The organism is Acidovorax sp. Leaf160 (assembly GCF_001424265.1).
Lineage (GTDB): Bacteria > Pseudomonadota > Gammaproteobacteria > Burkholderiales > Burkholderiaceae_C > Paracidovorax.
Map to the genome: position 1 here is coordinate 169,870 of NZ_LMOV01000028.1, position 56,428 is coordinate 226,297.

General features: G+C 70.2%; 50 protein-coding genes and 2 pseudogenes (2 of these 52 running past the window's edge). 12 read left to right on the plus strand and 40 right to left on the minus strand.

Translation table 11 applies throughout. The features are described from left to right. The 15 genes and pseudogenes from ASF94_RS19135 to ASF94_RS19205 all read right to left on the minus strand — a co-directional run. Positions 1–684, minus strand: partial view of a methyl-accepting chemotaxis protein gene (locus tag ASF94_RS19135; protein ID WP_056670290.1) — the start only. It extends 897 nt beyond the left edge of the window; 684 of the gene's 1,581 nt are visible here — the first part of the coding sequence; the start codon lies at positions 682–684; its stop codon lies beyond the left edge, outside the window. Between the two features lie 193 nt (positions 685–877). After that, a complete protein-coding gene (locus ASF94_RS19140) occupies positions 878–1,873 on the minus strand; it encodes a tripartite tricarboxylate transporter substrate binding protein (RefSeq protein WP_056670292.1) in 996 nt (331 codons plus the stop codon). A gap of 42 nt (positions 1,874–1,915) precedes the next feature. Then, positions 1,916–2,719, minus strand: coding sequence for a class II aldolase/adducin family protein (locus ASF94_RS19145; RefSeq protein ID WP_056670295.1), 804 nt, complete (start codon positions 2,717–2,719; stop codon positions 1,916–1,918). A 58-nt stretch (positions 2,720–2,777) separates the two neighbouring features. Then, positions 2,778–3,103 (minus strand): electron transfer flavoprotein subunit alpha/FixB family protein (locus ASF94_RS19150; protein ID WP_235505434.1); only part of this gene is annotated, 326 nt, incomplete at its 5' end. A gap of 67 nt (positions 3,104–3,170) precedes the next feature. Then, positions 3,171–3,941, minus strand: a pseudogene (locus ASF94_RS19155) (electron transfer flavoprotein subunit alpha/FixB family protein); the annotation flags it as partial. A gap of 26 nt (positions 3,942–3,967) precedes the next feature. After that, entirely contained in the window at positions 3,968–4,690 is a 723-nt protein-coding gene (locus tag ASF94_RS19160) for an electron transfer flavoprotein subunit beta/FixA family protein (protein WP_056670301.1), read from the minus strand. Positions 4,691–4,699: 9 nt separating this feature from the next. Next, positions 4,700–4,968, minus strand: a pseudogene (locus tag ASF94_RS19165) (electron transfer flavoprotein subunit beta/FixA family protein); the annotation flags it as partial. 72 nt (positions 4,969–5,040) lie between these two features. Continuing rightward, positions 5,041–6,069, minus strand: a complete 1,029-nt coding sequence (locus ASF94_RS19170) for a tripartite tricarboxylate transporter substrate binding protein (protein ID WP_056670303.1) — start codon at positions 6,067–6,069, stop codon at positions 5,041–5,043. Positions 6,070–6,223: 154 nt separating this feature from the next. Next, on the minus strand, positions 6,224–7,231 hold the full coding sequence (locus tag ASF94_RS19175) for a tripartite tricarboxylate transporter substrate binding protein (protein WP_056670306.1): 1,008 nt from the start codon (positions 7,229–7,231) through the stop codon (positions 6,224–6,226). A 94-nt stretch (positions 7,232–7,325) separates the two neighbouring features. Continuing rightward, entirely contained in the window at positions 7,326–8,597 is a 1,272-nt protein-coding gene (locus ASF94_RS19180; protein WP_056670309.1) for a CaiB/BaiF CoA-transferase family protein, read from the minus strand. A gap of 40 nt (positions 8,598–8,637) precedes the next feature. Beyond that, positions 8,638–9,438: an oxepin-CoA hydrolase, alternative type gene (locus ASF94_RS19185; protein ID WP_056670312.1), complete on the minus strand. Its 801-nt coding sequence runs from the start codon at positions 9,436–9,438 to the stop codon at positions 8,638–8,640. Positions 9,439–9,441: 3 nt separating this feature from the next. Then, entirely contained in the window at positions 9,442–10,578 is a 1,137-nt protein-coding gene (locus ASF94_RS19190; protein WP_056670315.1) for an acyl-CoA dehydrogenase family protein, read from the minus strand. A gap of 10 nt (positions 10,579–10,588) precedes the next feature. Beyond that, complete coding sequence (locus ASF94_RS19195) at positions 10,589–11,785, minus strand: acyl-CoA dehydrogenase family protein (RefSeq protein WP_056670319.1); 1,197 nt, start codon at positions 11,783–11,785, stop codon at positions 10,589–10,591. A gap of 22 nt (positions 11,786–11,807) precedes the next feature. After that, positions 11,808–12,986 carry an acetyl-CoA C-acyltransferase gene (locus tag ASF94_RS19200; protein WP_056670322.1) on the minus strand — a complete coding sequence of 393 codons (1,179 nt, stop codon included), beginning with the start codon at positions 12,984–12,986 and terminating at the stop codon, positions 11,808–11,810. Between the two features lie 150 nt (positions 12,987–13,136). Beyond that, a complete protein-coding gene (locus ASF94_RS19205; protein WP_056670325.1) occupies positions 13,137–15,275 on the minus strand; it encodes a 3-hydroxyacyl-CoA dehydrogenase NAD-binding domain-containing protein in 2,139 nt (712 codons plus the stop codon). Positions 15,276–15,399: 124 nt separating this feature from the next. Here ASF94_RS19205 and ASF94_RS19210 point away from each other — a divergent pair, with 124 nt between their 5' ends. Then, positions 15,400–16,350, plus strand: a complete 951-nt coding sequence (locus ASF94_RS19210) for a LysR family transcriptional regulator (RefSeq protein WP_056670328.1) — start codon at positions 15,400–15,402, stop codon at positions 16,348–16,350. Positions 16,351–16,457: 107 nt separating this feature from the next. Then, positions 16,458–17,081, plus strand: a complete 624-nt coding sequence (locus tag ASF94_RS19215; protein ID WP_056670331.1) for an FMN-binding negative transcriptional regulator — start codon at positions 16,458–16,460, stop codon at positions 17,079–17,081. An 82-nt stretch (positions 17,082–17,163) separates the two neighbouring features. Here ASF94_RS19215 and htpX read toward each other — a convergent pair whose 3' ends face one another. The 5 genes from htpX to ASF94_RS19240 form a co-directional block, all read right to left on the minus strand. Beyond that, positions 17,164–18,033 carry a protease HtpX gene (gene htpX, locus ASF94_RS19220; RefSeq protein WP_056670334.1) on the minus strand — a complete coding sequence of 290 codons (870 nt, stop codon included), beginning with the start codon at positions 18,031–18,033 and terminating at the stop codon, positions 17,164–17,166. Positions 18,034–18,171: 138 nt separating this feature from the next. Then, on the minus strand, positions 18,172–18,996 hold the full coding sequence (locus ASF94_RS19225) for a DUF3025 domain-containing protein (protein ID WP_056670338.1): 825 nt from the start codon (positions 18,994–18,996) through the stop codon (positions 18,172–18,174). 22 nt (positions 18,997–19,018) lie between these two features. Beyond that, on the minus strand, positions 19,019–20,104 hold the full coding sequence (gene pyrC, locus ASF94_RS19230; RefSeq protein WP_056670341.1) for a dihydroorotase: 1,086 nt from the start codon (positions 20,102–20,104) through the stop codon (positions 19,019–19,021). Positions 20,105–20,215: 111 nt separating this feature from the next. Then, on the minus strand, positions 20,216–21,382 hold the full coding sequence (locus tag ASF94_RS19235; RefSeq protein WP_056670344.1) for a cell wall metabolism sensor histidine kinase WalK: 1,167 nt from the start codon (positions 21,380–21,382) through the stop codon (positions 20,216–20,218). Further along, entirely contained in the window at positions 21,379–22,140 is a 762-nt protein-coding gene (locus ASF94_RS19240) for a response regulator (RefSeq protein ID WP_056670347.1), read from the minus strand. The genes ASF94_RS19235 and ASF94_RS19240 overlap by 4 nt, the downstream gene beginning before the upstream one ends. Positions 22,141–22,303: 163 nt before the next feature. Here ASF94_RS19240 and ASF94_RS19245 point away from each other — a divergent pair, with 163 nt between their 5' ends. From ASF94_RS19245 to ASF94_RS19285, 9 genes are all read left to right on the plus strand, one after another. Beyond that, a complete protein-coding gene (locus ASF94_RS19245; RefSeq protein ID WP_056670350.1) occupies positions 22,304–23,770 on the plus strand; it encodes a TolC family protein in 1,467 nt (488 codons plus the stop codon). After that, a complete protein-coding gene (locus tag ASF94_RS19250) occupies positions 23,767–24,900 on the plus strand; it encodes an ABC transporter permease (protein ID WP_056670353.1) in 1,134 nt (377 codons plus the stop codon). The genes ASF94_RS19245 and ASF94_RS19250 overlap by 4 nt, the downstream gene beginning before the upstream one ends. Further along, complete coding sequence (locus ASF94_RS19255) at positions 24,897–25,667, plus strand: ABC transporter ATP-binding protein (protein WP_056670356.1); 771 nt, start codon at positions 24,897–24,899, stop codon at positions 25,665–25,667. Before ASF94_RS19250 ends, ASF94_RS19255 begins: the two co-directional genes overlap by 4 nt. Next, positions 25,655–26,671 (plus strand): HlyD family efflux transporter periplasmic adaptor subunit, encoded by a 1,017-nt coding sequence (locus ASF94_RS19260; RefSeq protein ID WP_082493425.1) that lies wholly within the window; start codon positions 25,655–25,657, stop codon positions 26,669–26,671. The genes ASF94_RS19255 and ASF94_RS19260 overlap by 13 nt, the downstream gene beginning before the upstream one ends. 124 nt (positions 26,672–26,795) lie before the next feature. After that, a complete protein-coding gene (locus ASF94_RS19265; protein WP_056670358.1) occupies positions 26,796–27,464 on the plus strand; it encodes an MtnX-like HAD-IB family phosphatase in 669 nt (222 codons plus the stop codon). Then, positions 27,461–28,378 carry a carboxylesterase gene (locus tag ASF94_RS19270; protein ID WP_082493427.1) on the plus strand — a complete coding sequence of 306 codons (918 nt, stop codon included), beginning with the start codon at positions 27,461–27,463 and terminating at the stop codon, positions 28,376–28,378. The genes ASF94_RS19265 and ASF94_RS19270 overlap by 4 nt, the downstream gene beginning before the upstream one ends. Continuing rightward, positions 28,375–28,761 carry an EamA family transporter gene (locus tag ASF94_RS19275; RefSeq protein ID WP_056670361.1) on the plus strand — a complete coding sequence of 129 codons (387 nt, stop codon included), beginning with the start codon at positions 28,375–28,377 and terminating at the stop codon, positions 28,759–28,761. The genes ASF94_RS19270 and ASF94_RS19275 overlap by 4 nt, the downstream gene beginning before the upstream one ends. A 2-nt stretch (positions 28,762–28,763) precedes the next feature. Then, positions 28,764–29,183: a multidrug efflux SMR transporter gene (locus ASF94_RS19280; protein ID WP_056670628.1), complete on the plus strand. Its 420-nt coding sequence runs from the start codon at positions 28,764–28,766 to the stop codon at positions 29,181–29,183. Then, positions 29,173–30,408 (plus strand): DegT/DnrJ/EryC1/StrS family aminotransferase, encoded by a 1,236-nt coding sequence (locus tag ASF94_RS19285; RefSeq protein WP_235505436.1) that lies wholly within the window; start codon positions 29,173–29,175, stop codon positions 30,406–30,408. Before ASF94_RS19280 ends, ASF94_RS19285 begins: the two co-directional genes overlap by 11 nt. Positions 30,409–30,440: 32 nt before the next feature. Here ASF94_RS19285 and ASF94_RS19290 read toward each other — a convergent pair whose 3' ends face one another. The 4 genes from ASF94_RS19290 to uvrA form a co-directional block, all read right to left on the minus strand. Further along, positions 30,441–31,346, minus strand: coding sequence for a hypothetical protein (locus ASF94_RS19290; protein ID WP_056670365.1), 906 nt, complete (start codon positions 31,344–31,346; stop codon positions 30,441–30,443). Further along, a complete protein-coding gene (locus ASF94_RS19295; protein ID WP_056670368.1) occupies positions 31,343–32,410 on the minus strand; it encodes a GNAT family N-acetyltransferase in 1,068 nt (355 codons plus the stop codon). The genes ASF94_RS19290 and ASF94_RS19295 overlap by 4 nt, the downstream gene beginning before the upstream one ends. Positions 32,411–32,416: 6 nt before the next feature. Beyond that, positions 32,417–33,793 (minus strand): aspartate aminotransferase family protein, encoded by a 1,377-nt coding sequence (locus ASF94_RS19300; protein WP_056670371.1) that lies wholly within the window; start codon positions 33,791–33,793, stop codon positions 32,417–32,419. Between the two features lie 389 nt (positions 33,794–34,182). Next, a complete protein-coding gene (gene uvrA, locus ASF94_RS19305) occupies positions 34,183–40,095 on the minus strand; it encodes an excinuclease ABC subunit UvrA (protein ID WP_056670374.1) in 5,913 nt (1,970 codons plus the stop codon). Positions 40,096–40,374: 279 nt separating this feature from the next. Here uvrA and ASF94_RS19310 point away from each other — a divergent pair, with 279 nt between their 5' ends. Continuing rightward, positions 40,375–41,490, plus strand: a complete 1,116-nt coding sequence (locus ASF94_RS19310) for an ABC transporter substrate-binding protein (RefSeq protein ID WP_056670377.1) — start codon at positions 40,375–40,377, stop codon at positions 41,488–41,490. A 33-nt stretch (positions 41,491–41,523) separates the two neighbouring features. On the opposite strand, the gene ASF94_RS19315 is transcribed toward ASF94_RS19310, so the two are convergent. The 16 genes from ASF94_RS19315 to ASF94_RS19385 all read right to left on the minus strand — a co-directional run. Beyond that, positions 41,524–42,096, minus strand: a complete 573-nt coding sequence (locus tag ASF94_RS19315) for a hypothetical protein (protein WP_056670380.1) — start codon at positions 42,094–42,096, stop codon at positions 41,524–41,526. Positions 42,097–42,188: 92 nt separating this feature from the next. Continuing rightward, positions 42,189–42,341, minus strand: coding sequence for a hypothetical protein (locus tag ASF94_RS21620; protein WP_200933156.1), 153 nt, complete (start codon positions 42,339–42,341; stop codon positions 42,189–42,191). A 135-nt stretch (positions 42,342–42,476) separates the two neighbouring features. Then, on the minus strand, positions 42,477–43,466 hold the full coding sequence (locus tag ASF94_RS19320) for a porin (RefSeq protein ID WP_056670382.1): 990 nt from the start codon (positions 43,464–43,466) through the stop codon (positions 42,477–42,479). A 299-nt stretch (positions 43,467–43,765) separates the two neighbouring features. Then, the gene (locus ASF94_RS19325; RefSeq protein WP_056670385.1) at positions 43,766–45,424 is read right to left on the minus strand and encodes an MFS transporter; all 1,659 of its coding nucleotides are present in this window, start codon (positions 45,422–45,424) and stop codon (positions 43,766–43,768) included. Positions 45,425–45,811: 387 nt separating this feature from the next. After that, positions 45,812–46,468: a DsbA family protein gene (locus ASF94_RS19330; RefSeq protein WP_056670388.1), complete on the minus strand. Its 657-nt coding sequence runs from the start codon at positions 46,466–46,468 to the stop codon at positions 45,812–45,814. Between the two features lie 52 nt (positions 46,469–46,520). Then, positions 46,521–46,796, minus strand: coding sequence for a DUF1289 domain-containing protein (locus ASF94_RS19335; protein ID WP_056670391.1), 276 nt, complete (start codon positions 46,794–46,796; stop codon positions 46,521–46,523). An 11-nt stretch (positions 46,797–46,807) separates the two neighbouring features. Next, complete coding sequence (locus tag ASF94_RS19340) at positions 46,808–47,314, minus strand: YbaK/EbsC family protein (RefSeq protein ID WP_056670393.1); 507 nt, start codon at positions 47,312–47,314, stop codon at positions 46,808–46,810. Positions 47,315–47,417: 103 nt separating this feature from the next. Continuing rightward, positions 47,418–48,332, minus strand: coding sequence for a hydroxymethylglutaryl-CoA lyase (locus tag ASF94_RS19345; RefSeq protein ID WP_056670631.1), 915 nt, complete (start codon positions 48,330–48,332; stop codon positions 47,418–47,420). A 118-nt stretch (positions 48,333–48,450) separates the two neighbouring features. Then, positions 48,451–49,371 carry a glyoxylate/hydroxypyruvate reductase A gene (locus ASF94_RS19350; RefSeq protein ID WP_056670396.1) on the minus strand — a complete coding sequence of 307 codons (921 nt, stop codon included), beginning with the start codon at positions 49,369–49,371 and terminating at the stop codon, positions 48,451–48,453. Between the two features lie 36 nt (positions 49,372–49,407). After that, positions 49,408–51,423, minus strand: coding sequence for an acetyl/propionyl/methylcrotonyl-CoA carboxylase subunit alpha (locus tag ASF94_RS19355; protein WP_056670400.1), 2,016 nt, complete (start codon positions 51,421–51,423; stop codon positions 49,408–49,410). Positions 51,424–51,539: 116 nt separating this feature from the next. After that, the gene (locus tag ASF94_RS19360) at positions 51,540–52,259 is read right to left on the minus strand and encodes a DUF4126 domain-containing protein (protein ID WP_056670403.1); all 720 of its coding nucleotides are present in this window, start codon (positions 52,257–52,259) and stop codon (positions 51,540–51,542) included. A gap of 17 nt (positions 52,260–52,276) precedes the next feature. Next, positions 52,277–53,065, minus strand: a complete 789-nt coding sequence (locus ASF94_RS19365) for an enoyl-CoA hydratase/isomerase family protein (RefSeq protein ID WP_056670406.1) — start codon at positions 53,063–53,065, stop codon at positions 52,277–52,279. Further along, on the minus strand, positions 53,062–53,580 hold the full coding sequence (locus ASF94_RS19370) for a DinB family protein (protein ID WP_056670409.1): 519 nt from the start codon (positions 53,578–53,580) through the stop codon (positions 53,062–53,064). Before ASF94_RS19370 ends, ASF94_RS19365 begins: the two co-directional genes overlap by 4 nt. Further along, entirely contained in the window at positions 53,577–54,551 is a 975-nt protein-coding gene (locus tag ASF94_RS19375; RefSeq protein ID WP_162244650.1) for a dienelactone hydrolase family protein, read from the minus strand. Before ASF94_RS19375 ends, ASF94_RS19370 begins: the two co-directional genes overlap by 4 nt. 59 nt (positions 54,552–54,610) lie before the next feature. Continuing rightward, positions 54,611–56,215, minus strand: a complete 1,605-nt coding sequence (locus ASF94_RS19380) for a carboxyl transferase domain-containing protein (RefSeq protein ID WP_056670415.1) — start codon at positions 56,213–56,215, stop codon at positions 54,611–54,613. Beyond that, positions 56,212–56,428, minus strand: the end of a protein-coding gene (locus ASF94_RS19385; RefSeq protein WP_056670418.1) for an AMP-binding protein. The gene runs 1,511 nt beyond the window's last position; the window shows 217 of its 1,728 coding nt (coding positions 1,512–1,728); the start codon falls outside the window, past its right edge — the gene reads right to left on this strand; it ends in the stop codon at positions 56,212–56,214. The genes ASF94_RS19380 and ASF94_RS19385 overlap by 4 nt, the downstream gene beginning before the upstream one ends.

Sequence of the window (56,428 nt, forward strand, 5' to 3'; positions counted from 1 at the left end):
AATGCGGTCGGCCACGGTGGATGCGTGCGCCAGCGGCCGCAGCAGGGAGCGCGACAGCAGCACCGCGCACACCAGGCTCAGCAGCAGGCCCAGGGCCGAGCCGCCCACCAGCAGCGCGGTGCCCTGGCGCGCGCTGGCGGCCGCGGCTTCCCGGGCCTGCGCCACGCGTTGGCGCTGCAGCTCGGCCATGGCGTTCACCGCGCCGGCGTAGCGGTCGGCCGCCGGGCGCAGCTGCTGGCCCACGGAGTCGGGCGGCAGCGCCTCGCCCGCCTGGCGGCGCTTGACCAGCTCGTCGCGCGCTGCACGGAAGGCATTGCCCGCGGCGTCGATGGCGTCGAAGAGCCGCTCGGATTGCGGATCGGCCGCCAGCACGTCCAGCCGCTTGCGCACCTCGGCGGACCGCGCGGACGTGATCTTGCGATCCGCATCCACCCGCGCGGTGTAGACCGGGTTGTCGCCCGCCTCCAGCAGGGATTCCGCCCGGGCCGAACTGAGCACCACGATGGCGTGCAGCTCCTGCGCCAGCAGGGCGCGCTCGGCCGACTCGCCGCCCAGTTCGTCCGCGATGGCCTGCAGGTTGGTCAGCCGCCACACGCCGACGCCGGCTGCGAGGGAAGTGACGAGGCAGATGATGCCGAATGCCCATGCAAGACGGGCGGAGAGGCGGGCTTGGAGCAGGTTCATGGCAGGCCGGAGTCGAAAGCTGGGAGACGCACCCACGCCCTGCCGGCGCGCGATCGCCGCACGGGGCGCTGGGATCTCACCCTTCTTATCGGCACGTGCTGCGGCGACTTGAACCGTCGCCTGCCCGCGCGCGGTGGCCGGCCGGCCGGCCGGACGCTGCAGCGCCCCACCCCGCTCTGGCCTGCCCCGCTGGTCAGTCCGGCTTCACGCCTGCCGTCTGGATCACCTTGGCCCACTTGGTGGTCTCGGCCGCGATGAAGGCGTCGCACTCCCGGGGCGTGGAGCCCTCGGGGAAGGTGCCCATGGTCTGCTCCATGCGCCGGCTCACCTCGGGGCTGCGGACGATGCGCGCCACCTCTTCGGACATGCGCTGCACGATGTCCGGTGGCGTGCCGGCGGGCGCCAGCATCGCCGCCCAGGTGCTGCCCACCAGCGCCGGAAAGCCCAGCTCTGCGAAGGTGGGCACGTCGGGCAGCGCGGGCAGGCGCTTGTCGCTGGCCACGCCGATGAGGCGGATCTTGCCGGCCTTGGCGGGCTGGATCAGGTTGGGCGGCGGGTCCAGGAACAGCGGCACCTGCCCGCCCATCAGGTCGGCCAGCGCGGGCGATGCGCCCTTGTACGGCACGTGCACCATCTCGACACCGGTCACCATGCGCATCAGCTCCGAGGTGAGGTGCGCGGCCGAGCCGTTGCCGGACGAGGCATAGCTGATCTTGCCCGGGTTGGCGCGGCCATAGGCCACCAGTTCGGCCATGGTCTTGAAGGGCGCGTTCATGGACACGGCCGCCACCAGCGGCGACACCCCCATCAGCGAGACGCCCGTCAGGTCTTTCTGCGGATCGTAGGGCAGCTTGGGGTAGAGCGTGGTGTTGGCCGCGTAGGCGGCGATGAACACGCCGAAGGTGTAGCCGTCCGGCGCGGCCTTGGCCACCGCATCGACACCGATGATGCTGTTGGCGCCGGGCTTGTTGTCCACCACCACCGGCTGGCCCAGGCGCTGCTGCAGCCCGACCTGCAGCAGCCGCGCCATCTGGTCGGTGAAGCCGCCCGCCGTATAGGGCACGACGATGCGGATCGGCTTGGCGGGCCAGGCGGCCTGCGCGTGGCTGGACGCCAGCGGCAGCAGGGCGCCGGCCGCGGCGGCGGAGCCGGCCTGCAGGAAGTGGCGCCGGGAGGAAAGGGATGGCATGGCTTGTCGTCTCCTGTCTTTTAGTGGTTCAGCGCTGGCGGCTCAGGTGCGGTAGCTCGGGTCGATCCGGTCCAGCCGGCGCAGCAGGCCGGGCCAGGCCAGGCCGGCGCCCTTGCCCTTGGTGACCTGGCGCGACTGCTGCACCGAAGTGGCGATGATCTCGCCCGGAATCTGGGTGAGCGCGCCGCCGCCGGCCTGCGCCAGGATCTGGATGCGGCAGGCCGATTCCAGCGTGTACATGGCCAGCAGCGCCTCCGGCACGCCACGCCCGCAGGTCAGCAGGCCGTGGTTGCGCAGGATCATGCTGTTGCGATGGCCCAGGTCGGCCACGAGGCGGGGGCGCTCGTCGTCGTTCAGCGCCACGCCTTCGTAGCCGTGGTAGGCCAGGCTCGCCAACGGGAAGATCGACTGCTGCGAGATGGGCAGCAGCCCGCCTTCCTGCGCCGACACGGCCACGCCGTACTGCGTATGGGTGTGCAGCACGCACTGCACCTCCGGCCGCGCTTCGTGGATGGCGCTGTGGATCAGGAAACCGGCCGGGTTCACGTCGTATTCCGTCGCCATGACGGGCTCGCCGTGGTGGTCCACCTTCACCAGGCTGGAGGCCGTGATCTCGTCGAACAGCATGCCATAGGGGTTGATCAGGAACTGGTCCCCCTGGCCCGGCACGCGCGCGGAGATGTGCGTGAAGATCAGGTCGTCCCAGCCGAAGTGGGCCACCAGCCGGTAGGCTGCGGCCAGCTCGACGCGGGTCTGCCATTCCTCGGGCGTGACCTGGGCGCGAACGGCCGAGGCGGCGGCGGTGTCGGTGTCGGTGTCGGTGATGGGTGCGTTGATGGCGTTCATCGAAATCTTCCTTCCAGAAAGTGAAGCGGCGCGATGCCGAACGAGGCCGGCCCTGCGGTCAGATCCGGCTGACCATCTCCGGCACGGCGGTGAACAGATCCGCCTCCAGCCCATAGTCGGCCACGCTGAAGATCGGAGCCTCGGCGTCCTTGTTGATCGCCACGATCACCTTSGARTCCTTCATGCCCGCCAGATGCTGGATCGCCCCGGAGATGCCCGCCGCGATGTAGAGCTGCGGGGCCACGATCTTGCCCGTCTGGCCCACCTGCCAATCGTTCGGGGCGTAGCCCGCATCCACCGCCGCGCGGCTCGCGCCAATCGCCGCGCCCAGCTTGTCGAGGAAGCCCAGGGCGAGCTGCCCGAGGCGCCCTTCCTGCGCCTGCTNTGGAATAGCCACGGGTCTGGGCCAGCGCCAGGGTTTCCTGGTTCACGCCCTGGCGGAGATGCCCGCCGCGATGTAGAGCTGCGGGGCCACGATCTTGCCCGTCTGGCCCACCTGCCAATCGTTCGGGGCGTAGCCCGCATCCACCGCCGCGCGGCTCGCGCCAATCGCCGCGCCCAGCTTGTCGGCCAGCGGCGTCATGACTTCGTTGAACTTCTCGGCGCTGCCCAGCGCCCGGCCGCCCGAGACGATGATCTTGGCCGCCGTCAGCTCGGGCCGGTCGTTCTTGGTGACTTCGCGGCCGACGAACCGGGCTTTGCCGGAGTCGGCCACGGCGTCCGTCTTTTCCACGGCAGCGCTGCCGCCCGTGGCAGCGGCGGCATCGAAGCCGGTGGTGCGCACGGTGATGACCTTCACGCTGTCGCTGCTTTGCACGGTGGCGATGGCGTTGCCCGCGTAGATGGGGYGCTCGAAGGTGTCGGCGCTCACCACGGCGGTGATGTCGCTGATCTGCGCGACGTCGAGCTGGGCGGCGACGCGGGGCGCCACGTTCTTGCCGCCGGCGGTGGCGGGAAAGAGGATGTGGCTGTAGTTGCCCGCGATGGCCAGTACCTGGGAAGCGATGTTCTCGGCGAGGCCGTCTTTGAGGCTGTCGCCGTCGGCCTGGATCACCTTGGCGACGCCTGCGATCTGGGCGGCGGCTTGTGCGGCGGCGTCGGCGCCCTGGCCGGCCACGAGGATGTGGACTTCGCCGCCGCAGGCGGCTGCGGCGGTGACGGTGTTGAGGGTGGCGGGCTTGATGCCGGCGTTGTCGTGTTCTGCAATGACGAGTGCGGTCATGTCGTGTGTTCCTTGTCTCGTTCGGTTCAGATGACCTTGGCTTCGTTCTTGAGCTTGTCSACCAAAGCGGCGACGTCGGGCACCTTGACACCGGCGCCGCGCTTGGCGGGCTCGGCCACCTTCAAGGTCTTCAGGCGCGGCTTGACGTCSACGCCCAGGTCTTCGGGCTTGACGGTGTCGAGCTGCTTTTTCTTGGCCTTCATGATGTTGGGCAGCGTGACGTAGCGCGGCTCGTTCAGGCGCAGGTCGGTGGTGATGACGGCGGGCAGCGTGAGCGCGAGGGTCTCCAGGCCGCCATCGACTTCGCGGGTGACGTTCACCRCCTCGCCCGTGGCTTCGACCTTGGAGGCGAAGGTGGCCTGCGGCAGGCCGGCCAGGGCCGCGAGCATCTGGCCRGTCTGGTTGGAGTCGTCGTCGATGGCCTGCTTGCCGAGGATGACGAGCTGGGGTTGCTCCTTGTCCAYCAGGGCYTTCAGGAGCTTGGCGACGGCCAGCGGCTGCAGCTCTTCGGASGTTTCCACCAGGATGCCCCGGTCCGCGCCGATGGCCATGGCGGTGCGCAGGGTTTCCTGGCACTTGGCGTCGCCGCAGCTCACGGCGATGACTTCGGTCGCCACGCCCTTTTCCTTCAGCCGCACGGCTTCTTCCACCGCGATCTCGTCGAAGGGGTTCATGCTCATCTTGACGTTGGCGATGTCCACGCCCGTGCCGTCCGACTTCACGCGGACCTTCACGTTGTAGTCCACCACTGCAGCTCTTCGGACGTTTCCACCAGGATGCCCCGGTCCGCGCCGATGGCCATGGCGGTGCGCAGCGTTTCCTGGCACTTGGCGTCGCCGCAGCTCACGGCGATGACTTCCGTGGCCACGCCCTTTTCCTTCAGCCGCACGGCCTCTTCCACCGCGATCTCGTCGAAGGGGTTCATGCTCATCTTGACGTTGGCGATGTCCACGCCCGTGCCGTCCGACTTCACGCGGACCTTCACGTTGTAGTCCACCACTCGCTTGACCGGGACCAGGATTTTCATGGGATGACCTTTTGCTGGGAAAAAAGAGAAAGGGAGAGGGTGTGAAGGCGAATGACGGGGAGCGCTGCGGGCTCAGTCCGTGGTGATGCCCTTGTCGCGGATCACCTGGCCCCATTTCGCATAGTCCTGCTGGATGCGGCGTTCCATGCCGGCGGGGTTCTGGAAGTTGGCGATGGCGCCCGCGTTGAGCAGCTTGTCCTGCGTGGCCTTGTCGGCCAGGATCTGCTGCACCTCCGTCGCCAGGCGGTCGATCACCGGCTTGGGCGTGCCGCGCGGCGCCAGCAGGCCGCCCCACGACACGGCGTCGTACCCCTTGAAGCCTTGCTCGGCGATGGTCGGCACGTCCGGCAGCATGGCGACCCGCTGCGGCGAGCCCACGGCGATCGCGCGCAGCTTGCCCGCCTGGATGTGCGGCAGCGCCGCGACCAGATCGGCGTACATGACCGGCACCTGGCCTCCCAGCGTGTCGGTGATGGCGGGCACGCCCCCCTTGTAGGGCACGTGCTGCATCTCGAACTGGCCCATCTGCTTGAGCAATTCCATGCTCAGGTGGCCGAAGCTGCCGGTGCCCGAGCTGGTGTAGTTCAGCGACGTCTTCTGCTCCTTGGCGGTGGCGATGAGCTGGCGCAGGTCCTTCACCTGCGGCAGCAGCGTGGGGTTGACCACCACCACGATGGGCAGGTCATACACGGTGGCCACGGGGGCGAAGTCCTTGGTCGTGTCGTAGCCGGCCTTCTTGTAGAGGTGGGGCGCCAGCAGCGTGGGCGTGGCCAGCATCACCAGCGTGTAGCCGTCGGCATCGGACTTGGCGACCTGGGCGGCTGCGATGGAACCCGATGCGCCGGGCCGGTTCTCGACCAGCACCGGCTGCTTGAGCCGCTCCCCCAGTTGCTGGCCGATGATGCGCGATGCCGTGTCGGTCGGGCCGCCCGGTGGAAAGGGCACCACCAGCTTGATCACCTTGGTGGGCCATGCGGGCGACGGCGACGGCGCTGCCGGCTGGGCGTGGGCACCGCCGACGACGACATGCGCGGCGGCCAGCGCCAGCAGCGTTCGGCGGGTGGTGCGGACCAGCGGTGCGGCGGGGAAGAAACGAGGCATGGAAGGCGATCTCCGTGGATTGAGGAAAGACAGGCAGGTCAACAAAAAATCGGGGGGAAGGAACGGGAATATCGCGGGGTGCGGGGCGGCGAAGCGCCAGAGCCCCGCGCCGGCCGGACGCCATGCGCCCGGCCGAAGTCACGGCGGCGGGGGCTCAGTCGAGCTTGGCGCCGGCTGCGTCGACCAGCGCCTTCCAGACCGGCATGTCGCGGCGGTAGTTGGCCTGGAAGGCCTCGGGGGTGTTCATCACCGGCATGAAGCCGGCGCCCCGGATGCGCTCCAGCAGCTTGGGGTCGCGGGCGATCTCGCGCAGGTGGCCCTGCAGCACGTCCATCACGTCCTTGGGCAGGTTCGCCGGGCCGCCCATGGCGACCCAGCCGAAGACGGCGTAGGCGTCGTCGGTCACGCCCTGCTCGTGGATGGTGGCGAGCTGCGGCAGGATGTCCATGCGCTGCAGGCCCGTTACGCCGATGGCCTTGAGGCGGCCCGAATCGATGAAGGGCTTGGTGTTCTGCGCGCTGGAGAAGCACAGCTGCAACTGGCCGCCGATCAGGTCCTGGATCATCGGCGCCTCGCCCTTGTAGGCGACGTGGGCCATGTCGGCGTCCTGCGTCTTGCTCATGTAGGCGCCGCCCAGGTGCGCGTACGAACCCACGCCCCAGGAACCGTACGACACCTTGCCCCGGTTCGCCTTCACATAGGCCAGCAGCTCCTTCATGTTGCTGGCGGGCACCGAGGGGTGCACCACCAGCGTGACGGGCGCGGCCGCGACCTGCGTGATCAGCGTCAGGTCCTTCTGCGGGTCGTAGGGCAGCTTGGTGTAGAGGAACTGGTTGATCAGCATCGAGGTGCTGAGCGACAGCAGCAGGGTGTAGCCGTCGGGCGCGGCCTTGGCGACGGCGTCGGTGCCCAGGATGCCGGCGGCGCCGCCCCGGTTGTCCACCACCACCGGCTGGCCCACGCGCTGCGACAGCGCCTCGCCCACGCTGCGGGCGATGATGTCGGTCGCCCCGCCCGCGTTGAAGGGAACGATGAGCCGGATGGGCTTGGCCGGCCAGGCCGCCTTGGCCGGCTGGGCCGAGGCGGAACCCAGCCAGCTGCCGCCGCCGAGGGCGGCCAGGCCGCACAGCACGGTGCGGCGATCGAATCGGGAACCTGTCATGGTCTTGTCTCCTGAGGTGTCGTCACGAAAGAAACCGGCCCCGGCGCGCCGTCTGTGCGGCTTGGCTTTCCACCGGGCCGGTGGCGGGAATCGATCAGGCAGCGGGCGGCGCCTCCGGCAGGGTCAGCACGCCGCGCTGCTGCAGCTGCTGCAGCTGCTCGTCGCTCATCTGCAGCAGGCGCTGCAGCACCTCGCGCGTGCCCTCGCCCAGCGTGGGCGGTGCATGGCGGATGGGCAGCCGCTGGCCGTTCAGCCGATACGGCGGCGCGAACACGGGCGTGGTGCCCACCACCGGGTGCGGCATGTCCTGCAGCAGGCCGCCGCGGCGGGTGCGCTCGCTGGTCAGCGCCTCGTGCAGGCCGGCCACCTTGCCGCAGGGAATGCCGCAGGCCGTCATGCGTTCGAGCAGCACATCGCGCGGCAGGCTGCGGATCAGCTCCGTGAGCATGGGCCCGATGACCAGCCGGTTCTTGGCGCGCTCCACGTTGGTGGCGAAACGCGGGTCTTCCACGATGTCGGGCCGCTCGATCACCTGGCGGCAGAACTTGTCGAACTGGCTGTTGTTGCCCACCGCGATGATGAGCGGGCCGTCGGCCGCCTCGAACATGCCGTAGGGCACGATGGACGGGTGCGCGTTGCCGTAGCGCTGCGGGTCGTGGCCCAGCTGCATGGCGTCGAGCCCGTAGTAGCCCGTCACCATCAGGCCGCAGTCGTAGAGCGCCATCTCGATCAGGCGCCCCCGGCCCGTGCGGCTGCGCTGGAACAATGCGGCCAGCACCGCCTGCGCGGCGTACATGCCGGTCATCAGGTCCACCACGGCCACGCCGAACTTGAGCGGCGGCTGCGCGGCTTCGCCGTTGAGCGCCATCAGCCCTGCCTCGCCCTGGATCACCAGGTCGTAGCCCGGACGCTTGGCCTCGGGGCCGGTCACGTCGTAGCCGGCCACGGCGCAGTAGATCAGGTCCGGCTTGAGGGCCTTGAGCTGCTCGTAGCCCAGGCCCAGCTTCTCGGCGCCGCCGGTCTTGAAGTTGTGGATCACCACGTCGAACTGCGGCAGCAGTTCGTGCACGATCTTCGCGCCCTCGGGGCTCTGCAGGTCCAGCGTGATCGACCGCTTGTTGCGGTTCATGCTGTTGTAGTAGGTGGTCTCGGTCTTGCCGATGCGCATGCCCCAGTCGCGCGTGTCGTCGCCGCGGCCGGGGTGCTCCACCTTCACCACCTCGGCGCCGAAGTCGGCCAGCACCTGGCCGCAGAGCGGGCCGGCGAAGACCCGGGAAAGGTCCAGCACGCGCACGCCCTCCAGCGGAAAGTCGATGCCGTCGGATGGCGGAACCGGGGTCGGGCTCGGGGTTGGGGTCGGGTTCATGTTCTGGGTCTCCTTGATGGCGGGTGGGTCGCGGCAGGCGTCAGGCCTGCGGGCGGCGCAGCTGGGCGAAGTCGGGGCTGCGCTTGGCAAGGAAGGCGCCGATGCCTTCCTGGGACTCCGCGGTCGCCTGCGACAGCACCATGTACTGCGCCTCCATATCCAGCTGCTCTTCCAGCGTGTGGTGCGGCGCCTGGCGGCACAGGTGCTTGATGCGCGCCATGGCCTGGTCCGGGCCGGCCGCGACCTGCCGCGCCAGCACCAGGGCCTGGGCCAGGGCTTCGCCCGGCTCGGCCAGGCGGTTGACGGGCCCCAGCTGCGCCAGCCGCTCGCCACTCAGGCGCTCGCCGGTCAGGCACAGCTCGGTCAGCACATGGCGCGACACGAATTCGGCCAGGAAGGCCGTGGCCCCGCCGTCGGGCGTGAGGCCCACCTTCACGTAGGCCACGGAGAACACCGCGTTCCTCGCGGCGACGAGCATGTCGCAGGCCAGCGCCAGCGAGAGGCCCGCCCCGGCCGCCGCGCCTTCGACGGCCGCGATGACGGGCTTGGGGCAGTCGCGCACCGCCCGCACCAGGCCGTGCAGGCCCTCCAGCTTGGCGCGGCGCTCCTCCACGGGCAGCTCGCGCCGCCTGGCGAGCTGGTTCAGGTTGCCGCCCGAGCAGAAATGCCCGCCCTCGCCCGTGAGCACGATGGCGCCCACGGAGGCGTCCGCCGCGGCATCGGCCAGGGCCTGCGCCAGCGCGGCATAGAACTCCGGCGACAGCGCGTTGCGCGTGGCCGGATCGTTGTTGCTCAGCACCAGAACGGCGGCTTCGCGGCGAACGAGGAGCGGCGCGTCCATGGCTCAGCCCTCCTGCGCCAGGGCCATGAAGCGGCCCAGGTGATGGTCTTCGTCGCCGAACTGGTGGTCGATCAGCACCAGGCGCTTGGCGTAGTGCGACAGCGGCAGCTCCCAGGTCATGCCGATGCCGCCATGCAGCTGGATGCTTTCCTCGGCCACCAGCGCGCCCACGTAGCCGGCCGTGTACTTGGCCGCCGACAGCATCTTCTGGCGTGCCACGCCTTGCGCGTTGTCGATCGCATCGGCCGCGTTGATGACGGCCGAGCGCATCTGCTCCACCTCCAGCAGCAGGTCGGCCATGCGGTGCTGCAGCGCCTGGAAGGTGCCGATCACCACGCCGAACTGCTTGCGCGTCTGCAGGTATTCCAGCGTGCTCTGCTTGGCGACGTCCATGGCGCCCAGCGCCTCGGCCGCCAGTGCCAGCAGCGCATAGCCCTGGATGTGCTCCAGCACCCCGTGGCCCTGCCCTTCCTGGCCCAGCAGCGCATCGGCGCCCACCTGCACATCGGTGAACGCGAGCTCGGCCGCGCGGCCGCCGTCGATGCGGCCATAGCCCCGGCGGGCGATGCCGGCGGCCTGGCCGTTCACCAGGAACAGGCTGATGCCCGACGCGTCGAAAGCGTTGCCGGACGTGCGGGCCGACACCAGCAGCAGGTCGGCCTTCTCGCCGAAGGCCACCACCGACTTGGCGCCGTTCAGCGTCCAGCCCGAGGCGTTCCTCGTGGCCGTCGCCGCCACGTTGGCCAGCTCGTAATGGCTTCCGGGCTCGTCATGCGCCAGGGCGGCGAGGGTGCCGCCGGCGACGATGTCTTCCAGCCGCTGCTTCTGCGCATCGTTGCCCGCAGCGATCAGCGCCTGGCCCACCACCAGGGCCCCCAGCAGCGGCTCGGCCACCAGGCCGCGGCCCAGCGCCTCGAACACCACGCTGATGTCGAAGCCCGAGCCGCCAAAGCCGCCGACGGCCTCGGGAAACAGCGCGCCGATGGCGCCCAGCTCGGCGAACTGGGCATACAGCGCCGGGCTGTGGCCCTCGTCGCCATAGGCGATCTGGTTGCGGTGCTCGATGCCGTATTGCTCGGCCACGAAGCGGTTCAAGGTGTCCGCCAGCATGCGGCGGTCTTCGGTGTGGACAAAGTTCATGGCAGCAACCTCACAGGCCCAAAATCATTTTCGAAATGATGTTTTTCTGGATTTCGTTGGAGCCGCCGAAGATCGACAGCTTGCGGTAGTTGAAGTAGCTGGCCGCGGCCGTGGCGGCTTCCGCCGGGCCCACGGGCGCATCGGAATAGCCTTCGTACTGGGCCTCTTCGATGAACGGTGCGGCATGCACGCCCATCGCACGGCGGATCAGCGAAAGGATCTCCTGGCGGATCTCGGTGCCGCGGATCTTGAGCATGGAGCTTTCGGCGCCCGGCACGCCGCCACCGGCCACGGCGGCGATCACGCGCAGGTTGGTGGTCTTCATGTTCTCCAGGTCGATCTCCACGCGCGCCAGGCGCGCCCCGAACAGCGGGTCCTGCGCGATCGGCCTGCCGTTCCTGTACACCTTGTCGGCAATGACCTTGAGCTTGGCCAGCGCCGCGATGCAAAAGCCCACGCCGGCGATGCCGGTGCGCTCGTAGGTCAGCAGGTACTTGGCATAGGTCCAGCCCTTGTTCTCCTCGCCCACCAGGTTCTCGACCGGCACGCGCACGTCGGTGAAGAACACTTCGTTGACCTCGCGGTCGCCGTCCAGCGTCCGGATGGGGCGCAGTTCGACGCCCGGGCTGTTCATGTCCACCAGCAGAAAGCTGATGCCCGCCTGGGCCTTGGCCTCGCGCTGGGTGCGCACCAGGCAGAAGATCATGTTGGCGTGCTGGCCCTGGGTGGTCCAGGTCTTCTGGCCGTTGACGATGTAGTGGTCGCCGTCCCGCACGGCCGTGGTCTTGACCGAGGCCAGGTCCGAGCCCGCGCCCGGCTCGGAATAGCCCTGGCACCACCAGTCCTCGCCGCTCAGGATGCGCGGCAGCCAGTAAGCCTTCTGCTGCTCGTTGCCGTACTTGATCAGCACCGGGCCCAGCATGTTCACGCCGAAGGGCACGATGCGCGGCCCGCCGGCCAGCGCGCATTCGGTGTCGAAGATGAACTTCTCGACCGCGCCCCAGCCCGGGCCGCCGTAGGCCTCGGGCCAGTGGTTGGCCAGCCAGCCGCGCGCGTTGAGGATGGCGTGCCACTCCTCCTGGTCGGCCTTGGTGAGGCGCTGCCCGGCCTTCACCTTGCTGGCGATGCGCGCGGGGAGGTGGTCCTTCAGGAAGGTCTGGACTTCGGCGCGGAAGGCCTCTTCCCGGGGGGTGAATTGCAGATCCATGGCGTGGTTTCCGAAAAGGGTCTCAATAGATTTCAAACAGGCCGGCCGCGCCCATGCCGCCGGCGATGCACATGGTCACCACGCCGTACTTGGCCTTGCGGCGCCGGCCCTCCAGCAGGATGTGGCCGGCCAGGCGCGCGCCCGTCATGCCGAACGGGTGGCCGATGGAGATGGCGCCGCCGTTCACGTTCAGCCGCTCCATCGGGATGCCCAGCTGGCGCTGGCAATAGAGCGCCTGGGAGGCGAAAGCCTCGTTCAGCTCCCACAGGTCGATGTCGTCCACCGTCAGGCCGTGGCGCTGCAGCAGCTTGGGCACGGCGAAGACCGGGCCGATGCCCATCTCGTCGGGTTCGCAGCCGGCCACGGCCATGCCGCGGAAGGCGCCCAGCGGCTGCAGGCCCAGCCGCTCGGCCTGCCTGGCTTCCATCAGCACGCAGGCGCTGGAGCCGTCCGACAGCTGCGAGGCGTTGCCGGCGGTGACGAAGTGGCCCGGGCCCTTCACGGGTTCCAGCTTCGCCAGGCCTTCCAGCGTGGTGCCGGGGCGGTTGCAGTTGTCCTGCGTGGCGACCACGTCGCGGTACGTGACCTCGCCGGTGTCCTTGTTCTTCTCCGCCATGCGCGCGGCGCAGGCGATGATTTCATCGGCGAACACGCCCTGCTGCTGCGCGGCGGCCGTGCGCTGCTGGCTCTGCAGCGAGAAGGCGTCCTGGTCTTCGCGCGTGATGCCGTAGCGCCGGGCCACCACGTCGGCCGTGTCGATCATGGCCATGAACAGCTCGGGCTTGCGCTCGACCAGCCACGGGTCCAGGTCGGCCGGCGTGCCCAGGGCGCGCGCGCCCGAGATGCTCTCCACGCCGCCCGCGATCATGGCGTCCACGCCTTCGGCCACGATGCGGCCCGCCGCGATGGCGATGGACTGCAGGCCCGAGGCGCAAAAGCGCGTGACCGTGGTGCCGGCGATGGACAGCGGCAGCTCCGCGCGCAGCACCGTCTGGCGGCCCAGGTTCCTGCCCTGCATGCCTTCAGGGTTGCCGCAGCCGAGGATCAGATCCTCGATCAGCGCGCGGTCGATGCCGGCGCGTTCGACGGCGGCCTTGACCGAATAGGCGGCCAGCTGGGGCGCGGGCGTGGCGTTGAATTCGCCGCGATGGGACTTGGCCAGCGGGGTGCGGGCGGTGGAAACGATGACGGCTTCGCGCATGGGTGTCTGTGGTCCCGAAGTGAATTTGCTATGGATTCAGGATCTGGCTGCGCTGGTTCCGTGAGCAACTCAGAGCCAAACGCCTCTGAATCGCCCGATTCACCAGCGCAGGCAGCTCTCTTTTTGATAGTGCGTGGTGCGTTCAGCCGCTCAGGCGCTGGCCGCTGCCCGGTTCAGGCTGTCGAAGTTCCGGCCTTCGGCCACCAGCTGCTCCAGCAGCGGCGCGGGTTGCCAGAAGAGCGGGTCTTCCTGGGCGAACGCGCGGATGTCGGCCAGGATGGTGTCCAGCCCCACCATGTCGGCGTATTTCATCGGCCCGCCACGGAAGCGCGGAAAGCCGTAGCCCGAGAGGAAGGTCACGTCCACGTCCAGCGGCCGCAGGGCGATGCCCTCGGCCACCACCTTGGCGCCTTCGTTGACCATGGCGGCCAGGTAGCGGCGCATGATCTCGTCGGGGGTGAAGCTGCGCGGCACGACGCCCTTCCTGGCGCGCTCGGCATCGACGATGGCCAGCACCTCCGGATCGGGCTGGCCCGTGCGGGCGCCCTCGGGGTAGAGGTAGAAGCCGCGCCCCGTCTTCTGGCCGAACCAGCCGCGCTCGCAGATGCGGTCGGCGATCTCCACGTAGCGCGCCTTCGGGGCGCCAGATTCCACCGCCGCTGCCGCACGGCGCTTGCGCGTGGCCCAGCCGATGTCGCCGCCCGCCAGGTCGGTCACCTGGAACGGGCCCATCGGGTAGCCGAAGCCGCGCACGGCGGCGTCGATCTCATAGGGCGACGCGCCGTCTTCCATCAGGTAGTCGGCCGCCTGCTTGTACACGGCCAGGATGCGGTTGCCGATGAAGCCGTCGCACACGCCGGCGCGCACCGGCACCTTCTTCATCGTCCTGGCCAGCGCGAAAGCGGTGGCGACCACGTCGGCGCCGGCCTTCGCCGGCACCACGATCTCCAGCAGCTTCATGATGTTGGCGGGGCTGAAGAAGTGCAGGCCGATCACGTCCTGCGGGCGTCCGGTGGCGGCGGCGATGGCGTCGATGTCCAGGTACGAGGTGTTGGTGGCCAGCACCGCGCCGGGTTGGCAGACGCGGTCCAGCTCGCGGAACACGGCTTTCTTGACCTCCAGGTCCTCGAACACCGCCTCGATCACCAGGTCGGCGGCCGCGATGTCTTCGTAACGTGTGCTGCCGGTGTAGCGCGCCATCACGGCGGCCTTGGCATCGGCCGTCATGCGGCCCTTGGCGACGAGGCCGTCGTACACCTTCTCGACGTGCGCGCGGCCCCGGGCCAGCGAGGCGTCGTCACGCTCGATCATCGTCACCGGCAGGCCGGCGTCCAGCGCCGACACGGTGATGCCCGCCCCCATGGTGCCGCCGCCGATGACGGCAATGGACGCCACCGGACGCGGCGCGGCGGCCTTCGCCTCCGGCACCTTGGCGACTTCGCGCTCGGCGAAGAAGGCGTGGATCAGCCCGGCCCGCTGGGGGCTGGCGATGCATTCCATGAAGGCCGCGCGCTCGCGCCGCATGCCTTCGTCGAAGGGCAGCTCGACGGCATTGCGCACGCATTCGACGATCTTCTGCGGCGAGAACAGCCCGCGCGACTTCCTGGCGGTATCGGCGGCCAGCGTATCCAGCGCGGCGAGTGCGGCGTCCGCGTCGGGCACGGCCAGCTCGCGCGTGCGGCGCACCGGGGCATTCGCGGCCAGCAGTTCCCGCGCGTACCCCACACCGGCGGCGACGGGGTCGGTGCCTTCGGCCAGCCGGTCCACCAGCCCCGCGGCCTGGGCCGCCCTGGCGTTCAGCGGCTTGCCGCTCAGCATCATCTCGGCCGCGGGCTGGGCGCCCATCAGGCGCGGCGCGCGCTGCGTGCCGCCGGCACCGGGCAGCAGGCCCAGGTTCACTTCGGGCAGGCCCAGCTGTGCGGCCGGCAAGGCCAGGCGGTAGTGGGCGGACAGCGCCACCTCCAGCCCGCCGCCCAGGGCCGCGCCGTGGATGGCGGCCACCACCGGCTTGGCGCACGACTCGATCCGGTGGCAGACGTCGGGCAGCGCCGGCGGCACGGGCGGCTGGCCGAATTCGCGGATGTCGGCCCCGGCGATGAAGGCCTTGCCCTCGCCCACGATCAGCACGGCGCGCACGGCGGCATTCGCCTCGGCCTGTTCGATCGCCGCCAGCAACCCCTGGCGCACGGCGGCGCCGAGCGCGTTGACGGGTGGGTTGTCGATACGCACCACCAGTACCCCTTCGAGTTCCTGCTGGCGGACTACGGACCCGGTCGCTTCAGACGTCATGCAATTTGTCTCCTGAGTGTTTCTTGAAAGCCCACACCCATTCTTGCGGCGACAATGGTTTCTGACAATCACATCAATCATTGACAGACTGTCAAATGATCCTGACCAATCGACACGCACGACGATGGATTTGCCTTCCTTGACCCTGCTGGTCGAAATCATCGATGCCGGCAACCTAAGCCAGGCCGCGCGCAAGCTGAAGATGACGCGCGCCAACGTGAGCTACCACCTCACCAAGCTGGAAAAGGCCGTGGGCGTGCAGCTGGTCCAGCGCACCACGCGCCGGGTCGAGCCCACGGAGATCGGCCTGCGCCTCTACGAGCACGGCCGCACCATCCGCAACGAGCTGATGGCCGCGCAGGAAGCCGTCACTACGCTGGGCCAGGGCCTGCAGGGCCGCGTGGGCATCAGCGTGCCCAGCGGCTACGGCCAGATCGTGATGAGCGACTGGCTGGTCGAGTTCAAGCGCATGTACCCGGGCATCGTGCTGGACGTGCTGTTCGAGAACCGCGCCGACAACCTGCGCGACGAGGTGGACATCGCCATCCGCGTGGTGCAGGAGCCGCCCCTGTCGCTGGTGGCGCGCAGCCTGGGCAACGTGCGCTACCTGGCCTGCGCGTCGGCCGACTACGCCCGCCGCCACGGCCTGCCGCGCACCCTGCACGCGCTGCGCACCAGCCCCGTCATCACGGCCGGCGTGACCGGCCGGCAGCTGCGCCTGGCGGCCTACCAGGGCGCGGAGCGGCACGAGGTGATGCTGGAGCCGACGCTGATCTCGGAACACTTCCCGTTCCTGCGGCAGGCCATCCTGGCCGGGCTGGGGGTGGGTCTGGTGCCCGACTACGTGGTGCAGGACAAGCTGGCCACCGGCGAGGTGCTGACCACGCTGGACGAGTACCGGCTCAGCATCTTCGGCACGCACATGTACCTGCTCTACCTGCCCAACCGCCACCAGACCCGGGCCGTGCGCACCTGCATCGACTTCCTGCTGGACAAGGCGCAGCTGCGGGAGGCGGCGGGCACGCCGGCCCACCCCCTTCCGGCCGGTACGGGCGCGTCGCCCCCCGGCCACTGACCGGCGCTGCCTCACGCGGCGCTTGCCATCCGGGCCGGTCTGCGCAAGAGTGGCGGGCCTGCCTTCCGCGGGCTGCCCCGGCAGCCGCTCTTGCCCTCAGGACCACGATGTACATCCCCGCGCACTTCGCCGAAACCCGGCCCGACGAACTGGCCCGCATCATCCGCGAGCACCCCCTGGGCATGCTGGTCACCCAGGGAGAGGACGGACCCGACGCCGACCACATTCCCTTCGAATTCGACCCCGGCGCAGGCCCGCACGGCGTGCTGACGGCCCACGTGGCGCGCGCCAACCCGGTCTGGCAGAACGGCGCGGGGGCGGAGGTGCTGGTCGTCTTCCGGGGCGCCGAGGGCTACATCTCGCCGAACTGGTACCCCAGCAAGCACGAAGCCCACCGCCAGGTGCCGACCTGGAACTACGAGGTGGTCCACGCGCACGGCAGGCTCACCGTGTGCGACGACGAGCGCTTCGTGCGCGGCCTGGTGGGCCGCCTCACGCGCCGGCATGAAGCCGCCGAGCCACGCCCCTGGAAGATGTCGGACTCCGAGCCGGCTTTCGTCGACGGCCTGCTCAAGCAGATCGTGGGCATCGAGATCGCCGTGACCTCGCTGGTCGGCAAGCGCAAGCTCAGCCAGAACAAGGACGCCCGTGACCGGACCGGCGCGGCCGAGGGCGCGGCCGGCCGCGGCAACCCGGCGCTGGCCGACCGCATGCGGCCGCAGAACGGATAGGCGCCGCGTCTGGGCGCTGCATAAAAAAAACCCCGCCGGGGTGACGCGGCGGGGTGGATGGGAGTGCGGCAGGCGCTGCGGCTCAGCGGTTCTGCAGCGCGGCGATGCGCTCTTCGATCGGCGGGTGCGTGGAGAACAGCTTGCCGATGTTGCCGGTGATGCCCATGGCAGCCATGCTCTTGGGCAGCTCGTTGGGGCCGGCGCCGCCCAGGCGGGCCAGGGCGTTGATCATGGGCTGCTTGCGGCCCATGAGCTGCGCGGCACCCGCATCGGCGCGGAACTCGCGCTGGCGGCTGAACCAGGCCACGATGATCGACGCCAGGAAGCCCAGGGCGATGTCGAGCACGATGGTGGTGACGTAGTAGCCGATGCCGGGGCCGGAGCTGTTCTCGTCGTTCTTGCGCAGGAAGCTGTCCACCGCATAGCCGATGACGCGCGAGAGGAACACCACGAAGGTGTTCATCACGCCCTGGATCAGCGCCATGGTGACCATGTCGCCGTTGGCGACGTGGGCCACCTCGTGGCCGATCACCGCCTCGACCTCTTCGCGCGTCATGCCCTGCAGCAGGCCGGTGGACACCGCGACCAGGGCGTTGTTCTTGAAGGCGCCGGTGGCGAAGGCGTTGGGCTCGCCTTCGAAGATGCCGACCTCGGGCATGCCGATGCCGGCCTTGTCGGCGAACTGGCGCACGGTGTCGACGATCCAGCGCTCATCGGGCGAGCCCGTGCCGTCGATGATCGTGACGCCCGCGCTCCACTTGGCGACGGGCTTGCTGATCAGCAGCGAGATGATCGCGCCGCCGAAGCCCATGATGAAGGCGAAGCCGAGCAGCGCGCCCAGGTTGAGGCCGTTGGCCGTGAGGAAGCGATTGACGCCCAGCAGGCTGGCGACGATGCCCAGCACCACCACCACGGCGATGTTGGTCAACAGAAAAAGGGCGATACGTTTCATCGAGAAGTTCTCCGCAAAGGGATAAACAGGGGGTGGGGTTGGCACTGCGGCATCACGCGGGTGCGCAGCACGAAAAATGGGGGTGCTGCTCAGCGGTTCAAGCCGCTTCCGCAGCGGTTGCGCGCCCTGTTGTGGTGCTTATGTGGGGCGTCTGCTGCGGAAAACGTGGGAGTCATCATAGAAGCAAAAGTTCTCGTTTTCGGGCCACCAGCCGGGCATTCCCAGGACGGGAAGGGGATTGAACGGCTTGCCCGCAAACACCTCGGCATCCAGCGTCTGCGCCAGCCAGGCGTCCGCCTCTGCTACTGATTCAATAGCAACATCGGCACAGTACACATGCGCGGTGATGGGTTTTCGCGGCTGGACCAGCTTTTCCAGCAGCGCATGGCCGAACAGCAGCAACGTCGCCCGGGACCAGAGCGGCCGCAGATCCACGAAGAGCCGCCGCCACGCGCGCTCGCGCAGCGCGTCGCAGAGCGCGGCCGGAGCGAACAGCACGGCGCCGTTCTCATCGAACACGGTGATCGCGTCCCGCAGCGGCCCGCGCACCGCGCCGATGCCCTGCGCCGCGATGGCCTGCGCCTGCCATCGATTCAGCAGCCGCTTGGTCTGCGGGTAGTGCAGCCAGACGAGGCCATTGAAGAAGTCGTGCAGGTTGTCGCGGGTGGGGACGGTGCCGGTGGCGTGGATGAAGCTCTCGTACGCCACGCCTTCGGCCAGCGCCTGCTGGGTGACGAACCGGGGCGCACCGCGCTCGCCCGGGCCCGCGCCGCCATGGGCGCCCTCGCCCACTCCGGCACCGACGCCGGCCTCGCCGCTGGCCAGCCACCGCGCCCGGTCGAGCGCGTCAGCCACCGGCTGCCCGGCGGCCACGCCCTGCGCCACGCACTGGCCCGCGGCGCGCACCGGCTGCAGCCAGGCCCGGCTCCAGTCGATGGCGTGAACCGGCACCACCGGCGGCATCACCTGCGGCTGCCGCAGCGGATCAGCCGGCCACCACGCGCCAGGGCAGCGCCTCGCCCGAGCGCAGGGGCTTCAGCTCGGCCTCGCCGAAGGCGAAGCTGTCGGGCGGGGTCCACGATTCGCGGCGCAGCGTGATGGTGCCTTCGTTGCGCGGCAGGCCGTAGAAGGCCGGGCCGTGGAAGCTGGCGAAGCCTTCGAGCTGGTCGAGCGCGCCGGCGTTGTCGAACGCCTCGGCATACATCTCGATGGCGGCATGCGCGGTGTAGCAGCCCGCGCAGCCGGTGGCGTGTTCCTTCAGGTGCGCGGGGTGCGGGGCGCTGTCGGTGCCCAGGAAGAACCGGTCGCTGCCGCTGGTGGCGGCCTCGACCAGCGCCACGCGGTGCGTCTCGCGCTTGAGCACCGGCAGGCAGTAGTAGTGCGGCCGCACGCCGCCCGTGAAGATGGCGTTGCGGTTGTAGAGCAGGTGGTGCGCGGTGATGGTGGCCGCCGTAAAGGGGCCGGCCTCGCGCACGTACTGCGCAGCGTCCTTCGTGGTGATGTGCTCGAAGACGATCTTCAGTTCGGGGAAGTCGCGGCGCAGCGGAATGAGCTGCTGCTCGATGAACACCGCCTCGCGGTCGAAGAGGTCGATGTCGCTGGAAGTGACCTCGCCATGCACCAGCAGCAGCATGCCGGCCTTCTGCATGGCCTCCAGCGTGGCGTAGGTCTTGCGGATGTCGGTCACGCCGGCATCGCTGTTGGTGGTGGCACCGGCCGGGTAGAGCTTGGCCGCGACCACGCCGGCGTCCCGCGCGCGGGCGATCTCGTCAGCCGGCAGGTTGTCGGTGAGGTAGAGGGTCATCAGCGGCTCGAACGCGGCGCCTTCGGGCAGGGCGGCCAGGATGCGGCCCCGGTAGGCGGCGGCCTGCGCGGCGGTGGTCACCGGCGGGCGCAGGTTGGGCATGATGATCGCCCGGCCGAACTGGGCGGCGGTGTGCGGCACCACGGTGCGCAGGGCCTCGCCGTCGCGCACGTGCAGGTGCCAGTCGTCGGGGCGGGTGATGGTGAGCGTGTCGCGGGCGGCGGTGGTGGGAGAGGGGGTGGTGGTGGTGGGGGCGGCTGCGGTCATGGGGCGACATTCTCCCATTCCGTTCCGGCCTGCGGGCTGCTTTCCCCTTCCTGGCCGTACCGGCGCCCCTGCCACGCCTGGGCGCACGCCGGCGCGCCGCCAGCCTGGGGATCAGGCCACGTTCGCCCGGGGCAGCTGCACCACGAACCGGGTGCCGCCCTCGGGCCGGCTTTCGACCCGCACCTTGCCCTGCTGGCGTTCGGCCAGCGCGCGCACGATGGACAGGCCCAGCCCCGAGCCTTCGCCGCGCCGCCCGGCCGGATGCGGGAAGCGCTCGAAGGGGCCGTCCGCCATGTGCTGGGGCAGCCCCTGGCCGGCATCGCTCACGGTCAGCAGCGCCGTGCCGTCCGCGACCGCGACCTCCACGCCCAGCCAGCGGCCCGATGCGGCGTGCTTCAGGGCGTTCTCCACCAGGTTGAAGAGGATCTGCCGCACGCGGTCGGGGTCTGCCAGCGCCCAGACCGGGCCGCCGTCGGCCGGCACCTCCAGCGCCAGTTCCAGACCGTGGTCGGCGATGCGCTGGGCATGGCCGGCGAGCGCCTCGCGCACCAGATCGACCAGGTCGACCGGCGCGGTCTCCAGCGACAGCTGTCCGGCTTCCGCCATCGACAGGGTGTGCAGGTCGCCCACCAGGCGGCCCAGGTATTCGACCTGGTCCAGCAGCCCGCGCGATTCCGCCGCATCGGCCTCGATCACGCCGTCGCAGATGGCATGCAGCCGGGCGCGCAGCACGGCCAGCGGTGTCCGCAGCTCGTGCGAGATGGAGGCGGTGGTGGCGCGGCGTTCCTTCGCCATGCGTTCCAGCGAATCGATCATCTGGTTGAAATGCCGCACGGTGGACGACATCTCGTCGTGCATCCGGCCGGGCTGCGCGCGCACGCTGAAGTCGCCTTCGGCCACATGCGTGGCCACCTCGGCCATCGAGGCCAGCGGCTGGGTCACGATGCGCGACACCCAGAAGCCCACCACCAGGCCCACCGGCAGGCACACCACCAGGCCGACGACCAGCGACCACTTCTCGCCGAACAGCAAGTCGCCCTGCCAGTAGCGCGCGTAGATCTCCATGGCGCGCGGGCCGTCTTCCTCCCCCCGGTCGCGCAGGTCGTCCATCTCGCGCTGCACCGGCGCGGGCAGGCCGCGGTAGAAGTCGCGGTACTGCATCTCCGAAAACAGCGTCACGCTGCCGGCCAGCAGCGCCATGGTCGCCACCACGGTGGCGGCGATGCACAGGCCGAAGCGGACCCAGACCCGCTGCAGCAGGGGGCCGTGCGGCGTCATCCGCCGGATCCCGCCGCGCCAGGGCCGCCACCCGGCCAGAACCGGTAGCCGATACCGCGCACGGTTTCGATCAGGTCGCCCTGCCCTGCCTGCTGCAGCTTGCGGCGCAGCTTGGAGAGGTGCGAATCGATCACCCGGTCGAGCGCGTCGCTCTCGGGCAGGCAGTGGTCGATGAGATGGCTGCGCGAGAAGCACCGCCGCGGCTGGGCCGCCAGGCAGGCCAGCAGCCGGAACTCGGTGAGCGTCAGCGGCAGCGCCACGGCCTGCCCGTCGTCGCCATGCACCAGGGCGGCGTGCGCTTCCTGGTCGATCTCGATGCGGCCGACGCGGATGGACGGCGCCGCGCGGGGGGCGGCCGCCGCCTGCGGCTGCACGCGCCGCAGCACGGCCCGCACGCGCGCCACCACCTCGGGCGGGCTGAACGGCTTGACCACGTAGTCGTCGGCCCCCATGCGCAGGCCCAGCAGCTTGTCCACGTCGTCCGCCACGGCGGTGACCATGATCACGGGGGTCTGCGCGTGGCTGCGGATCTCGCGCAGCAGGTCGAGCCCGTCCATGCCGGGCAGGTGGATGTCCAGCAGCACCAGGTCGGGCCGCAGCTGGCGGAAGAGCCGCAGGCCTTCGAGCCCGTCGGCCGCATGCTGCGCGCGCAGGCCGTCGCGCTGCAGGTAGGCGGCCAGGATGCTGGCGATGCCGGGCTCGTCCTCCACGACGAGGATGAGGGGGCTCGGGGCCTGGGAGGGGGGGGTGGACAGCATGGGCGGCAGGGGATTGGCGCGGATTATCCACAGCGCGGGGCATGGCGGGGCGGAGCGCGGGCAGTCTCCCGCCGTCTCCACGAAGCCTCCATATTCCATGCACGGGTGCGCAAGCTTGGGGCGGTCCAATGCCGGCTGTTCCACCCCGACGACTCCGGCCTTCGTGCGCTTCACTCCCTCGATCCGTTCCACTTTCCTGCGCGCAGCGCCGGGCTGGATGGCGCTCGCCTGGCTGACCGGTTGCGCCGTGCCGGGCACGCCCCTGCCGATCGACGGGCCGGCGGCGCCGGCCGCATGGACCGCCCCGCTGCCGCAGGGCCCGGCGGCGCCCGATCTGCGCGCCTGGTGGAAGCTCTTCGGCGACCCCGCGCTGGACGCCCTGGTGGACGAAGCCCTGGCCCGCAACCTGGATCTCGCCATCGCCACCCACCGGCTGCGGGAAGCGCGCCTGCAGGCAGGCCGCGCGGCCGTGCAGTTCCGCCCGTCCTTCAGCGGCAATGCGCGCAACGTGCAGGACGTCACCGCCACCGACACGTACTTCCACGCCAGCATCGACATGGTCTGGGAGCTGGGCCTGTTCGGCGCGGGCGACAGCGTGCGCGCCGCCGCCAACGCCGATGTCGATGCGTCGCTGGCCGACGGCCAGGGCATTCGCGTGGCCGTGGTGGCCGACGTGGTGCGCAACTACCTCGACCTGCAGTCGGCCCGCCGGCAGCTGCAGCAGCTCGATCGCCTGGCGCAGCTGGACGACCGGGCCCAGGCGCTGGCGGATGTGCGCCGCCGCACGCGCACCGGCGCAGCCGGTGAAGCCGCCCAGGCCCGCGCCCAGGCGGCCCAGACCCGCGCCGCGCGGGCCCTGCCGCAGGAGGCCGGGGCCCGCGCCGCCCAGGCGCTGGCCGTGCTGCTGGGCCGGAGCACCCCCGATGCGGCCTGGACCCTCCCCGGCGCGCCGGGGACCCCCGCCGCCGGGGCGCTGCCGCCCTTCGGCTTCCAGGCACTGCCGGCCGACCTGATCCGCACCCGCCCCGACGTGCGGGCAGCCGAAGCCGCCGTCCGCAAGGCCGAAGCCGGTGTGGGCCTGGCCCGGTCGGAGCTGTTTCCCCGCATCTCGATCACCGGCTCGCTGCTTTATTCCTACAACATCACCCGCAACCGGCGCACCACCAGCGACGACGTGCCCGCCATCGGGCCGGTGATCGACGTGCCGCTCTTCGACTGGGGCCGCCGCGTGCGCCAGGTGGACGCCCAGCAGCAGGCCCTGCAGGCTGCGGTGCTGGGCCAGGAGCGTGCCCTGCGCGCCGGCGTGGCCGAGGCCGAGGGCGCGCTGGCCGCCCTGGCCGCCCAGCAGCAGCGCGCCGATGCGCTGGCCGCGGTGGTGTCGGCCGCGCAGGAACGCACCGCCGCCGCCGCCACGCTGGCGCGGCTGGGCCTGGCGAGCGAATACGACGGGCTGGCCGCGCACCGGGCCCTGGTGCAGGCCGAATCGGACCAGGCCACCGCGAACGACGCGCGGGCGCTGGCCTTCGTCGCGCTCTACAAGGCGCTGGGCGGGGCGCCGCTGCCCGCAGGCGAAGGCGCGGTGCCCGAACGGCACGCGCAGGCGCGTGCATCGCAAGGGGTGGCGCCATGACCGCCCTGGCCCGCAAGACCCTGATCCATGAGTGGCGCCGTTTCGTGCCGGCCGTGTTCGCCGTGGGCTTTTCCTGCCTGCTGCTGGTCGCGCAGGCGGCGCTGGTGCTGGGCATCTTCGGCAGCGCCGCGGTCTATGTGCGCGCCTCCGGCGCCGACCTGTGGGCCGGCTACCCGGGCACGCAGAGCGTGAATTTCGGCCGGGCCATCGGCCGCGACGTGGATCTGCGGCTGGCCATGGACCCGGCCGTGGCCGCCACCGAAGCCTATGTGTGGGTGGACGGCGACTGGCGCAGCGCACAGGGCGGCGGCGGCGTGTCGGTCTATGTGTCCGGCATCCACACGGCACCGGGCAGCCTGCTGTTTTCGGGGCTGCTGGCCCCCTGGCAGCGGGAGGCGCTGCGCGACCCCGGCGCCGCCATCGTGGACCGGGCGGATCTCGCCACCCTCGGCACGGCAGTCGGCGGCACGGCCTGGATCAACGCGCACCCGGTGCACGTCGTGGCGGCGGTGGACGGCCTGCGCGGCCTGGGCGGCGTGAACGTGCTCACCTCCATCGACTCGGCCCGGCAGATCGCCGGGGCCGACGCTGCGGCCGGCCCCACCTACGTGGTCGCACGCACCCACCGGCCGGAACAGGCGGCGGCGGTGCAGGAGCGCCTGGCCCAGGGCGCGCCGGGCTTCGGCCCGTTCGCCGTCTGGACGGCCGAGGCCTTCGCGCGCCGCTCGCAGCTCTATTGGCTGCTGGACACCGGGGCCGGCGTGGCCGTGCTGTTCATGGTCGGCATCGTCTGCCTGGTGGGCACCGTGGTCACCAGCCAATCGCTGATGGGAGTGGTCGCCGGATCGGCGCGCGAATACGCGGTGCTCAATGCGCTGGGCGTCAGCCGGCGCTCGCTGGGCCGGCTGGTGATCGAGCAGGCCGGCTGGATCGGCGGGCTCGGCCTGCTGCTCGGTGGCTGCGCCAGCGCCGGCCTGCTGGCCCTGGCCCACGCCCACGGCGTGCCGGTGGCGATGGATGGCCCCACCGCCGCCGCCTGCGCGCTGCTGGTGGGCGGCGTCACCCTGCTGTCGGGCCTCTTCGCCATGCGGGGCCTCATGGCGGCCGACCCGGCCTTGCTGCTGCGATGACATCCGCCACCCCTCCCTTCCCAGCCGGCCGCGCCACCCGCCCGGCGGTCACACCGCCCAGCCTGCAGGCCAGCGACGTGCACAAGTCGTTCGTCTCGGGCGTGGTGCAGGTCCAGGTGCTGCGGCAGATGAACCTGTCGATCCACGCCGGGGAACTGACGCTGATCTCGGGCCCCTCGGGCTGCGGCAAGAGCACGCTGCTGTCGCTGCTGTCGGCCCTGCAGCAGCCCGATGCCGGCAGTGTCCATGCGCTGGGCCAGGACCTCGGCGCGATGGACCGCCGGGCGCTGGAGCGTTTTCGCCTGCAGCACACCGGCTTCGTGTTCCAGGGCTTCAACCTGTTTCCCGCCCTCACGGCGGTGGAGCAGGTGGAGCTGCCGTTGGGCTATCTGGGCCTGGACCGGCACGAGAGCCAGCGCCGCGCCCGGCAGGCGCTGGACGAAGTGGGCCTCACGCCCCGCGCCCACATGCGGCCGGCGCAGCTGTCGGGCGGCGAGAAGCAGCGGGTGGCCATCGCTCGCGCCATCGCCAAGTCGCCCCAGCTGCTCTTCGCAGACGAACCCACCAGCGCGCTGGATGCCGACAGCGGCCAGCGCGTGATCGACATCCTGCACCGCATCGCCCGCAACCACGGCACGACGGTGCTGTGCGTGAGCCATGACCCGCGCCTGATCCGACATGCCGACCGCGTCCTGGGCATGGAGGACGGCGCCATCCGCACCGACTGGCGCCAGCCGGACGCCAGCAACGAAGCATTCGCCGCATGAACCGCCCCCTCTCCTTTTGCCGGTACCGGAGCGCTGCCGCCCTCCTCGTGGTCACGGCCCTGCTCGCCGCCTGCAACGACCGACCCGCTGCCGGCGCTGCCGCATCCGCACCCGCACCCGCATCGGCGGCCCTGGCCGCGTCCGCCCCCGGCACGGGCCACGGCGCCGTGGCCGAAGACGGGTCCGCCGGCAGCCACCCCGGGGCGTCGCCCCTGGCCGTCGCACGGGGCCGCATCGAAGTGCAAGGCGGCCTGCTGCGGCTCTCACCACTGCAGGACGGACAGGTCGACGCGCTGCTGGTGCAGGAAGGCCAGGCCGTGCGCCGGGGCCAGCTGCTGCTGCGCCTGTCGGGCACTGCCGCGCAGGCCGAGACCGGCGTGGCCCAGGCCGAGCTGCAGCTGGCCGAAGCGCGGGTCAGTGCGCGCAGCCAGCACCTGCCGGCCCTCAGGCGCACGGCCGCCCGGCTGGCCGAGGCCAGCGCCGCCGGCGCCGCCGAGCCGCAGCGCGCCGACGACGCCGCCCAGGCGCTGCGCGACGCGGAGGCGGAACTGGCCGTCGCCCGCGCAGAAGCGGGCGTGGCGCGCCAGCGGCTGGCGCAGGTGCGCGGCCAGCAGGCCCGGCTGGAGCTGCGCGCGCCCGAAGACGGCACCGTGGTGCGCGTGGCCACGCAGGTCGGCCAGCGCCTGCTCGCCGCGGCCGGCGACCACGCCCCCCTCACGCTGCTGCCCCGCCGGCCCCTGCTGGTGCGCGCCGAAGTGAACGAAAGCTATGCCGGCGCACTCCGGGCCGGCCTGCGCGCCACCGTTACCACCGATGGCGACGCCACTCCCCTGGCGCTGCCCGCCGCCCGCGTGGTGCGCATCAGCCCGGTACTGGGCACCGCCCGCCTGCAGGAGGACGCCCAGCGCGGCCCGCTGCGCGTCGTCGAGTGCGTGCTGGAGTTCGACCACCCCCCCACAGACGCACGCCCCGGCCAGACGGTGCGCGTGGTCTTCCACCGTTGATCCGAGGAGCGCCCCGATGCCCCGTCTTTCCCTTTCCTCCACGCCCGTCCGCCGCACCCTGTCCCTGGCGCGCGCCGCGTCGCCCTCGCCATCCCCCTCGGCCGACCGGCCGGCGCCGGGCTGGATGGTCCAGTGCGACTTCGACGGCACCATCAGCACCGTGGACGTGACCGACTCGCTGCTGCAGCGCTTCGGCCAGCCCGGCTGGCAGGCGCTGGAAGACGCATGGGAGCGCGGCGAGATCGGCTCGCGCGAATGCATGAAGGGCCAGGTCGCCCTGCTCGACATGGACCGCGCCGAACTCGATGCGCACCTGGCGACGATCGACGTGGACCCGCACTTCGCCGCCTTCGTGCGCGAGGCGCGCGCGCTCGGCATGCCCGTGCAGGTGGTGAGCGATGGCATCGACCACGCCATCCGCACGGTGCTGGCCCGCCACGGGCTGGAAGACCTGCCCGTGATCGCCAACCGCCTCGTGCAGGCCGGCCCGCGCCAGTGGCGGCTCGAATCGCCCTGGTCCAGCGCCGCCTGCGCGCGCGCCAGCGGCAACTGCAAGTGCGAACGGCTGCAAGAGCAGCGCGCGCGGCACGGGCGCGTGCTCTTCGTGGGCGACAGCACGTCGGACTTCTGCGTTTCCGGCCAGGCGGACTTCGTTTTCGCCAAGTACAAGCTCATCGGCCACTGCGAACGGCAGGGCATCGCGCACGCGCCCTTCGCCGACTTCGGGGACACCATCGCCCTGCTGCACCAGCTGGACGCGCTCGCGCCGGGCGCGCTGGAGCTGGCCGCATGAACGGCGCCGCCGTTCTCCGCGCCACGGCCGGCCGGGCCCCAGCCGCGCCAGCGGCCTGCCGGCACGACACCCAGCATGAATTCCTGCTCGCGGGCCACGGGCCGCTGGCCACGACCGGCGTGCTGCTGATCCATGGCCTGACCGGCACGCCCAACGAGATGCGCCTGCTCGCCAAGGGTCTGCACCGCGCGGGCTTCACCGTGCTGGCGGTGCAGCTGGCCGGCCATTGCGGCACGCAGGACGACCTGATCGCCACGCGCTGGCAGGACTGGGTGGACAGCGTGCGGCGCGGCGCCGACCGGCTCATGCAGCACACCGGCCGGCCGATCGTCGCCTGCGGGCTGTCGATGGGCGCGCTGCTGGCGCTGGCGCTGGCCATCGAGCGGCCGAAGCAGGTGGCCGGCGTGGTGGCCCTGTCCACCACCTTCCGCTACGACGGCTGGAGCATTCCCGGCTACACGCGCCTGGCCTTCCTGCTGCCCCTCTTCAAGGCGCTGGGCATCGGACGGCGCAGCGTGTTCATGGAAGCACCGCCCTACGGCATCAAGGACGAGGCGCTGCGCGAACGCGTGGTGTCGCAGATGCATGCAGGCGACAGCGCGGCGGCCGGCCTGCCCGGCAACCCCTGGTGGTCGGTGATCGAGCTGCGCGCTCTGTCGGCCCATGTGCGCCGCAATCTGGGGCGGGTGCGCGCACCCTGCCTGGTCATGCATGCCCGCCACGACGACATCGCGGCGGCCGGCAATGCCGAGGAGATCGTGCGCGGCGTGCGCCATGCCCCGGTGGAACTGGTGCTGCTGGACGACAGCTACCACATGATCACCATCGACCGCGACCGCCGCACGGTGCTGGCACGCACCGTGGCGTTTGCCCAGGCGGTCGCCGCACAGCAGGCAGAAAGCCCTGCCCCATGACCCCCGCAGAAGGCGGCGGCATCACCCCGCTGGTGGCGGCGTTGTGGCTGGTCAACATGCTGGTGGACACCGGCGGCCAGCTGGCCTTCAAGGCGGCGGCCACGGCCGACCCGCGTGCCGGCAGCGGCCTGGCGCGCTGGATCTGGATGGCGCGCAGACCCTGGCTGTGGATCGGCATCGGCTGCTACGTGGCCGAATTCATCGTCTGGCTGGCTTTTCTGTCGCTGGTGACGCTGTCCGACGGGGTGCTGCTGGGCTCCATCAACATCGTTGCCGTGATGATCGCCGGGCGCTTCCTGTTCCGCGAAAAGCTCTCGCCCATGCGGGTGGCGGGCATCCTGCTGGTGTCGGCCGGCGTGGCCGTGGTCGGTCTGAAGGGATGAGCATGAAGAAGCGCTTCTACGCCATCGGCTTCTTCGTGCTGATCGCCTTCGACACGCTCGCGCAGATCAGCTTCAAGCTGGCGGGCGAGCATGCGCTGCCGCTGGAATTCTCCGGCGACTGGCTGGCGCGCGTCTTCGGCCAGCCCTGGATCTACGGCGCCTTCGTGGGCTACGTGGGCGCGTTCTTCACCTGGATGACGCTGCTGGAGCATGCGCCGATCGGCCCGGCCTTCGCCGCCTCGCACCTCGAAGTCGTCTCGGTGCTGGCGTTCTCGGCCATCTTCTTCAACGAGCCCATCGGCTGGCCGCAACTGCTGGGCGCGCTGCTCATCGCGGGCGGCATCGCCTGCCTGGCCCGCAGCGAGGCCGCCGAACAGCCGCCCGATGCACCGGGCGCACCGGGCACACCCCGTGGCGCCTGAGGCCCCGCCCACTGCCGGCCTGCCGCTGCACTGGCGCGATCTGCGCCCTGGCGGCGACGCCGATCTGGGAGCGGCGCTCGCACGCTTTCTCGGCGTGCCGGCGGTGCAGATCGAATGTTCCGGCACCGCAGCGCTGGTGATCGCCCTCTTTGCGCTGCGGAGTGTCGAGCCGGGGCGCGACGAGGTTGTCGCGCCGGCCTACACCTGCCCGCTGGTGGCCCTGGCGGCCGCGCACTGCGGCCTGCGGCTGCGCCTGTGCGACCTGCGCCCGGGCGGGCTGGACCTGTGCCCCGCATCGCTCGCCCGGCTTTGCGGACCGCGCACGCTGGCCGTGCTGCCCACGCACCTGGCAGGCCGCGTGACCGACGTGGCGCCCGTGCGGGCCCTGGCCCATGCCGCAGGCGCCCGCGTGATCGAGGATGCGGCGCAGGCGCTCGGCGCGCGACTGCACGGCGACGCGTGCATCGGCGCCGGCAGCGACATGGTCTTCTTCAGCCTGGCGGTGGGCAAGGGAATCACGCTCTACGAAGGCGGCGCCCTCGCGGTGGCCGACCCCGACCTGCGCGCGGCCTGCCAGGAAGTGGCGGCCACCCGCGCGCCCTGGCGCCGGGGCTGGGAATGGCGCCGCAGCGTGGAGCTGATCGGCTATGCCGCCCTCTACCGCCCGGCAGGACTCCCGCTGGCCTACGGCCTGCCGCTGCGCCGCGCCCTGGCGCGGGGCGACCGCGTGGGCGCCGCGGGCGACGATTTCGATGGGGCCATCCCGCTGCACCGGGTGGGCCAATGGCGGCAGGCGGTGGGCGTGCGCGCCCTGCAGCGCCTGCCGGCGTGGCTGGCCGAGGGCCGCGTGCGCGCCCGCCAGCGCATCGCCTGGCTGCACCGGCGCCTGCCCGCACTGCAGGTGCTGCAGGACAGCCCCGCAGTGGCCGGAGCGCGCGGCACCTGGCCCAACCTGATGGTGCTGATGCCCGATGCGGCCAGCCGGGAAGCGGCCATCCGCGCCCTGTGGGGCCGGGGGCTGGGGGTGAGCCTGCCCTTCGCCAACGCGCTGCCCGACTATCCCCGCTACGCCCGCCACGTCAGCCACGCGGACGGCGAAGCCTGGCCGAACGCCCGGGATTTCGCGGGCCGCGTGATGGCCATCAGCAACAGCCCCTGGCTGGACGACGAAGGCTTCAGCCAGGTGTGCGACGCCTTGCAGCAGGCCATCGGTGGCGCTGCCTGAACCGCCGACGATGCACGCGGCGGGAGGGCTGATTAGTCGGCCTCCAGCAGGCTCAGCAGCCAGGCGTTGAACGCCGCCTGCGCGGCCTGCCAGTCCGGCAACCGGCCCTGCTCCTCGCCGGTCCGCTGGCCGTCGCCCGCGCTGAGCCAGCGCTTCCAGGCCGTGGCGTACCGGTGGGTGGAGACATCGCCCGTCACGTCGCTGCCCACGATGCAGCCGCGCAGCCCGGAGATCAGCGTGGCGGCATGGCGCGCTTCGAGCGTGCCCTGGTCCCAGTTGGTGCGCACCACGCGCTGCGAGAACACATCCTTGTCGATGCTGAGATAGGTGGGCTCCGGCTGCCGCGACAGCGTGCGGGCCAGCTCCGCCACCAGCGCGTCGGCATCGGGAAAGCTGCGAAAGCGTTCGGCGATGCCCAGCCAGCGCGCCCAGCCGGTATCCACGCCGCTGCTCCAGTAGGTGAGCCGGCCGGCGCGCAGCGGCGCCAGATAGTTCTCCCACGCATGGCCGCTGCCGATGTCCCGCGAGGTGATGCCCGCCACGTGCACGTGCGCCACCTGCGGCAGCATCGCCACGCGCCGAACCCAGGAGCCGCAGTGCACACCGAAGGGAAAGCGCATGTTGTCGGGGTGGTTGTCCAGCACCACCACGCGCAGCCGCCGCGCGGGTGTGAATCCCTGCGCCGCGATGCACCGCTCGATCAGCGGCCAGCTCAGGTGGTGGAAGTCGCCGCTGCCGAGGAACACCGTTCCGTGATCGGAAAAGCCGGGCATGGCCGATTGCAGCGCCTGCCCGAAACCGCGCATCGTGCGCAGGCCGCAACCAAACCGCATCCGCTCCTGCCAGGCCTCGGCCAGCGGCAGGCGGATCTCGCCGGGCAGCGCGCCCACCGATCCATCCAGGTCCAGCACGACCGGGGCGGGAGAGAACGCCGTCACGACACGGCCTCCGCGCCGTCCTGCCAGCGCCGGTCGCTCTCGAAATGGCGGGCGAAGCGCCGGGCGAGCCCGCGCAGCAGCGGGTTGCGCACATAGACCGCGTGGCGCGTCCAGGTGAAGCGCGCGCCCAGGCTGCGCTTGACCTCGGGGTCGGTCCAGCCGGCGACATAGTGGGAAAGGCCCCGTTCGATGGCGTATTCGAGATTGACCATCCAGCTCACGAAGTAGAGGTTGACCGCACGCGCGGCGGGATACGAGAGACCGATGTACTTGTCCACCAGCCGGCCATCGCATTCATAGCAGAGGTTCCAGCCCAGCAGCGCGCCGGAGGCTGCATGGCGGTATTCGAAGCTGATGCCGCCGCTGTCCGCGTCGCGCAGGACGGCGGCGAAGAAGCTGCGGGTCAGGCGGTCGAAGTGCACCTCGCTCTGCGCATGCACGCCCTCGTAGAGCGCGTAGTAGGCGTCCACCCGGGCGTCGTCTGCGAAGGCCGCGCCGGTCGGCACGCGCTCGATGCGCAGCTCGGCCCGGCTGCGCAGCTTGCGCCGCAGGTTGCTGCGGCGGCTGGACGACAGGCGCGAGAGGTACTCCTCCACGCTGGCGAAGTCGATGGGCACATAGGCCAGCGCCTGGCCTTCGACCAGCACGTAGCCCTGGGCCGCGCAGGCTTCGGCCAGCTGGCGGGCGTAGGCGTTGTCGGCCTCCTCCAGCAGGGGCGAATCCTGGGGGATGTCCTTGACGATGGAGAGCGCGTAGCGCCGTCCGGGGCCCGTGCGCACCGCGGCGGCCAGCGCCTCCGGCGTGGCCTCGGTGGGCAGCGGCGCGTATTCGGTCACCGTGGTGCCGACGAACGCGGTGCGGATGCGCAGCCAGCGCGACCAGCGCGCGAAGAGCGGCAGCCCGGCGAGCCGCGCCTTGAACTCCTCATCCGCCGTGGTCAGCAGGTCGAACGGCGCCTCGAACACGGGCGCCGGCACGCCGCCCAGCCAGCCGAAGCCTTCGGGCGGATGGGCGAGCGCATGCTGCACGAGCGACTCCGGCTCCAGCCGGTTGCGCCAGCGCATGGGGCCTCAGGCGCGCTTGGCGCGGGTCAGCAGCTGGTCCAGCAGGACCATGGCTTCGTCGATTTCCGGGCGCGAGATCATCAGCGAGGGCGCGAAGGTGATCACGTTCTTGTAGTAGCCGCCCACGTCCAGCACCAGGCCGCGTTTCTGGCCCTGGTATTCGAGCGTGCCTTCCAGGCCCATGTCCACCATCTTGTCGAGCAGCGCACGGTTGGGCGTGAAGCCGTCATCGGTGCAGATCTCGGCGCGCAGCGCCAGGCCCAGGCCGTCGACGTCGCCGATCTCCTTGTGGCGTTTCTGCAGGTCCTTGAGGCCTTCCAGGAAATAGGCGCCGCTGTCGCAGACCTGCTTGCCGAAGTCCACTTCGTGGGTCATCTTCATCACCTCCAGGCCCAGGGCCGTGCCCAGCGGGTTGGAGGCGAAGGTGGAGTGGGTGGAGCCCGGCGGGAAGAGGGTCGGGTTGATGAGTTCCTCGCGCGCCCACAGGCCGGACAGCGCATTGAGACCGTTGGTCAGCGCCTTGGCGAACACCAGCACGTCCGGCTGCACGCCGAAGTTCTCGATCGACCAGAGCTTGCCGGTGCGCCAGAAGCCCATCTGGATCTCATCGACCACCAGCAGCACGCCGTGCTCGTCCAGCACCTTCTTGATGCCCTTGAAGTAGTTGGCCGGCGGGATGACGTAGCCGCCCGTGCCCTGGATGGGCTCGATGTAGAAGGCCGCGTATTCGCACTGGCGCGTCTTCGGGTCCCACACGGCGTGGTATTCGTTCTCGAACTTGCGCGCGAAGTCGGCCACCAGCGAGTCGCCGTATTCCTCGGCCGTCATGCCCTTGGGGCGGCGGAAGGGGTACGGGAAGGGCAGGAACTGCGCGCGGTCGCCGAAGTGCCCGTAGCGGCGGCGGTAGCGGTAGCTGGAGGTGATGCTGGAGGCGCCCAGCGTGCGGCCGTGGTAGCCGCCCTCGAAGGCGAACATCAGGCTCTTGCCGCCCGTGGCATTGCGCACCACCTTGAGCGAGTCCTCGATCGCCTGCGCGCCGCCCACGTTGAAGTGCACGCGGCCGGCCCGGCCCCACTTGCGCTCGGCGTCCTGGGCGATGGTCTTGGCCAGCTCGATCTTGGTCGGGTGCAGGTACTGGCTGGCGATCTGCGGCAGGGTGTCGAGCTGCTGCTTGAGCACGTTCTCCAGCCGCTCGTTCTTGTAGCCGAAGTTCACGGCCGAATACCACATCTGCAGATCGAGGTACTGCGTGCCGTGGTCGTCCAGCATGTAGCTGCCGTTGCAGCCCGTGAAGATCTTGGGCGGATTCACGTAGTGGACGGTGTCGCCGAAGGAGCAGTACCTGGCTTCGTCGGCGAGGAGTTGGGCGGTGTCGAGGGTCATGGAAAAAAGCACTCCGGGAAAGATATGGCGCGGAGTGTGTTCAGCCAACCTTGCCCGACTATCGAGCTTTTGTGCGCAATGTGTGCAGACGCGGCGGGCACGCGAAAAAGCCCCCGGGGGCCGGTGAAGGCCCCCGGGGTGAAGCCCGCTGGAGGGAAGCGGAGACACAAGCGGTGGGGTCCCGGCCCGGCAGGTCTGTGCCTGCGGGGCCGTCGGCGCGCGCTGCCCGGAATGCGGCAGCCGGCCCGATCGGTGCCCGTTGCCGGCCAACCCTGCCGGGGCGGCAGGTACGACGGGCCACGCAGCCATCGTAAGAACCCCGGGGCCGGGCACCGTGTCGTCCAGCCCTGGCGCGCTCTGTAGGAGGGCGGCCCTGCGGCAGGCCGGGGCTACCGCGCCAGCACCGGCGCCAGCGCCCGGCCGGTGTGCGTGCCCAGCCGCACCACCTCTTCCGGCGTGGCCGCCGCGACGATGCGGCCGCCGTCCTTGCCGCCCTCCGGCCCCAGGTCGATGATCCAGTCGGCCTCGGCGATCACGTCCAGGTCGTGCTCGATCACCACCACGCTGTGGCCGCCCTGCACCAGCCGGTGCAGCACGTGGATGAGCTTGTGCACGTCGGCCATGTGCAGGCCCACGGTGGGCTCGTCCAGCACATAGAGCGTGTGCGGCGCCTTCTGGCCACGCCGGCCGACCTCGTCGCGCACCTTGGTGAGTTCGGTCACCAGCTTGATGCGCTGGGCCTCGCCGCCCGACAGCGTGGGGCTGGGCTGGCCCAGCGTGAGGTAGCCCAGGCCCACGTCCTTCAGCAGCTGCAGCGGGTGCGCGATGCTGGGCATGCTGGCGAAGAAGTCCACCGCTTCGTCGACTTCCATCTGCAGCACGTCGCCGATGCTCTTGCCGCGCCAGGTGACGGCCAGCGTCTCGGGGTTGAAGCGCGCGCCGTGGCAGGCTTCGCACGGCACCTTGACGTCGGGCAGGAAGCTCATCGCGATGGTGCGGATGCCCTGGCCTTCGCAGACCGGGCAGCGGCCCTCGCCGGTGTTGAAGCTGAACCGGCCCGCCGCATAGCCGCGCGCCTTGGCCTCCAGCGTTTCCGCAAACAGCTTGCGGATGGTGTCCCAGAAGCCGATGTAGGTGGCAGGGCATGAACGCGGCGTCTTGCCGATGGGGGTCTGGTCCACTTCCAGCACACGGTCGATGCTCTCGAAGCCCGCCAGGCCCGTGCAGCCGACCAGCGGCGGCGCCTTGCCGGCGTCCATCGCGTCGCGCCCGGCCTTGGTGGAGCGCTGCTGCACCCAGGCCTGCACGTTGGCCAGCAGCACGTCGCGCGCGAGGGTCGACTTGCCCGAACCGCTGACGCCGGTGACGGCGACGAGGCGGTGCAGCGGCACGGTGGCCATCACGTTCTGCAGGTTGTGCAGGTTCGCGCCATGCACCGTCAGCCAGCGGATGGCGGCGCGCTCTTTGGCATCTTCCAGCGCAGCGGCCTGCAAGGCGGCGGCCTGGGCGGCCCGCTTCTTGACGGCAGCGCTCTGGCGGCCGGCCGGCGCCTCGGCGGGTTCGGCCAGCGCCAGGGTGTTCGCTTCCAGCTCGGCCGGCTGCATGGCGCGGCGCGCCTGCAGCGGATGGCGCATGGCGTGCAGCAGGTAGCGGCCGGTCTGCGAATCCTCCGCGGCCTGGATGTCTGCCACCGTGCCCTGCGCCACCAGCCGCCCGCCGCGCTTGCCGGCGCTGGGCCCGATGTCGATGATGTGGTCGGCCCGGCGGATGGTGTCCTCGTCGTGCTCCACCACCACCAGCGTGTTGCCCTTGTCGCCCAGCTTGTGCAGCGCGTTCAGCAGGATCTGGTTGTCGCGCGCATGCAGGCCGATGGTGGGCTCGTCCAGCACGTAGCACACGCCCTGCAGGTTGCTGCCCAGCTGCGCGGCCAGGCGAATGCGCTGCGCCTCGCCGCCCGAGAGCGTGGGCGCGCCGCGGTCCAGCGTCAGGTACGACAGGCCCACTTCCTCCAGGAATTCCAGCCGGCTCTTGATCTCGGGCACCAGGTCGCGCGCGATCTCGGCCTCGCGGCCGGACAGCTGCAGGCCTTCGATCCACTGCCGTACCTCGGACACCGACAAGCGCGCGACCTCGGTCACCGGCGTGCCGGCGAACAGCACGGCGCGGGCGACCGGGTTCAGGCGCGTGCCCTGGCAGGTGGGGCAGGCGGTCTCGGCCACGTCCTCGGCCTCCGGCTCGGCGAAGGTCTGCTCGCGGCCGCGATCCTTGTCGTCCTGCACCGAGTCGTCGAACACCTTGCGCTGTTCCTTGGTGAGCTTCACGCCCGTGCCCACGCAGTCGGGGCACCAGCCGTGCTTGCTGTTGTAGGAAAAGAGGCGCGGGTCCAGCTCGGCATAGCTCGTCGCACAGACCGGGCAGGCGCGCTTGGTGGAGAACGCCTGCAGCGTGCCGATGGCGGCCGTCGCCTGGCCCGCCAGCATCGCGTCCTTCAGGCCGTCCAGGCTGCTCAGCACATGGACCACGCCCTTACCCAGCTCCAGCGCGCGGGCCAGGGCGGCACGCAGTTCGGCCTCCTGCGCAGGGGCCACGTCCAGGCTGGCCACCGGCAGCTCGATGGTGTGCTCCTTGAAGCGGTCGATGCGCGGGAAGCCGGTGGTGGGCAGGAAGTTGCCGTCCACCCGCAGGTGGGTGTAGCCACGCGGGCGGGCCCAGTCGGCCAGCTCGGTATAGACGCCCTTGCGGTTCATCACCAGGGGGCTAAGCAGGCCGATGTGCTGGCCCTTGAACTGGGTGAGCAGCTGCGCGGCGATGCTGTCCGCCGTCTGCGGCTGCACGGCGGCACCGTCGTAGATGCAGTGCTGCACGCCCAGCTTCACGTACAGGAGGCGCAGGAAGTGCCAGACCTCGGTGGTCGTGCCCACCGTGCTCTTGCGTCCGCCGCGCGACAGGCGCTGCTCGATCGCCACCGTGGGCGGAATGCCGTAGACGGCGTCCACCTCGGGCCGGCCGGCCGGCTGCACGATGCTGCGGGCATAGGCGTTGAGCGATTCCAGATAGCGGCGCTGTCCTTCGTTGAACAGGATGTCGAAGGCCAGCGTGGACTTGCCCGAGCCCGACACGCCGGTCACCACGTTGAACTTGCCGCGTGGAATGTCCACCGACAGGTTTTTCAGGTTGTGTTCCTTGGCGTTGACGATCTCGATGGCATTTTTGGGCTGCTGCCCTAATTCCGCCAGGGCAGTGCGCTTCTCTTTTCGTAGCACGGCCGCTTTTTCGTGCACCGAATGGCCGCCCTCGCCCAGCGCGAGTTCGTAGTCGCGCAGCGCCGCGCCGGTGTGCGACGTGGCGTGCTGGCGCACGTCCTCGGGCGTGCCCTCGGCCACCACCAGGCCGCCGCCGTCGCCGCCTTCCGGTCCCAGGTCGATCAGCCAGTCGCTGGCGCGGATCACGTCCAGGTTGTGCTCGATGACGATCAGCGAATGGCCGGCGTCGAGCAGCTTGCGCAGCGCGCGCATGAGCTTGGCGATGTCGTCGAAATGCAGGCCGGTCGTCGGTTCGTCGAACAAAAACAGCGTGCCCTTCTTGGCCAGTGGCTGGCGGCTGCTGCTGGCGCTCTTCGCGGCCTCGGCCAGGAAGCCCGCGAGCTTCAGGCGCTGGGCCTCGCCTCCGGAGAGCGTGGGCACGGGCTGGCCGAGCTTCACGTATTCCAGCCCCACGTCGACGATGGGCTGCAGCGCGCGGATCACGTCGCGGTCCTGCGCGAAGGCGGCGGCGGCCTCGCTCACCGTCAGGTCCAGCACGTCGGCCACGTTCACCGTGCGCCCGCCGCGCTCGATGGTCACTTCCAGGATCTCGGGCCGGTAGCGCTTGCCGTCGCAATCGGGGCAGCGCAGGTAGACGTCGGAGAGGAACTGCATCTCCACATGCTCGAAGCCCGAGCCGCCGCAGGTCGGGCAGCGTCCGTCGCCGGAGTTGAAGCTGAACTTGGCGGCCGTGTAGCCGCGCTGGCGCGCCAGCGGCGCCACGGCGAACAGCTCGCGGATGGCGTCCCACGCGCCCACGTAGCTGACGGGGTTGGACCGCGCCGTCTTGCCGATGGGCGACTGGTCGACGAAGACGACGTCGCCCAGGTGGTCGGCGCCCAGCAGCCGGTCGTGCACGCCGGGCGTTTCGGTGGCTTTGCCGAAGTGGCGCAGCAGCGCGGGCGCCAGCACGTCCTGGACCAGCGTGGACTTGCCCGAGCCGCTGACGCCGGTGACGGTGACGAGCTTTTGCAGCGGGAAGTCCACCGAGACGTTCTGCAGGTTGTGCTCGCGCGCGCCTTCGAGGATGAGGCGGGGCGTGGCGTCGGTCACCAGCCGTTTCATGCCGGAGGTGATCTGCTTGCTGCCGCTCAGGTAGACGCCGGTCAGCGTGTCGGCGCGGCGCAGCTCGCCCGTGGTGCCGTCGAACACGATGGAGCCGCCGCGCTCGCCGGGGCCGGGGCCCATGTCGATCACGCGGTCGGCCGCCAGCATGACGGCCGGATCGTGCTCCACCACCACCAGCGTGTTGCCGGCATCGCGCAGGCGCAGCATGGCCTCGGTGATGCGGTGCATGTCGCGCGGGTGCAGGCCGATGCTGGGCTCGTCCAGCACGAAGAGCGTGTTGACCAGGCTGGTGCCCAGGGCGGTGGTCAGGTTGATGCGCTGCACCTCGCCGCCCGACAGGGTGCGGCTCTGCCGGTCGAGCGTGAGGTAGCCGATGCCCACGTCGCACAGGTACTTCAGGCGCGTGGTGATCTCTTCGTGCAGCAGCTTGAGCGCCTGCGCGTCGCCGGAAGCCGCAGCGTTTTCATGGTCATTTTGGCCGCCAGCGCTTGATCCATCTACGCCGTTAGCTATCAAAACAGGAGCGATATCCTCTTCGCCCATCTGCGCGAAGAAGCGGCGCAGGCGGTCGATGGGCAGCAGCATCAGGTCGTGCAGGGTGAGGCCGGGCAGGGCTTCCAGCTGCGCCCGGCTCCAGGCCACGCCCTGGGGCATGAAGCGGCGCGCAGGCTCCACCACGGCATCGGCCGCGGCCTTGCTGCCGATGCGCCAGAGCAGGCTCTCGGTCTTGAGGCGCGCGCCGCCGCAGGTCGGGCACGGCGTATAGCTGCGGTACTTGGACAGCAGCACGCGGATGTGCATCTTGTACGCCTTGCTCTCCAGGTACTCGAAGAAGCGCTTGATGCCGTACCACTGCTTGTTCCATTGGCCCTGCTTGAAGCCGGGCGTGCCGTCGATCACCCAGGCCTTCTGTTCGTCGGTGAGCTTGTACCAGGGCGTGTCGCGCGGAATGCCGGCGGCTTCGGCATGGCGCATCAGGTCGTCCTGCGCTTCCTTCCAGGCCGGCGTCTGGATGGTCTTGATGGCACCGGCACGCAGTGTGAGCTTGTCGTTCGGAATGACCAGCCCGTAGTCGACGCCGATCACGCGGCCGAAACCCCGGCAGGTCTCGCAGGCGCCCACGGCGGAGTTGAACGAGAACATCGAGGGGATGGGCTCGGCATAGCGCAGGTCGCTGTCGGGCGAGTGCAGGCCGGTGGAGAACTTCCACAGCTCGGGCTCGCCGCCCTCCTCGTCCGCCAGCCGGTAGACGGTGAGCCGACCGGTGCCGCGCTTGAGCGCGACCTCGATGGCTTCGACCACGCGGGCGCGCTCGGCCTTGGCCAGGCGGAAGCGGTCGGCCACCACGTCCAGCAGCTTGCGACCACCCTGCTCGCGCTCGGCCTGCACCTTGGTGAAGCCGCTGGCCGAGAGCCACTGCTCCACCTGCTCGGGCGAGGTATTGGCGGGCAGTTCCACGGGGAAGGTGAGCACGATGCGCGGATCGCCCGCCTGGGCGCAGCGCTGCTGCAGCTCGGCATAGATGCTGTCGGGCGAGTCATGGCGCACGGGCTGCGCGGTCTGCTTGTCGAACAGCTGGCCGGCGCGGGCGAAGAGCAGCTTCAGGTGATCGTTCAGCTCCGTCATCGTGCCCACGGTGGAGCGCGAGGAACGCACCGGGTTGGTCTGGTCGATGGCGATGGCCGGCGGCACGCCTTCCACCTTGTCCACCGCCGGCTTGTCCATGCGGTCGAGGAACTGGCGGGCGTAGGCGCTGAAGGTTTCGACGTAGCGGCGCTGGCCTTCGGCGTAGAGCGTGTCGAACACCAGGCTGGACTTGCCCGAACCGCTGGGGCCGGTCACCACGGTCAACTCGCCGGTGCGGATGTCGAGGTCGATGTCCTTGAGGTTGTGCTGGCGGGCGCCGTGGATGCGGATCAATCCCTGGGTCATGGAGTGGGGTCTTTCTGGTGCGGGCGGAAGATTCTGGACACCTAACCCGGCGGCGCTGGGCAACGCGCGGGGGTGGAGTGCGCCGTATTCTGCGCAGTCGTTGTAGATGGGGCGGTAGGCCGGAAACGCAACCGGCACGCGCGCCTGCACAGGGTGGTTACCAGTTGTCACGCCTGCCGTTCCGGGCGATAGTGGACGACCCCGTGCCGCATCGCGGAACACGCTGCTGCGGCACCCCTCGCCATGCCGTCCCCGTCCCTGGAAAAAGGAGCTTCCCCCATGATCCGTTGGCCCCAGGCTGCCGCAGCGCTTGTCGCCGCTACGGCGCTGCTCGCCCCCCTCGCCCATGCCCAATTGCTGATCGGGCAGACGGCGGGCTTCACCGGCCCGGTCGCCGCAGGGGTGCAGGAAACCACCGACGGAGCCAAGCTGTACTTCGACGCGGTCAACGCCAAGGGCGGCGTGGGCGGCCAGAAGGTGGAACTGGTGTCGCTCGACGACAAGTTCGATCCCAAGCTGAGCGCGGAAAACGCCCGCCAGCTCATCGAGGACCGCAAGGTGCTGGCGCTGTTCCTCACGCGCGGAACGCCGCACACCGAGGCCATCATTCCCCTGCTGAACCAGTACAACGTGCCGCTGGTGGGCCCTTCGACCGGCGCGATGGTGCTGCACAAGCCCGCCCGCAAGCACATCTTCAACGTGCGCGCGACCTACCAGCGCGAGGCCGAGAAGGCCATCACCCACCTGGCCTCCCTGGGCATCACCCGCATCGCCGTGGTGCTGGCCGATGACAGCTTCGGCGCGGACGGCCTAACCGGCGCCCAGCGCGGGCTGGAGCGGGCGCAGTTGAAAGCGGTGCTGGAAGAGCGCTTCGACCGCTCCAAGCCCGACTTCGCACCGATCACCGCCAAGGTCGTGCAGACGAATGCGCAGGCGGTGTTGATGATTGCGTCGGGTGTCGCGGTGGTGGACGGCTACGCCGCCTTCCGCGCCGCGGGCTCCACCGCCCAGATCGTCACGCTGTCGAACAATGCCTCCACCGGCTTCGCCAAGAGCCTGGGCGCCAACGGACGCGGCGTGATCGTCACGCAGGTGTTCCCCAACGAGCGCTCGATCAACTTCCCCATGGTGCGCGAGGCGCAGGAGCTGGCCAAGGCGCGCGGCCAGGAAGTGAGCCCGGCCATGCTGGAAGGCTTTGCCGCCGCCAAGGTGATGGTCGAGGGCCTGCGCCGCGCCGGCCCCAAGCCGACGCGCGAGAGCATCGACGCGGCGCTGGACGGGCTGCAGAAGTTCGATCTGGGCGGGCTGGAGATCTCATACAGCCCGACCGATCACTCGGGCCTGGACTTCGCCGACCTGTCCATCATCGGCACGGACGGGAAGTTCCGGCGCTGAAAGGCACACTGCCGGACGTGGGCAGGGCGCCGGTCAGAGCTTCAGCAGTGCCATGAGCGAGGCCATCATCCCGACCCCGAGCGACAGGACCCACGCGACAGCGGCAGCGTAGTACCAGCTTTCGCGCTCCTGCCAGGTCAGGCGGCGAGGATCGCCCGGGGGCAGCCGCCGGGTCGCGCGGCGCGACGCGATGAGCACCGGCGCCGCGAGCAGCAGCGAAAGCAGCAGGGCTGCCAGCTGCAGCAGCAGCCCATCCTCGCGGCCGCCGATGGACAGCTTCTGCCACCAGCCCCCCAGCGTGCCGACGGTGGCCAGCGGCCCACACAGCAGCACGATGGCGACGCCCCCGACGATCCGCACGAGCACGCGGCAAGCCGCGTCCAGCCGCGTGGGCGCCAGCGGCGCCGAACCCGGGCCTTCGGGATACGGAAAATCCTTGCGCAAGCGGCGGATGCTGATCGGCCAGAGGACGGCGGCCACGAACACGCTCAGGATCCAGGCCAGCATCTGTGCGGCCGACATCGGAATGCCCAGCCGGCTGGCCAGCAACAGGCCGCCGATCCAGCAGCCCAGCAGCAACGGGATGCCGAGCACCACGGTCGCCACGGCGATCAGCGTGCGGGCCCTGCGAGACAGGCCGGGCCGGGCAGCCGGCCGGGATTGCGCTGGCCGAAGAAGACCTGCCATCCGCCGATGCGTCAGCGGGAGGCGGCGGACGCAGGCGCCTCGGGCACGTGCACGGCATCGGCGCCGTGCTTCTCACCGCTCATGTCCACCTTGTCTCCGGCCTTCATGATCACGAACAGCGACAAGGCAGCGAAGAGGACGAAGCCTACGACGAGTTTCCACATGTTTTTTTGTCTCCTGAATAGGTGGGGTGATGAGGAACCGGGCATGAAAAAACCCCACGCCCTTGCGGGTGTGGGGTTCTGACGCGTGACCGCTGGCCACAGGCTCATGCGAGCCTGGGGCTGAAGTGGTGGCGATCAGAAGTTGTGGCGAACACCCACGGCCACGGAGCTGAAGTCGTTGCCAGCGGCGGAGCTGTAGTAACTGGCGCCAGCCTTGTTGTCGACCTTGGTGTAGTAGCCGTACACCTTGGTGCGCTTGCTCAGGTTGTAGTTGTAGCCCAGCGTGTATTGCAGAGCGGAGCTGTTGGCGATGTTGTCGTACTTGCCGGCACGGCCGACGTTCAGGTGGAATTCCGAAGCGCCCAGGATGTAGGCACCGGACACGCGGTAGGCGTCACGCTTGCCGACGGCAGCGGCCGAGTCGGTCATGGCGTTCCAGTCGTCGCTGCGCTGGTAGTAGGCGCCGACGATGAAAGGACCAGCCGTGTACAGGGCGCGCAGTGCGAACTGGTTGGCGCTGTCCAGCTTGGAGTAGCCGGCGCCCAGGGCCAGGGCACCCAGGGTGTAGTTGGCAGCCAGGTCGTACACGTTCTTGCCGCCGACGGCTTGCTCGTGCAGGCCCACCGAACCTTCGACCGTCAGGCCGCCGATGTCGGGCGTCTTGTAGGCGATGGAGTTGGAGTTCGTGAACGCATTGCGCATCACGGATGCGTAGAAGGCGTCGGAAGACGAACCGGTGTCGTGGTTGTGCAGGCTGATGTAGTCAGCGGTGGCGAAGTACGACTCGGCCGTCCAGCGGCCCAGGCGCACGGTACCGAAGTTGCCGGACAGATTCACTTCGCTCTGACGAGCGAAGAAGCCGCGGGAGTCGGTGGTGCCGGTGTCGGAGTTGAAGCCGCTTTCCAGGACGAAACCAGCCTTCAGGCCGCCACCGAGGTCTTCCGTGCCACGGAAGCCGAAACGCGAAGCGTTGTTGGCCATCACGGTGTTGGTCGTGCCGCCGTCCTTCTGGCGTTCGACCGTGGTGTTCACGCGGCCGTACAGGGTCACGCTGCTTTGAGCGAAGGCAGCGGAGGTGCTCAGCAGAGCCAGGGAAGCGAGCAGCAGGCGATTGGTTTTTTGCATATGGATCCTTGAATGCTTGTGTCCATCGGGTGATGTAGGCACCGCTTGCAGCCTGATGGGCCGTGAGCACCGTGTGCGTCTACTCGCCCAAATTCTAGGTGTAACGCTTCGGTTAACACATGCGAAAGTAGTTTTCATGATTGTCCTGATGTATCGCCGCCACACTTCAAGGGTTATTCACCAAGGGCGTGCGGCGATGCACCAGGAAAACCGGGCCGGGCGGGCCCCCAGGCACGGGCGGGGTGCATGCGGGCGGGCCCTGCATCCCCCTGCAGGGCGCGTGCACCGCCCGTCCGGCGTCAGTCGCCCGCGTAGATGTCCACGTCCTTGGTCTCGCGGATGAACAGCGTGCCGATGATGGCGGTGGCGCCGGCGATGATGATCGGGTACCAGAGGCCGTTGTACATGTTGCCGGTCTGCGCCACGATGGCGAACGACATGGTGGGCAGCAGGCCGCCGAACCAGCCGTTGCCGATGTGATAGGGCAGGCTCATCGACGTGTAGCGGATGCGGGTCGGGAACATCTCCACCAGCATGGCGGCGATGGGGCCATACACCATGGTCACCAGCAGCACCAGGTAGGTCAGGATGACGACCATCATCACCTTGTTCATCTTGGCGGGGTCGGCCTTGGCGGGGTAGCCGTCGGCCTTCAGCGTGTCGGCCACGGACTTCTTGAACGCGGCGTCCTTGGCTTTCACTTCATCGGCGGCCAGGCCGCGGGCGCTGTAGCTCGGGATCGTGGTCTGGCCGATCTTGATGACCGCGGGGGTGCCAGCCGGCGCCACTTCGTTGTCGTAGCTGACCGAGTTGGCCGCCAGCACCTGCTTGGCGACGTCGCACGAGCTGGTGAACTTGGCCGTGCCGGTCGGGTTGAACTGGAAGGAGCACTCGGCCGGGTCGGCGACGATCACCACCTTGTTCCTGGCCTGCGCAGCGGCCAGGTCGGGATTGGCGGCTTCGGTCAGCGCCTTGAAGACCGGGAAGTAGGTCAGCACGGCCAGCACGCAGCCCAGCATGATGATGGGCTTGCGGCCGATCTTGTCGGAGAGACTACCGAACACCACGAAGAACGGCGTGCCGATCAGCAGGGCCGCGGCGATCATCAGGTTGGCCGTGACGGCATCCACCTTCAGCTGCTGCGTGAGGAAGAAGAGCGCGTAGAACTGGCCCGTGTACCAGACCACGGCCTGGCCGGCGGTCAGGCCGATCAGCGCCAGGATCACGATCTTCAGGTTCTTCCACTCGCCGAACGATTCACGCAGCGGCGCCTTGGAGGTCTTGCCCTCGGCCTTCATCTTCTGGAAGGCGGGCGATTCCGACAGCGACAGCCGGATCCACAGCGAGATGCCCAGCAGCAGGATGGACACCAGGAACGGGATGCGCCAGCCCCAGTCGGTGAAGGCCTCCTCGCCCATGACGGTGCGCGTGCCCAGGATCACCAGCAGCGACAGGAAGAGCCCCATCGTCGCGGTGGTCTGGATCCACGAGGTGTACGCGCCCCGCTTGCCCTGCGGCGCATGCTCGGCCACATAGGTCGCGGCACCACCGTACTCTCCGCCCAGGGCCAGGCCCTGCAGCATGCGCAGCACGATCAGGATGACCGGCGCGGCCACGCCGATGCTGGCGTAGGTCGGCAGCACGCCCACGATGAACGTGGACAGGCCCATGATCAGGATGGTGACGAGGAAGGTGTACTTGCGGCCGATCATGTCGCCGAGCCGGCCGAACACCAGTGCGCCGAAGGGCCGCACGATGAAGCCGGCGGCGAAGGCGAGCAGCGCGAAGATGAAGGCAGAGCCGGCATCCAGCCCGCTGAAGAACTGCTTGGCGATGATGGCTGCGAGCGAGCCGTACAGGTAGAAGTCATACCATTCGAAAACGGTGCCTAGCGACGAGGCCAGGATGACTTTTCTTTCTTCCGGCGACATGGGCCGGGGAGCGACATTGGTAGCCATGGTGGGTGTCTCCATGAATGGGCGGGCGATGACGGCAGCACCTTCGGCAGGTGCCTGCGGCGCAATATGTGCGCGCCGTCTGACCGAAAACTGACAGCGCGCCAGGCTCCCGACCCCACGGGCTCCCACCGTTCTTACGCGCGCCTGACAAAACCCGGCGCAACCCGTAGCGTGCTTTTCTCGATGTGGAAAATGGCCGATCTGCAGGCCCCGGCGCAGGCGCGCGGAGGCATGGCGGCGCGGGTAAACACCGAGCCTGCGCCAGGGGTTATCCCTGCCAGGGACAAACCCTGAAAGGCTGCCGATTCGCAGGCAAGGGCCGCCGCATGCGGCCCCGATGCAGCCAGGCGCACGCCAGCCGCTGCGCCCGGTGGAGGCCGGTCGGTGTCAGCGGGCGGCGCCCGGCAGCCCGCTGGGCACCCGGGGCGCGGCGTCCCACGCGGGCCCGTCGAACCACGCATCGCCCTGCAGGCTGGCGCGCAGCATGGGCAGGCCGTCCAGCCCCCAGAAGAGGCGGTCGCCCACGGCGTAGCTGGGCACGCCGAACACGCCCCGGGCGACGGCCTCGTCGGTGTTGGCCCGCAGCAGCGCCTTAGCGCGCGCGCCGCTGCCCTCGGGGTCGGGCCGCATTTGCGCCTGCAGCGCCTCTTGCAGCGCCGCCAGCCGCGCAGGGTCCAGCGCGTCGCCGCCGCCCAGCCAGACGTGGCGCAGCACCGTGCCGGCGACGAACCGGTTGATGTGGCCGTCGTCGCTGCACGCCAGGGCCAGGCGCAGCAGCGGCAGCGGGTTGAACGGGTGGCGGGCCGGCATGTCCAGCCCGCAACCCTGGGCATGGCCCAGCCAGCTGGCGTGGCGGTACGTCCAGTCCCGCTTGGGCGGCACGCCCGCCGGCCCGGGGTTGCCGTGCTGCTGCAGCAGCGCGCCCAGCAGCACCGGCCGGTAGTTCACCTCGTAGCTCAGGCCTTCCAGCGACCGGGGCAAGGCGTCGAAGGCCAGCCAGGCGTAAGGCGAGACGAAGTCGAGATAGAACGTGATCTGCTGCATGGCGCGCTCCGGAAGTGACTGGGCTGGACTGGACTGGGCTGTGCGGGGAAGGTCAGGACGCGGCGCTGCCTGCCGCTGGCGGCGGCAGCCCCGCACGCTGCAGCAGCCGGCCCCAGATGGCGAGGCGCTGCGCGCGGCCGGCGGTCGACCAGACACGGATCTCGTCGAGCGTGCGAAAGCAGCCTTCGCACTGGCTGCCGTCCGCCGCCATGCGGCAGACGCCGATGCAGGGCGACGGCACTGCGGCATCGCTTTGCGCATCAAAACAGCCCGTAGCGCTTGATGCTTGGGCACGCTCAGCTATCAATTGAATAGCATTCGAATCCATGGAGCGTCCGGTCAGGGGGCGGCGGGCGGCTGCACCACGTCGGCCACCGGCGCCTGGGTGAGCGCTTCCAGGTCCTGCGGCCGCAGCGGGAACACGCCGTTGGGGTGGCCGGCCGCGGCCCAGATCTCGTCGAAGCGGAACAGGTCGCGGTCGATCAGCGTGACGGGCGGCGTGGCGTGCGCCACCGGCGACACGCCGCCGATGCTGAAGCCCGTCCGGGCCTTCACGAACGCGGCGTCGGCGCGGCCGGTCTTGCCGACCAGCGCATCGACCTTCTTTTCATCCACCCGCCGGTCGCCCGAGGTGATGACCAGCACCGCCGCGTCATCGCTCTTGCGCCGGAAGATGATGCTCTTGGCGATCTGCCCGACCGCGATGCCGAGCGCGTCGGCGGCTTCCTGCGCGGTCCGCGCGGAGTTGTCGAGCATGCGCGGTGCATGCGGATGGCCCAGGGCCTGCAGCGCGGTGGCCACGCGTTGCACGCCTTCGGGCAGGGACTGGAGTTCGGCGCCACACATCGGATGTTTTCCTCGGGTCGGGTTGTGTCGAGCGTCCGATCTTAGAGCCTGCCCGAGGACCGCCCGCGCGCCTTGACTCCGCCCTCCCCCGCCCTCCCCCGCCCTACCCCGCCCGCTTGTTCAGCACGGCGGTCGCCACGCGCGAATTGGGCTTGCGGCCGAGGAAGTCGCTGACATAGGCGCCCGCATCGATCAGACGGTCCAGGTCGATGCCGGTGTCGATGCCCAGGCCGTGCAGCAGGTACACCACGTCTTCCGTCGCCACATTGCCCGTGGCGCCCTTGGCGTAGGGGCAGCCGCCCAGCCCGGCGACGGACGACTGGAAATTCCACACGCCCATCTGCAGCGCCGCCAGCGTGTTCGACAGCGCCTGGCCGTAGGTGTCGTGGAAATGGCCCGAGACGTCGTCGATCGCGAAATGCTGCAGCGTGGCTTCGACGGCGCGCTGCACCTTGAGCGGCGTGCCCACGCCGATGGTGTCGGCCACGTCCACCCGCTGCACGCCGATACCCTTGAGCAGCCCGGCCAGGTAGGCCACCCGCTCGGGCGCGACCTCGCCCTCGTAGGGGCAGCCGACGGTGCAGCTCATCGCCCCGCGCACGGCGATGCCCTGCGCCCGTGCCGCCTCCACCACCGGCGCGAAGCGCTCGATGCTTTCGGCGATGCTGCAGTTGATGTTCTTCTGGCTGAACGCCTCGCTGGCCGAGCCGAACACCACCACCTCGTCGGGCCGGTCGGCCAGCGAGGCCTCGTAGCCCTTGAGGTTGGGGGTCAGCACCGAATAGCGCACGCCGGGCTGCCGCTCGATGCCGGACATGACTTCGTGGTTGTCGGCCATCTGCGGCACCCACTTGGGGCTGACGTAGCTGGTGACCTCGATCTCTTTCAAGCCGGCCTGCTGCAGCCGGTGCACCAGGCCGATCTTGACTTCGGCGGGCACGGGCGACTTCTCGTTCTGCAGGCCGTCACGCGGGCCGACATCGATGAGCCGGACTTGGCGGGGATAGGTGATGCTCATGGTGTTCTCGATCTGTGAATGGGTGGTGGCGAACGCAGCGTGCTGCCCGCGCGGGCACCGCACGCCCGGCAGCGGCGAAGCGCTGCGTGCGGCCGGGGCATGGCAGGCGCGCGATGCATCAGTACCCGCGCGCCGGATCGACCGTGCCCGCCAGCGGCTCGCCGCGCTGCAGGGCGGCGATCTTGCCGGCGATCTGCGCGATGCTCTCCTCGCGCAGCGTGCGCGCCGAGGTGTGCGGCGTCGCCACGATGCGCGGGTGGCTCCAGAACGGGTGGCCGGCAGGCAGGGGCTCGGTGCGGAAGACGTCGAGGGTCGCGCCCGCCAGGTGGCCGGAGTCCACCAGTTCGAGCAGGTCTTCCTCGACCAGATGGGCGCCGCGCGCCACGTTGATGAGGTAGCCGCCGGCCGGCAGGCGCGACAGGGTCTGCCGGTTCAGGATGTTCTCGGTGTCGGGCGTGAGCGGCAGCAGGTTGACCAGCACCCGGCTGGCCGCCAGGAACTCGCCGAACTGATCGGCGCCGTGGAAGGCTCGCACGCCGGGCACCTCCTTGGGCGAACGGCTCCAGCCCAGCACCGGAAATTCGAAATGCGCCAGGGCGCGGGCCACGCGCTCGCCCAGCACGCCCAGGCCCATCACGCCGACAGTGAATTCCGACCGTGCGCGCGGCCGGCGGTAGCCCCAGCGCCCGCCCCGCATGTCGGCCTCGTAGGCATCCAGTTCGCGGTAGTGGCGGATGACGGCATGGCTCACGTATTCGGCCATCTGCACCGACATGCCCGCGTCGTCCAGCCGCACGACACGCACGCCGGGCGGCAGCCGCAGGCGCAGCAGGGCATCGACGCCGGCGCCGATGTTGAAGAGCGCCTGCAGGCCCGGCTGCTCGTCGAGGAATTGCTGGGGTGGCGCCCACACCACGGCCACGTCGGCCTGGGGGGCGCCGGGTTGCCAGACGCTGACCTGGGCGTCGGGCAGGGCCGCGCGCAGGCCGGCCACCCAGGGTTCGGTCTTGGTGTCGGTACAGCAGAGAGTGATGTTCATGCCTGCGAGCCTATCGTGGGTGGTGCTGCGGTTGTTTCACGCGGCGGAAAGCCTGAGCAGTTCGGAGCCTTCCGTGACCTGGTCGCCCGGGGCGTAGAGCAACTCCTCCACCACGCCGTCGGCCGGCGCGGCGATGGTGTGTTCCATCTTCATCGCCTCCATCACCGCCAGCGGCTGGCCGCGGGAGACGGTGTCGCCGGCCTGCACGGCGAACGACACCACCTTGCCCGGCATGGGGGCCGTCAGCCGCCCGCCTTCGGCCTGCGTGTCGCCGGCATGCGCCAGCGGGTCGATGCCGTCGATGCGCGTGGCGCCGTGCGGCGTGAAGACGTGGAGGGCGTCACCCAGCACATGCACGTCGGCACGGGTGCGGCGACCGCCGTAGTTCAGGTCGATGCCGTGCTCGCCAGCGGCGGCGAAGACCAGCGGCCCGCTGGCGTCGCCCACTTCCAGCGTGGGCGTGCCGACCGGGGCATAGGTCAGCCAGGCGCGGGCCGCCTCGCCGCCGAACTCGAAATCGAACGGCCGGCGGTAGGCGCTGTTGGAGCGCCAGCCGTCGCGCTGGCCGAACGGGCCCGCGTCCTCGGTGGCGGCCTGCGTTTCGCTCAAGAGCGTGGCGGCTACCGCAGCGGCGGCTGCCGTGGGCAGGCCGACCGGCTCCTGCTGGAACAGCACGGCCGCTTCACGCTGGATCAGCGCAGTGTCGAGCTTCGCCTGTACGAACGCATCGCTGGACGCCACGCGCCGCAGGAACTGCACGTTGGTCGACAGCCCGACGATGCGGGTCTGCGCCAGCGCCTCGTCCAGCCGGGCAAGAGACTGCGCCCGGGTGTCGCCGTGCACGATGAGCTTGGCGATCATCGAGTCGTAGAACGGGCTGATGGCGTCGCCCTCGCGCACGCCGTCGTCGATGCGCACGGCTGCGCGCTCGAAGCTCGCCGCCTGGGGCTTGCGGTAGACGTGCAGCGTGCCGGTGGCGGGCAGGAACTGGTTGTCGGGGTTCTCGGCGCAGATGCGGGCCTCGATGGCGTGGCCGGTGATGCGCAACTGGTCCTGCGTGCAGGGCAGCGGCTCGCCGCTGGCCACGCGCAGTTGCCACTCCACCAGATCCTGCCCGGTGATGGCTTCCGTCACCGGGTGCTCCACCTGCAGGCGCGTGTTCATCTCCATGAAGTAGAACTTCATGTCCTCGGGCCGCTCGTAGCCGCCCGGCTGCTCGACGATGAATTCCACCGTGCCCGCACCCACGTAGTTCACGGCGCGCGCGGCGGCCACGGCGGCGGCGCCCATGCGCGCGCGCAGCTCGGGCGTCATGCCGGGCGCCGGGGCTTCTTCCAGCACCTTCTGGTGGCGCCGCTGCACCGAGCAATCGCGCTCGAACAGGTAGACGATCTGGCCCTGCGTGTCGCCGAACACCTGGATCTCGATGTGGCGCGGGCGCTGCACGTATTTCTCGACCAGCACGGCGTCGTCGCCGAAGCTGTTGATGGCCTCGCGCTTGCACGATTCGAGCGCAGCGGCGAAGTCTTCCGACCTCTCCACCGCCCGCATGCCCTTGCCGCCGCCGCCGGCGCTGGCCTTGATGAGCACCGGGTAGCCGATGCGGTCGGCCTCGCGCTGCAGCAGGGCCGGGTCCTGGTCGGCGCCGTGGTAGCCGGGCACCAGCGGCACGCCGGCCTTTTCCATCAGTTGCTTGGACTCGGCCTTCAGGCCCATGTCCTTGATGGCGGCGGGCGGCGGGCCGATGAACACCAGGCCCGCGTCGGCGCAGGCGCGGGCGAAGTCTTCGTTCTCCGACAGGAAGCCGTAGCCGGGGTGGATGGCCTCGGCCCCGCAGGCGCGGGCAGCCTCGAGGATGCGCTCCCAGCGCAGATAGCTGTCCTTGGGCGCGCTGCCGCCGATGTGCACGGACTCGTCGCAGGCGGCGACGTGCTTGGCGTCGGCATCGGCGTCGGAATAGACGGCGACGGTCTTGACGCCGAGGCGGCGGGCGGTGGCGGCGACCCGGCAGGCGATCTCGCCGCGGTTGGCGATCAGGATCTTCTTAAACATGGCGCCCTCCCGCAGCGAGATCGCCTGCGCACGCTGCGCGTGCCAGGCGATGTGCAGAAGCGAACGCTGCGCGGCTGCTTTCGCCGCAGTGGGCGATCAGGATTTTCTTGAACATGTCACGCTACCTTCGCAGGACTGGAGAAAAGAGAAGACACGCGCCGCAGCACGGCGCGCAGAAAACGGAAGAGCACCACCAGCAGCACTGCCGACAGCACCACCATGACCACCAGCGCCCCGCCGAACAGCACCGGGTGTTGCGTGGCCATCCAGACCACGGCCACGACCAGGCCGTCCTCGAACAGCGACAGCAGCCAGTTGGAGAACGGTTCGGGCGAGGTGTTGGCCGCCGCCCGCGTGGTCATCTTGGTGGCCAGCGCGGTGGCCGAGAGCGAGCCGCCCACCAGCCCCGCCGCCACCGCCATGGCGCCGTTGTCCGCGCCGAACACGCCGGCGGCGAGCAGCGCGCCGGCCGGCACGCGGATGAAGGCGTGCACCGCGTCCCAGGCGCTGTCGAGCCAGGGCACCTTGTCGGCGAAGAATTCGACGAACAGCATGAAGCCGCTGGCAAACAGCACCAGCGGGTGCTGCAGCAGCGCGAGGCCTGGCGGCAGCGCCAGCGCGCCGAGCCACCCCATCATGCCGACCAGGAACACCACGGCATACAGCCGGAAGCCGCTGGCCCAGCCGAGCGCGGCGGCCAGCGCCATCAGCCCGGGCAGGTCGAGCGCGCCGGTGGCATGGCGCGCGCCTTCGGCCACGGCCTGGGCCGTGCCGGCATCGACATGCAGGCCGAGCGTGTGCAGCCACTGCACGAAGGAGAGCCAGAGCGCGTCCATGACCGATGCGTCCGCTTTCAGTCCGCCAGCAGCCAGGAAGGCTTGCGCTTGTGGAGGAACGCCTGCACGCCTTCGCGGCCCTGCTCGCTGGCGCGGATGTCGGCGATGCCTTCCACGGTGCGGGCGATGAGCGCATCGTCGATCTCGCGCTCGGCCACCTCGAGCACCAGCCGCTTGCAGGCGCGCACCGCGTGCGGGCTGGCCTGGGTCAGCGCCTTCAGCAGCACATCCACCCGGGAATCGAGCTGGTCGGCGGGCACCACCTCGTGCACGAAGCCGATGCGCAGCGCCTCGGCGGCGTCGAACCGTTCGGCGGTGAGGAAGTAGCGGTGCGCCGCCCGCGCGCCCATGGCACGGATCACATACGGGCTGATGGTCGCGGGGATGAGGCCCAGCTTCACCTCCGACAGGCAGAAGCCCGCCGTCTCCACCGCCACCGCCATGTCGCAGGCCGCCACCAGGCCCATGCCGCCGGCATACACGTCGCCCTGCACACGGGCGATGGTGGGGTGGGGACATTCGTAGATCACGCGCAGCATCTCGGCCAGCAGGGCCGCGTCCGCCAGGTTCTCGGCGCGGGTGTAGTCGGCCATGCGGCGCATCCAGTTCAGGTTGGCGCCGGCGCAGAAGGCCGGGCCTTCGGCCGCCAGCACCACGGCGCGCACGTCCGGCCGCGCACCCACGTCGCAGAAGGCGGCGGTGATCTCGGCGATCACCTCGTCGCTGAAGGCATTGCGGATCTCGGGCTGCGTCAGCGTGATGCGGGCCACTGCCCCCGACTGGGTGATGGTGAGGTTCTGACTCATGGTTGCGACGGGTTCTGCAGGTAGTAGACGAAGTCGAGCTCGGGAAACTTGCTGCCCACGGCCGTCAACGCGGCGGTGATCTGCCCCCGGTGGTGCGTGGCGTGGTTGAACACGTGGGCCAGCGTGGCGGCGAATGGCAGGCAGGCCCGGGTGCCGCGCATCGTGGTGTAGTCCAGCGTGCCCGCCCAGCGGTCGTCGGGCAGGGCTGCGATCAGCGGTTCCCACCGCGCGGCCCCGGCATGCAGGCGCTCGGCGAGCCGCGCCCGGTCGGGCTCCAGCTCCGCGTCCAGCGCGACAACGGGTGAGCTGCCTTCCGCGAACCGGGCGAACCACAGGTGATGCTCCCCCACCAGCAGGTGGTTCAGCGTGCCGTGGATGCTGCGAAAGAAAAGCCCCGCGTCGCGGCGGTACTCGACCTCGGGCAACCGGGCCACGGCGCCCAGCAGGCGAGCCGTGGCCCAGGCGTTGTAGCGGGCCAGCTGGGTGAAATGCGCGAGGAATGGGTGGTGGTTCATGGCTGGGTGCGGGCGCCGAGCGTGCGGCCCCAGAAAGCGTCGAGCGCCGCGAGCGACTCCACCCGCGCCGCCGGGTTGCCGCCCTGGTGGACGCCCTGCGCCGATGTGCCGTTGGGCACGTCCGCGCGCAGCCGCACCGGGTCCGTGCCGTCGAAGCCGTGGTAGCTGTCCGCATACACCTTCAGCGTGACGTCAGTGCCCGGGCGCCGCTGCAGCAGCGCGGCGAAATCGATGCACGGCTGCGCCGGCGTCCAGTCGTCCAGGGCGCCCAGCTGCATCAGCAGGGGCGCAGGCTCCAGTTCAGCCTGGCGGCGCAGCAGCGGGCCGCAGCCGGGGTAGAACAGGGCCACGCCGGCCAGCGGCACATCGCTTGGCGCCGGGTGCAGGCGGCGCTGCTCCAGCAGGTTCAGCGCCGTGGTGGCGCCGTTCGACCAGCCCAGCATGCCGATGCGCTTCGCATCCACGCCGGGTTGCGTCGCCAGCCAGGCGATGGCGGCGCGTGCGTCCTGCGCCCGCACGGCCACGGTGACGTCGCGCGCCCCGTAGCGGGTGCCGCAGAGGGAGCGCAGGCCGCGCGAGCCGAAGCTGTCCGGCAGCAGCACCGAATAGCCCGCCGCATGCAGCCGCGCAGCGGTTTCGCGGTAGCGCTGCGACAGGCGATCGCCCTGGGCATACAACCCGCCGCAGCCGTGCAGCGCGACCACGGCCGGGCGCGGCTCGGCCTGCGGGCCTTCCGCCGGCCACCAGTGGGCGCGCAGGGATTCGCCCGAGGGCAGCGCGATGCGGGCCTGCTGCCACGCCGCTGCGGCGGAGCCGGGCGGCAGGGCGTCGGCAGAAGCCTGGGACCGGACCGGCGCCTGGCATGCGGCGAGCGCCGCGCACAGCAGCCCCGCCGCCCAGAGCCGGCCCCCGCCCAGGCGCACGGCGCCCCGGACGGGCGCGGCCGCAACCGCCGCCGCAGCGGCTGTCACCGCCGCAGCTGCCGTGCGGGCTGTCCGCTGGCGCGCCATGAACATCGCCCTTCCCGCCCTCACATGCGGAACAGGCCGAACTTCGTCTCGCCGATGGGCGCATTGCGCGAGGCGGCCAGCCCCAGCGCCAGCACCCGCCGCGTGTCGGCCGGGTCGATGATGCCGTCGTCCCACAGGCGCGCCGTGGCGTAGTACGGGTGGCCCTGCTCTTCGTACTGCTGGCGGATCGGCGCCTTGAAGCTCTCCTCCTCCTCGGCGCTCCACTGCCCGCCCTTGGCTTCGATGCCGTCGCGGCGCACCGTGGCCAGCACGCTCGCGGCCTGCTCGCCGCCCATCACGCTGATGCGGGCGTTGGGCCACATCCAGAGAAAGCGCGGGCTGTAGGCACGGCCGCACATGCCGTAGTTGCCGGCGCCGAAGCTGCCGCCGATGATGATGGTGAACTTCGGCACGTTGGCCGTGGCCACGGCCGTGACCATCTTGGCGCCGTTGCGCGCGATGCCTTCGTTCTCGTACTTGCGGCCCACCATGAAGCCGGTGATGTTCTGCAAAAAGACCAGCGGAATCTTGCGCTGGCAGCACAGCTCGATGAAGTGCGCGCCCTTCAGGGCCGATTCGGAGAACAGGATGCCGTTGTTGGCGATGATGCCCACCGGCATGCCCTCGATGCGGGCGAAGCCGGTGACCAGGGTGGTGCCGAAGCGGGCCTTGAATTCGTCGAATTCGCTGCCGTCGACGATGCGGGCGATGATCTCGCGCACGTCGAAGGGCTTGCGCGTGTCGGTCGGGATCACGCCATACAGCTCTTCTGCTGCGAATTTGGGAGCTACCGGCGCTTGTATATCAAGCGCTGGAGGCCGTTTTGCATTCAAATTCTTGACAGCCTGGCGCGCCAGGGCCAGCGCATGCAGGTCGTTCTGCGCCAGATGGTCGGCCACGCCGGAGAGGCGCGTGTGCACGTCGCCGCCCCCCAGATCTTCCGCCGTCACTACTTCGCCCGTGGCCGCCTTCACCAGCGGCGGCCCGCCCAGGAAGATGGTGCCCTGGTTCTTGACGATGATGGTTTCGTCGCTCATGGCGGGCACATAGGCGCCGCCGGCCGTGCACGAGCCCATCACCACGGCGATCTGGCCGATGCCCTGGGCGCTCATGTTGGCCTGGTTGTAGAAGATGCGGCCGAAGTGGTCGCGGTCGGGAAAGACCTCGTCCTGGTTGGGCAGGTTGGCGCCGCCCGAATCGACCAGGTAGATGCAGGGCAGGTGGTTCTGCTCGGCGATCTCCTGGGCGCGCAGGTGCTTCTTGACGGTGAGCGGGTAGTAGGTGCCGCCCTTCACCGTGGCGTCGTTGCAGACGATCATGCAGTCGACGCCGGCCACGCGGCCGATGCCGGCGATCAGGCCCGCGCCCGGCGCGTCGTTGCCGTACATGTTCAGCGCGGCCAGCGGGGCGAGCTCTAGGAACGGTGTGCCGGGGTCGAGCAGGCGGTCCACCCGCTCGCGCGGCAGCAGCTTGCCGCGTCCGGTGTGCTTGGCGCGGGCCGCCTCGCCGCCGCCCTGGGCGACGCGGGCCACCTGGGCGCGCAGGTCGTCGACCACGTTACGCATCGCGGCGGCATTGGCCTGGAAGTCCGCCGAACGCGGGTTGAGTCGGGATTCGAGAATCATGCTGTGGTGCTTTCCTGCAGGCCGAGCTCGCCCTTCATGGCGTCGCGGATCTTGAATTTCTGGATCTTGCCGGTCACCGTCATCGGGAACGAGGTGACGAAGCGGATGTAGCGCGGCACCTTGTAGTGCGCGATCTGCCCCTTGCAGAAGGCGCGGATGTCGTCCTCGGTGGGCTGCGCGCCGGGCTTGGCGATGACCCAGGCGCACAGCTCC

What these genes read in the sequence shown, in the direction of transcription:
- ASF94_RS19170 (WP_056670303.1), bottom strand. Translation starts at nt 6,069, where the DNA reads ATGCCTCGTTTCTTCCCCGCCGCACCGCTGGTCCGCACCACCCGCCGA.
- ASF94_RS19190 (WP_056670315.1), bottom strand. Translation starts at nt 10,578, where the DNA reads ATGAACTTTGTCCACACCGAAGACCGCCGCATGCTGGCGGACACCTTG.
- ASF94_RS19325 (WP_056670385.1), bottom strand. Translation starts at nt 45,424, where the DNA reads ATGGCTACCAATGTCGCTCCCCGGCCCATGTCGCCGGAAGAAAGAAAA.
- ASF94_RS19365 (WP_056670406.1), bottom strand. Translation starts at nt 53,065, where the DNA reads ATGAGTCAGAACCTCACCATCACCCAGTCGGGGGCAGTGGCCCGCATC.
- htpX (WP_056670334.1), bottom strand. Translation starts at nt 18,033, where the DNA reads ATGAAACGTATCGCCCTTTTTCTGTTGACCAACATCGCCGTGGTGGTG.
- ASF94_RS19265 (WP_056670358.1), top strand. Translation starts at nt 26,796, where the DNA reads ATGGTCCAGTGCGACTTCGACGGCACCATCAGCACCGTGGACGTGACC.
- ASF94_RS19140 (WP_056670292.1), bottom strand. Translation starts at nt 1,873, where the DNA reads ATGCCATCCCTTTCCTCCCGGCGCCACTTCCTGCAGGCCGGCTCCGCC.
- ASF94_RS21620 (WP_200933156.1), bottom strand. Translation starts at nt 42,341, where the DNA reads ATGTGGAAACTCGTCGTAGGCTTCGTCCTCTTCGCTGCCTTGTCGCTG.
- ASF94_RS19215 (WP_056670331.1), top strand. Translation starts at nt 16,458, where the DNA reads ATGTACATCCCCGCGCACTTCGCCGAAACCCGGCCCGACGAACTGGCC.
- ASF94_RS19205 (WP_056670325.1), bottom strand. Translation starts at nt 15,275, where the DNA reads ATGACGTCTGAAGCGACCGGGTCCGTAGTCCGCCAGCAGGAACTCGAA.
- ASF94_RS19300 (WP_056670371.1), bottom strand. Translation starts at nt 33,793, where the DNA reads ATGACCCTCGACACCGCCCAACTCCTCGCCGACGAAGCCAGGTACTGC.
- ASF94_RS19195 (WP_056670319.1), bottom strand. Translation starts at nt 11,785, where the DNA reads ATGGATCTGCAATTCACCCCCCGGGAAGAGGCCTTCCGCGCCGAAGTC.
- ASF94_RS19200 (WP_056670322.1), bottom strand. Translation starts at nt 12,986, where the DNA reads ATGCGCGAAGCCGTCATCGTTTCCACCGCCCGCACCCCGCTGGCCAAG.
- ASF94_RS19320 (WP_056670382.1), bottom strand. Translation starts at nt 43,466, where the DNA reads ATGCAAAAAACCAATCGCCTGCTGCTCGCTTCCCTGGCTCTGCTGAGC.
- ASF94_RS19330 (WP_056670388.1), bottom strand. Translation starts at nt 46,468, where the DNA reads ATGCAGCAGATCACGTTCTATCTCGACTTCGTCTCGCCTTACGCCTGG.
- ASF94_RS19310 (WP_056670377.1), top strand. Translation starts at nt 40,375, where the DNA reads ATGATCCGTTGGCCCCAGGCTGCCGCAGCGCTTGTCGCCGCTACGGCG.
- ASF94_RS19185 (WP_056670312.1), bottom strand. Translation starts at nt 9,438, where the DNA reads ATGGACGCGCCGCTCCTCGTTCGCCGCGAAGCCGCCGTTCTGGTGCTG.
- ASF94_RS19145 (WP_056670295.1), bottom strand. Translation starts at nt 2,719, where the DNA reads ATGAACGCCATCAACGCACCCATCACCGACACCGACACCGACACCGCC.
- ASF94_RS19225 (WP_056670338.1), bottom strand. Translation starts at nt 18,996, where the DNA reads ATGCCGCCGGTGGTGCCGGTTCACGCCATCGACTGGAGCCGGGCCTGG.
- ASF94_RS19180 (WP_056670309.1), bottom strand. Translation starts at nt 8,597, where the DNA reads ATGAACCCGACCCCAACCCCGAGCCCGACCCCGGTTCCGCCATCCGAC.
- ASF94_RS19345 (WP_056670631.1), bottom strand. Translation starts at nt 48,332, where the DNA reads ATGAGCATCACCTATCCCCGCCAAGTCCGGCTCATCGATGTCGGCCCG.
- ASF94_RS19380 (WP_056670415.1), bottom strand. Translation starts at nt 56,215, where the DNA reads ATGATTCTCGAATCCCGACTCAACCCGCGTTCGGCGGACTTCCAGGCC.
- pyrC (WP_056670341.1), bottom strand. Translation starts at nt 20,104, where the DNA reads ATGACCGCAGCCGCCCCCACCACCACCACCCCCTCTCCCACCACCGCC.
- ASF94_RS19250 (WP_056670353.1), top strand. Translation starts at nt 23,767, where the DNA reads ATGACCGCCCTGGCCCGCAAGACCCTGATCCATGAGTGGCGCCGTTTC.
- ASF94_RS19370 (WP_056670409.1), bottom strand. Translation starts at nt 53,580, where the DNA reads ATGAACCACCACCCATTCCTCGCGCATTTCACCCAGCTGGCCCGCTAC.
- ASF94_RS19295 (WP_056670368.1), bottom strand. Translation starts at nt 32,410, where the DNA reads ATGCGCTGGCGCAACCGGCTGGAGCCGGAGTCGCTCGTGCAGCATGCG.
- ASF94_RS19240 (WP_056670347.1), bottom strand. Translation starts at nt 22,140, where the DNA reads ATGCTGTCCACCCCCCCCTCCCAGGCCCCGAGCCCCCTCATCCTCGTC.
- ASF94_RS19350 (WP_056670396.1), bottom strand. Translation starts at nt 49,371, where the DNA reads ATGAACATCACTCTCTGCTGTACCGACACCAAGACCGAACCCTGGGTG.
- ASF94_RS19340 (WP_056670393.1), bottom strand. Translation starts at nt 47,314, where the DNA reads ATGTGTGGCGCCGAACTCCAGTCCCTGCCCGAAGGCGTGCAACGCGTG.
- ASF94_RS19270 (WP_082493427.1), top strand. Translation starts at nt 27,461, where the DNA reads ATGAACGGCGCCGCCGTTCTCCGCGCCACGGCCGGCCGGGCCCCAGCC.
- ASF94_RS19360 (WP_056670403.1), bottom strand. Translation starts at nt 52,259, where the DNA reads ATGGACGCGCTCTGGCTCTCCTTCGTGCAGTGGCTGCACACGCTCGGC.
- uvrA (WP_056670374.1), bottom strand. Translation starts at nt 40,095, where the DNA reads ATGACCCAGGGATTGATCCGCATCCACGGCGCCCGCCAGCACAACCTC.
- ASF94_RS19275 (WP_056670361.1), top strand. Translation starts at nt 28,375, where the DNA reads ATGACCCCCGCAGAAGGCGGCGGCATCACCCCGCTGGTGGCGGCGTTG.
- ASF94_RS19255 (WP_056670356.1), top strand. Translation starts at nt 24,897, where the DNA reads ATGACATCCGCCACCCCTCCCTTCCCAGCCGGCCGCGCCACCCGCCCG.
- ASF94_RS19235 (WP_056670344.1), bottom strand. Translation starts at nt 21,382, where the DNA reads ATGACGCCGCACGGCCCCCTGCTGCAGCGGGTCTGGGTCCGCTTCGGC.
- ASF94_RS19335 (WP_056670391.1), bottom strand. Translation starts at nt 46,796, where the DNA reads ATGGATTCGAATGCTATTCAATTGATAGCTGAGCGTGCCCAAGCATCA.
- ASF94_RS19355 (WP_056670400.1), bottom strand. Translation starts at nt 51,423, where the DNA reads ATGTTTAAGAAGATCCTGATCGCCAACCGCGGCGAGATCGCCTGCCGG.
- ASF94_RS19175 (WP_056670306.1), bottom strand. Translation starts at nt 7,231, where the DNA reads ATGACAGGTTCCCGATTCGATCGCCGCACCGTGCTGTGCGGCCTGGCC.
- ASF94_RS19280 (WP_056670628.1), top strand. Translation starts at nt 28,764, where the DNA reads ATGAAGAAGCGCTTCTACGCCATCGGCTTCTTCGTGCTGATCGCCTTC.
- ASF94_RS19210 (WP_056670328.1), top strand. Translation starts at nt 15,400, where the DNA reads ATGGATTTGCCTTCCTTGACCCTGCTGGTCGAAATCATCGATGCCGGC.